Origin of the sequence: Pseudomonas sp. B26(2017) (assembly GCF_002113045.1) — a bacterium.
In the GTDB taxonomy this organism is placed as follows: domain Bacteria; phylum Pseudomonadota; class Gammaproteobacteria; order Pseudomonadales; family Pseudomonadaceae; genus Aquipseudomonas.
Genome location: NZ_NEJJ01000017.1, coordinates 1 through 57,671 on the forward strand (window position 1 = coordinate 1; position 57,671 = coordinate 57,671).

Consider the following 57,671-nt stretch of genomic DNA (forward strand, 5'->3'; position numbering starts at 1 on the left):
GGCCAGATCGCGCATCACCCCCAGATCGTCGTTGACCAGCAGAAACAGCGTGTCGTCCTGATAGGGCCCGCGCACCCGGCCGAGGAATTCGCCGATGTGCGCCTCGCGAAAGCGCCGGGGTTGCTCCCACAGATAAGGTTCACGCTCGTGCTCGGGGGCGTCGCTGACCTGCACGGTGGGCATCCGCGTCGCGTCCGCATCGGCAACCGGCTCGGCCCCCGCCGCCACTTCCGCCAGCCACTGCCGGGTCTGCTCGACGGTGAGCAAATGCTCGCCACCGGTCAGGCAATCCACCGGTGCAAGATCGACCGCCTGCATGAAATGGTTGCGCTCTTCGCGGCTGTCCAGCACCTGATGGCATTTGCCCGCCGTCCACTGCACCTCGGCAAAGGTCACGTACAACGTACTTTGCCGGGGAAAGATCAGCGCCGGACGCTCTTCAATCGCTGCGCGCTGATCCTCGCTGACCTGTTTGCCCTGATGCAGCAGCGCCGTGACGATACCGTCGAGCATTCGGTATTCGTACAACTCGCCGCTGAGGCTGTCGATGATGTACAGCCAGCCATCACGCAGACGACGGATGCCCAGCGGGCGCGCGGTCAAGGTGTACGGCAATTTCAATTCGGTGCCCGGATCGAACGCTCTTTCCACCAGGCCGTAGCTCAGCGGCAGCAGTTGCACATGGGTTTGTTGCAGCGGGCAAGCTGCGGGCGCAACGATGGGGGCTTTCGAGGCGGCGGCAGCGTCGAGGATGGCGGGATGGGTCATGGGCGTTGCCTTTGACTGGCCCAACGCTGCGCCACATCAACGGCCAGCGCGACACGCTCGCCCGGTGATTGCAGCGATGGCGTATGGAGCAAGTGGTGGATTTGCGGGTGTTGGGCGATATCGCGGCTGTCGAGCAATGCCAACAGGTTGGAGAAGTTGAACAGCTCGGATCGGCTGCTTAGGCCAAGCGCGCTGGCCTGGGTTTCCATTTGCTGCAGCGTTGGCCAGCGCTGGGTCAGGGTTTCGCCGACATGAAATCGGGAAAAGTGCTTCAACAGATGCGTATCCAGATCCAGCAACGCTCGGCGCCGATCAACCTGATCCAGCGCCGCGTTCTGTTCAGGGTTCAGGCAATAAGGAACAGGAAGCTCCGGACATTCAGCCTGCCGAGGCCGATGGATGTGCCAGGCATCGTTGACGCAGTCCGCCGTCACCACACAGGTCAAGGGCCCGAACAAACGCTGATCGCCACTGGCATACAGCGCATGCACCACCCCGGCATCGGCCAGCCGCAACAGCGCCGATTGCCCGGCCGGCAATTCGACACTCAGCAGTTTGCGCAAATGCTCGCCAACGCTGTGCATCGGCGCGCAGCTGAACAACAGCACGCCCCACTCTTGCGCCGCGTGTTGCAGGAAGAACCGTGCCAATGGCTCGTCAGCCCGCTCGATGGCCACGAGCAGAGGCGACAGATCGCGCAGTGCCGCGAAGGGTGGCTGGTCATACAGAGCCAATGTGCTGACCGAAGGGCTGATCTGCCTCAGCCGCGTTGGCAGATCACTGATCGTCGCCCCGTCCAGCAGCAAAAAAGCCTGTTGTCGGGTCCATGGCAAATCGTCAGGCAAATCAGTCAAAAGGCTCACGCGCTGGCAGCCTCGCAGATCAGGCAACGCGAGGCGCGCGCAGACACCAGGGCGTGGCGTTGCCGAATCGGATCAAATGCCACTTTCAACAACGGCAACGCCCCAGGCACCAACGGTTCCGCCGCCATTCCCGGCGCAGGTGCGCCGCCCTGCAGAATCGGCACGCTGCTGCAAATGCCTTCGGGCCCCAGCGTCAACCAATGCCCGCCGGCCTTGATCGTCACGTGAGTCCCGCCATCGATGACCACTTGCTGGCCTGCGCCAATATGGATCTGCTGGCCCGCGCTCAGGCGCTGACTGGCGACACGAATGTGGCGGTCGCCTTGCACCCACAGATGATCGTCCTGCTTGATTTCGGTCAGGCGATTGCCATGGGTCAGATGGTGTTCGTCGCTGTGCAGCTCATGACTGGCAATGCCGCCAACGACCACGGTGCGTTGATTGTCGACCTGGACTCGCTGGTCATTGAGCACAAGCTGGACAAAGTCACGTTGCGCGCGGATGGCGATCTCTTCGGCGCCTTTTTTGTCCTCGATGCGCAGCTCGTTGTAACCGCCACCACCGGGGGTGCTCTGGCTGCGCCAGATACTGCGAGTCTGCTCTGCCGGTAGATCCAGCGGCACTGGCGTCACGGCGTTGGGCAGGCAACCCAGGACGAACGGTTTGTCCGGATCGCCCTCGCTGAACCCGACCAGCACTTCCATGCCGACGCGCGGAATCTGCACGCTGCCGTATTGGTCATGAGCCCAGCCTGTGGCTACGCGTAACCAGCAACTGGATTGTTCGTTGAGTTGGCCTTCGCGATCCCACAGCAGTTGGACTTTCACCCGGCCGTAGGCATCGCAGTAAATCTCTTCGCCGGGCGGCCCGGTCACCACGGCATGTTGGTTGCCGTTGATTCGGGGTTTACGGTGTTCGAGGGCGGGGCGAAAAATGACGTCCCAGGGCGTCGCAACGAAGTGGTTGCGATAGCCCTGAGTGAAGTCGTCTGCGGTAGCGAGGTCGGTCGTTGACTCTTCCAGCACTTGCGGTTGCCGGCCAAGATGATCGACGCTGGTCAGCAGCCATAATCCGTTGTAATCGTCGCGTGGGTGTTCCCTCATGTCGACGAAACTGCCACTGCGCAGCAGGCTCTGATCGCTGCGCCCCCGGGCTTGACGGTAATCGGCGCGATGCCGCTCAAGGGCACGCTGACTGAGATGTTTACCCCGGTCACGATGAGTGAACTGACCCGGAAAGCGGTAATCCTCAAGCACTGGAAGCCGTGCCTCTTTGGCTTCGGCGTCCAGTTGCACGGTTGGCTTTTCGAAGTGGTAATCACGGCGGCTGACGTGTGTGGTGCGGGTTTCCAGGCGGACGTTGAAGCGGTCTATGACCGCCGCTTCGGCAACCATGCCGCTGCCTTGTGCATAGGCCGTCGGTGCAGCCGGCATAGGGAAGGCGCTCTGATCATCACCGAATACCAGCAGGTGCCCGTCGCGACTGTGCTGAAAATGAAAGTGCAGCCCCTCCTCCTCACACAAGCGCTGGATGAAGAACAAATCCGTCTCGTCAAATTGCACGCAATACAGGCGAGGCCGGTATTCGGCGCTGAGCTGGAAGCACCAGGCATCCGGCTGCATGCCATGGTCACTCAACACACGAGCGATGATTTGCGGCACGCTCTGATGCTGGAAAATGCGTTGGTTATGACGATGGGCGAGATAGGCCAGATGAGGCACCAGAACAATCTGGTAGCGGGTCAGGCGTGTGCCAGAGTCACCTTGGGCGACCCGATGGATCTGGCCGTGAATGCCAGAGCCGTCCGGGCAGAACGACAAAAAGGCTGGCTGGTGCAGCAGGGATTCGAGATCAAGGTCGCGGCGTTCGCTGACCAGCTCGAGTTCGACCTCGTAGGTCTGGTTGAGCGCTTCCCTGGCCCGGAATTCGAAGACCTGAAGGTCGTGGTGAAAACCCTCTATTTCGAGTGTGAATACAACGGGTGTGCTGGCGCCAAACATCCACATTTCCCTGTACCTTTTTCAGGCTCGGGACTTTGCGTGGGTCTACGGTTCGACGCAGTCAGGACAATCGTTTAATCGTGTAGGACATGTCCGTGATGCCAGAAACAGACCTGTAGTTTCAGCAAATTCCTACAGCAAGATCCAAGTGCCGGTGAAGGCAACTGCCACTGGCTGTGATCGGGCAAAAAAAAGCCGCCCTTGCGGGCGGCTGAAGTGCTTCGCTCCTGAATCAGAACCCAAGGCTGAAGCTGATGGTCATCGCATGGTCGTTGCTCTCGTTCGACAGCTGCCCCGAATAGCCGATGCCAAGTTTGCCGGTCGGGCTGATCTGGAAGTCCACGCCTGCTTCGACCACTGCGCTGTCCTTGGCAATCGGCACGCCCTGGGTGTTGAACGAGGCGCCGCCGTCGATGAAGGTCAGGTCGGCGTCAGGCTTGGTGTCGCCGAAGGCATGCCGCCAGCCGAGCGCCGCACGCGGGGTGAATTGCCCGCCGTTGGCCAGGGTGATGACCTTGCCGGCGCGCACGCCCAGGGTCGAGAAGGTGATGTCCTGATCGGACTCGGCGCGCAGACGCCCTGCTCCGCCCTTCTCTTTGGCCTTGTCGCTGTCGTAGTTGACGTACGCCAGACCGGCGAACGGTTCCAGGGCAATTCCGGCCGCTTCTATGGCATAGCCGACTTCACCGAACACCTGAGCGCTGCGCGCGTCGTAATTGGCCTTCAACCGGTCGTTGTAGGCGCCGACGCTGACATCGCGCTTGGTTTCGATGTCGTGCCAGCTGTACGCCGCGCCAAGACGCACTGCCAAAGCGTCGAATTGCGAGTTGAGGTACGCCGCCAGGTGGTAGCTCTCGACCGTGGCATCCGAGCGACGGTCATGGGCATCCAGATCGCTGCGGGTGTAACCGGCGGCCATGCCGACGCGCCACTGGTCGTCGAGCTGCTTGTCAGTGCCGAGCATGAAGCCGCTCAGGTTGCGATCCAGTTTCGCACTGTTGCTGTCGCCGTCCGACTCGCCCCAGGCGCCGAGGGCACGGGCCCAACCGACCATTTCGCCGTGGCAGCCGTTGCTGCTCAGCTGGTTGTCGCTTGGGGCCAGGGCGCGGCGTGGATCGTCCGGCGCGCTGCACGATGGCTGGCGCATACGGTCGTTGACCGCGTCGCGCACGTAGCGCGAATCCTCGAGCATGGCGCTGGCGGTGCTGGCATGAATTTCCCCCGACAGGCTGTCGAAGGCGTTGCGTGCCCCGGCCACGCTGAGGTTGACGATTTCGCCCTGCAACGCACTGCCCGCCGCGCCGTTGCGCATCAACGCCGAAGCGGTATTGCGCTGGTTGCGGGTGGCGGCGACGTCGACGAACGAGTTGCCGTTGCGGCTGACCACCAGATTCACCGCGTTGGCGTCGTACACCAGCGCAGTATTCAGGAACGCGTATTGCGGCAGATCGGCGGCGCTGAAGGTGCCGGTCACCCCGCCACCGGCAGTGATCAGCGAGTACACGGTATTGCCGGTGAACGGTGCCAGACTGTTGACCTGCAGACCGCCGCCCAGGGTGGCACTACCACCGACCGCCAGCGGTGTGGCGGTCGGCGAGCTGACGGTCAGGGCCAGCACACCGTCGGCGGCGTTGCTCAGGTTGCCGGCGACACTCAAGGTGCCGTCCTCGCCACCGGAAGCCACCACGCCATGGTTGACCACCGAACCGACGCTGCCATTCCCGCTCAGGCCTGCGCCATTGGCCACGGTGACCTGCCCGGCGAGAGAGGCTCGCGCCGCGCGGCTGCCGACTTGCAGCACGCCTTGATCCACCGCCACGGTGCCGCTGAAGGGTTGATTACCGGTCAACAGCAAGCGTGCTGCACCGCGTTTGGCCATGGCTCCGACACCGCTGAGGCGTCCGTTGAACTGACCATTGGCGTTCTGCTGGAACACCAGCGAGGCGTTGTTGAGGATGTTGCCTTGCAGGCTGAGGGTATTACCGATCAGCGTACCGCCGCTGACGGTGGTGCCGCCGCTGTAGGTGTTGGCCCCGCTGAGAACCAGAGTGCCGGAATCGAGCTTCTCGATGCCGCCACTGCCCACCAGCGGTACGGAGATTTCCGTGCTGCCACCGGCATTCACTCGCACCGGCGCGAGGCTGCCGCCCGGACCGTTGACCGGGGTCAGCGTACCGCCAGCACCTGGAACCAGGTTGTAACCGCTGGCGAGGAACTGCAACCCGGTGAAGTTCTGATTGCCTTGCACGGTGACCGTCCCGCTCTGCCCGCCGAACACGGCGAACTGACCGTTCGACGCCAGTGCCTGAGTACCGCTCGGATCGGTCCAGTTGGTGCCCGGGCCCCACACGCCACTTCCGCCCCCGATGCTGCCATCCGGGTTGGTGGTGCCGCCGTTCCAGAACTGCACTTCACCCGGCGTGTTCTGCACCAGCAGGTTGACCTGATTGGCCAGCGCGGTCTGCAGGGTCAGGTTGGCCGCCGACACCGGCAGGCTGCCGTAGACCAGACCGTTGTCGGTCAGGCTGCCGCCGTAGCTGAACAGTTGATAGACCCCGGTGCCGAAACCGCCGGCGTTGCTGATATTCAGCGTGCCGTCGAGGGTCAGGTTGCCGGCGACGTTGACCACCGTGGTGGAACTCGCAGCCGAGCCCAGGGAGAAGTCCAGGTTGGTGCCCGACGACAACGCCAGCGAACCGACCGACAGCGGCGTCGCAGTGCCGCCGCCCGTCAGCGTCGCACCGTTGGCCAGTTGTACGGCGCCTGCGAATACGCCGCTGCCGCCGATTTTCGCCCCGCTGGCGACATTGACGCTGGCACTGTTGAGCACACCGTTGACGTTCAGCGAACCGGCCTGCACCGATGTGTTGCCGGTGAAGGTATTGTTGCCGGTCAGCAGCAAGGCGCCGGTACCGGTTTTATTGAGTGTGCCGGCGCCCGTCAGATTGCCGGTGTAGCTGCCGTCACTGTTCTGCTCGAAGGTCAGCGTCGCGTTGTTGACGATGGCGCCTTGCAGGCTGCTGGTGTCGCCACGGGTGCTGCCGCCGTTCAGCGTCGTACCGCCGCTGTAGGTGTTGGCGCCGCTGAGGACGAGGTCGCCACTGCCGTTTTTCACCAGACTGCCGCTGCCGGTGATCGCGCCGATCAGCGTGGTGTCCTGGTTGCCGGCCAGGGTCAGTTGCGCCCCCAGGTTGATGGCGTTGGCCAGTTGCAGTGCAGAGGTGCTGTCCAGGGTGCCGTTGCCCAGCACGCTGAGGGCGCCGCTGCTGATCGCACTGTTGTTGCCCAGAATCAGCGAGCCGCCGGACAGTTGAGTACCGCCGCTGTAAGTGTTGCTGCCGTTGAGGGTCAGGCTCGATGCGCCGGTCTTGATCAGATTGCCGCTGCCGCTGACCACACCGCCGAGGGTCAATGCGTTGGAGCCGGCGACGGTGAGTCCGCCGTTGAGCACCACGGCGTTGGCCAGGCTGACCGCTGTGTTGCTGTCCAGCGCCGTGCCGTTGGCGGCGGTCAATACGCCGGTGCCAAGGGCCGAGTTATTGCCGACCACGATCTTGCCGCCGTTGAGCGCGGTGCCGCCGGTGTAACCGTTGGCCGCGTTGAGCACCAGGGTGCCGGTGTCGTACTTGCCCAGTGTGCCAGCGCCGTTGAGCGCCACGCCCACGGTGGCGGTGACGTTCGGGTCGACCCGCACGGTCGCGTTACCCAGCGATCCGTTGACCAGATTCAGCGAACCGGCCGTGCCGTTCTGCAGGCTGTAGCCATCGGTGACGAACTGCATGCCGGTGATGGTTTGCGCACCGTTCACCGTGACGGTGCCCGCCGTCCCCTGGAACACCGCGAAGCTGTTGCTCCAGGCCTGGTTGGTGGTGCCGTTGACGTCGGTCCAGTTGGTGGTGCCGGTGCCCCAGGTGCCGCTGCCGCCATCCACCGAACCGTTGGCGACAAGTTGGTTGCCGTCCCAGAACTGCACGGTAACGCCCGGTGCGGTAACCAGCAGGTTGATCTGGTTGGCCAGCGCGGTTTGCAGGGTCAGGTCGCCCGGCGTGACGCTGCCCGGCACGGTGCCGATCAGCATGCCGTTGTCGGTCAGGCCACCGGTGTAGTTGATCAGGCGATATACGCCGCTGCCGAATCCGCCGATATCGCTGACGTTGAGGGTACCGTCGAGGGTCAGGTTGCCGCCGACGTTGACCAGCGCGTTGCCGCCACCGGACACCGGTGTGCCGAGGCCGACATCGAAGTTGGAGTTGGCGTTGAACACCAGCGAATTCACCGACAGCGTGCTGCCGGTAGCGCCGGCCAGATGGCCACCGTCCGCCACGGTCACGGCCCCGCCGAGCGAGCCGCCGCCGGTCAGGGTGCCGCCGCTGTTGACCAGCACATTGGCGCTGTCCAGCGAGCCGCTGACGTTCAAAGTACCGGCGTTGACCGTGGTGTTACCGGTCAGGCTGTTGAGGCCGGTCAGGGTCAGCGTTCCGGTGCCGAGTTTGCTCAGTTCGCCGGTGCCGGTGAGCACGCCGTCGAAAATACTGCTGGCGTTGTTACCGCCGATGCTCAGTGTATTGCCGCCGCCGATCAGTGCGGTGCCGCTGCCGGTCAGGCTGGCGAGGCTGCCGGAGCCGCCGAGGTTGAGGGTCGCCGCAGCGCCGAGATTGACCCCGGCGTTGCTGCCCAGCGCCGAGTTGCCCAAGGTGGTGAGGCTGCCGGCCTGCACGTCGAAGGTACCGCTGAAGGTGTTGTTGCCGGTCAGCGTCAGGTCGGCCAGACCGTTCTTGGTCAGTGTGCCCGCGCCGGCGATCACGCCACCGAGCGTCAGGTTGTTGTTGCCGGCCACGCTCAGGTTGGCATTGACGTTAAGGTTGTTGGCCAGCACCAGCGGCGCCGTGCTGTCGAGAGTCGAGGCGCCCGCCACGGTCACCGCGCCGGAACCCAGGCCCGCCGAGGTGCCGAGGGTCACGGTGCCGGCGTTCAGCGTGGTGCCGCCGCTGTAGGTGTTGATGCCGTTGAGGGTCAGGTTGGAGGCCCCGTTTTTGATCAGTGCCCCGCTGCCGCTGACCACACCGCCGAGGGTCACGTCGCTGCTGCCGGTGTTGGTCAGATTGGCGTTGAGTACCACGTTGTTGCCCAGCGACACCGAGGTGTTGCTGTCCAGCGCCGAGGCACCGGCCACGGTCAGGTTGCCCAGACCGAGGGCGCCGTTGCTGCCGGCGGTCAGGGTGCCGGCATTGAGGGTGATGCCACCGAGGAAGTTGTTGGCACCGCTGAGGATCAGATTGGCTGCGCCGTTCTTGGTCAGGCTGCCGGCGCCATTGATGGCTCCGCTGAGTGTCAGATCGTTGCTGCCGACCACGCCAAGGTTGCCTGCCAGGTTGATCGCATTACCCGCCGTGACGGCGCCGCTGGCATCCAGGGTGGTACCGTTCGCCGCGTTCAGGGTGGCAGAGCCCAGCGCCGCGTTCGACGCCAGGATCAGACCGCCCGCATTCAGTGCCACCGGGCCGAGGAAAGCGTTGTTGCCGCCGAGCGTGAGGCTGGCCGAACCGTTCTTGATCAAGCCACCGGTACCGGAAATGACACCGTTGAGGGTCAGCGCATTGCTGCCCAGCACGGTGAGGTTACCGTTCAGCGTGGTCGCATTAGTCAGGGTCACGGCGGTGTTGCTGTCGAGTTGCGTGCCGGCGTTGGCGATCAGCGCGCCGCTGCCCAGTGCGGTATTGCTGCCGACCACCAGGGTGCCGCCATCGAGTTGCGTGCCGCCGGTGTAGCTGTTGGCGCCGTTGAGTACCAGGGTGCCGCTGTCGAGCTTGTTGAGAATCCCGCTGCCGTCAATGTTCACGCCGACCGTGGCAGTCACACCCGGATCGACCCGCATCGCCGTGGTGCCACCGCTGCCGTTGACGGCGGTCAGCAGTCCCGACATACCGTTGACCACGTTGTAGCCGTCCGTGAGGAACTGCATCCCGGTGAACAGCTGCGTGCCGTTGACCGACACCGTGCCCGCCGTGCCCTGGAACACCGCGAAGTCGCCGGCCCAGGTCTGGTTGAGCGTCCCGTTGACGTTGGTCCAGTTGGTGTTGACGGCATCCCATGCTCCGCTGCCGCCATCGACCGTACCGTTCGGGATCGTCTGGCTGCCATCCCAGAAGCGAATATTGGCGTTCGGCGCGGACACCAACAGGTTGATCTGGTTACCGACCGAGGTCTGCACCACCAGATCGCCCAGGCCAAACCCCACAGGTACACCGGCCACGGTCAGGCCGTTGTCGGTCAGTGCCCCCGTGTAGTTGAACAAGCGATAGACCCCGACGCCGAATCCGCCGGCATCGGTAACGTTGAGATTGCCGTCGAGTGTCAGGTTGCCGCCGATGTTCATCAGCGAGGTGGTCGATGGCGTCGCGAGGTTCGCATCGATATTGCTGTTGGCAGCCAGAACCAGTGACGCGGCAGACAGGGTATTGCCCGAAGACAACGCCAGGTGGCCGCCATTGTTGACGTTGAGGGTTCCGAGGATCGAACCGCTGCCGGTAACGCTCGCGCCGGTATTGACGTTGACCTGGGCGCTGGCCAGCGAACCGCTGAGGTTCAGGGTGCCGCCGTTGACGGCAGTGTTGCCGACGAGGCCATTGATCCCGGTCAGGTTCAGTGTGCCGGTGCCGACTTTGGTCAAACCGCCATTGCCGCTGAGATCGCCGTCGAAGGTGCTGGTGCTGCTGACCCCGCCCACGGTCAAAGTGTTACCGCCACCGATCTGCACGCCGCCGCTGCCGCTCAGGCCATTGAGGCTGGCATTGCTGCCGAGGTTGAGGCTGGAGCCGGCGCTGACGTTGGCGCCGGAGGTATTGCCGAGTGCGCCGCTGGTAAGAGTGCTGACACTGCCGGAGAGGATGTTCAGCGCACCGGTGAAGGTGTTGGTGCCGCTGAGGGCCAGGTCATCCAGGCCGGTTTTGATCAGGTTGCCGGCACCGTCGATCACCCCGCTGAGGTTCAGACCGTTGTTGCCGGCCACGGTCAGGTCGGCATTGAGCGTGATGTTGTTGCCGACGCTGAGCGCACTGCTGTTATCCAGCGTTGCTGCGCCTCCGACGGTCAGGCCGCCACTGCCCAGGGCACCGGCCGAGCCCAGCGTCAGCGTGCCCGCATTGAGCGTAGTGCCGCCGCCGAAGGTGTTGCTGCCATTGAGCGTCAGGTTGGCCGCGCCGTTCTTGATCAACTGGCCGGCGCCGCTGACGACACCGCCGAGGGCCAGGTTCTGGGTACCACCGACACTGAGCGCTGCGTTAAGGACAACCGCGTTGGCCAGGCTGGCCAGCGAGGAACTGCTGTCGAGCGTGGCGGCACCGCCGACGGTCAAGGCCCCCGTGCCCAGTGCCGAGCTGTTGCCGACGGTCACGGTACCGGCGTTCAAGGTAGTGCCGCCGATGTAGGTATTGGTGCCGTTCAGATTCAGGTTGGCCGCACCGTTTTTCACCAGACTGCCGGCCCCGGCAACGGTGCCCGTGAGGGTCAGGTCGGCGCTGCCACCGACATTCAGCGCGCCGGCAAGGTTGACCTGGTTGCCCAGGCTGACGGCGGCGTTGGTATCCAGCGTGGTGCCGGCGGCCGCATTCAGCGCACCACTGCCCAGCGCGGTGTTGCTGCCGACGATCAGTTTGCCGACGTTCAACGCGGTGTTGCCGAAGTAGGTGTTGGCGCCGTTGAGGACCAGATCGGCCGGACCGTTTTTGATCAGGCCGCCGACACCGGCGACGACACCATTGAGCGTCAGGGCATTGCTGCCGCCGAGGGTCACGTTGCCGCCGAGGTTGACGTTGTTCGCCAGGCTGGTCGCGGTGCTGGCGTCCAGCGTGGTGTTGTTGCCGGCGTTGAGGATGCCGGTGCCGAGGGCGGTGTTGGAGCCGACGATCAGTGTCCCGGCGTTCAGCGACGTAGAGCCGGTGTAGGTGTTGTTGCCGGTCAGGGTCAGGGTCGACGCGCCGGTCTTGATCAGGTTGCTTCCGCCACTGATCACGCCGCCGAGGGTCAGCGGGTTGGCGCCGCCGGCGGTGAGGTTTGCATTGAGGGCAATCGCATTGTTCAGCGTGACGTTGGCGCTGCTGTTGAGCGAGCCGCCCGAGCCACCCACGGTGAGCGTACCGGTGCCGAGAGCCGCCGCGTTGCCGACGGTCAGGCTGCCGGCGTTGAGCGCCGTGCCACCGGTGAAGGTGTTGACGCCGTTGAGGGTCAGGTTGGCGGTGCCGTTCTTGATCAATTGACTGGCGCCGCTGATGACACCGCCCAAGGTCAGGCCATTGCTGCCGCCGATGCTCAGATTGCCGTTGAGCGCTACGTCGTTGCTCAGGCTGACGGCGGCGCTGCTGTCCAGGGTCGCGGCGTTGGCGACGGTCAGGCTGCCGCTGCCCAGTGCGCCGGCATTGCCGACAGTCAGAGTACCGGCATTCAACGTGGTGCCGCCGAGGAAGGTGTTGGCGCCGCTGAGAATCAGGTTGGCCGCGCCATTCTTGGTCAGCCCGCCGTTGCCGCTGACCACGCCACCCAGGGTCAGGTTGGCGTTGCCGGCAATGTTCAGATTGCCGCCGAGCGCGACGGCATTGCCCAGCGCCACGGTGGCGCTGGCATCGAGCGTAGTGCCCGCCGCCGTGGTCAGTGCGCCCGTGCCCAGCGCGGTATTGGAACCGACAATCAGCGTCCCGGCATTCAGCGTCGTACCGCCGGAGAACGTGTTATTGCCGCTGAGGGTCAGGTTCGCGGTGCCGTTCTTGATCAGGTTGCCGGCACCGCTGATGACCCCGCTCAGGCCCAGTGCCTGCGTTCCGCCAATGGTCAGGTCCGCCGCCAGCGCCACCGCGTTGGCCAGGGTCACCGCCGTGGTCGCATCCAGCGTGGTACCCGCCGCCGCATTCAGCGCGCCGGTGCCGAGGGCGGTGTTGCTGCCGACCAGCAAGGTGCCGCCGTTGAGCGCGGTGGTGCCGCTGTTGGTGTTGTTGCCGGTCAGGGTCAGGCTGGCCGTGCCACTCTTGGTAATCGCGCCGGTGCCGGAGAGAATGCCGGACAGGGTCAGGGCATTGCTGCCGAGCACGTTCAACGCGCCGGTGATGCCGATGTTGTTGGCCAACGTCACGTTGGCGGTGCTGTCCAGGCTGGTGCCGGTGGCGGTGTTGAGCACCCCGGTGCCCAAGGCATTGTTGTTGCCGACGCGCAAGGTGCCGGCACTCAAGGTCGTGGTGCCGCTGTAACCGGTGTTGGCGCCGCTGAGCGTCAGGCTGCCGCTGCCAGTCTTGGTCAGGCCGCTGGCGCCGCTGATCAGCCCGCCCAGGGTCAGGGCCCCGGTGCCGGTCGCCGTCAGTGTGCTGTTGAGGGTGAGCGCGTTGTTCAACGAAATCGGGCCGGAGGCCGAAATGCTCGACGCGCCGCCAACGGTAATGCCGCCGGCACTGAAGGCCTGATTGTTCCCCACCTGCACCACGCCACCATTGAGCACGGTACTGCCGGTGTAGGTATTGACCCCGTTGAGGTTGAGCTGGCCGCTGCCGATCTTGGTCAGGCCGCCGCTGCCGGACAGCACGCCGCTGAGCGTTGTGGCGTTGGTCCCCTGCACCGTAAGGCCGCCGGCACCCAGCGAGATCAGGTTGCTGATGTTCAGTCCGGCAGAGCTGGCCTGCAGGATGCCGCCATTGGACGTCAATACACCGCTGCCGAACGCGCCATTGTCATTGAACAGCGCGACACCGCCATTGAGGGTCGTCGCCCCGCTGACCAACGGTCCCTGCAGGGTCCAGGTGCCGCTGTTGAGGGTCAGGTTGTTGAAGTTGACATAGGTGGCGCTGGACGCCGTGCCTGAACCGGTGGTGCCGCCGCCGACACCGATGGGGTTTTGCAGAATCAGGGTATTGGTGCCACCCGCACCGCCATCGATCGTGCCGGTCGGGGCGAAGGTCAGGTTGATGCCGATCAGGCCGCCGAGGCCGACGGTGACTTGCACGCCGTCACCGACGTTTACGCTCGAACCGGTGATCGCGTAGAACGTGTTGGTGCTGCCCGCGCCCATCGACACGCTGCCGGTGATGTTACCGGCGTTGGTGAAGGTATTGCCCGCCGCCGATGTCTCGAAGGCCACCCGGCCGTTGATCGTGCCGGTGCTGCTGTTGTTCATGACGACTTGTGAACCGCCATACACACCCACCACCGGCGTATCGGCCAGGGTGATCCCGCCCACCGACAGACCGGTTGAGGTGATCGTCCCGTTGTTGGTGATGGTGGTGGTGCCGGCCGCCGCATTGTTGACCCCTATCCCCAGGCCATCGATGCTGGTCAGGTTGAGGCCGAGCAACATGCCGGTGCCACGAATGAGGCCGCTGGCGTTGTTGAGCACGCTGACCGTGCTGGAGGCGCCCGTTCCGATGAACGCGCCGCCGCTGAGCACGGACACCAGGCCCAGCAATGCAGGGTCGATGGTGCCGGAGTTGTTCAGGCTGATGTTGACGCCCGTCAGGTTGAGCACCTTGCCGCCGAGCGTCGCGTTCATCTGCGCGCCCGAGTTGACGTTGACTGTCAGGCCGTTGCTGGCACTGCTGAAGTCATTGAGAAACAGCGGCAGGCTCGGCACCCCGGTGCAGGTCACCGTGGATCCGGCAGTGGAACAGGTTGCAAGCGCCGGTGCACTGACACCGCCGAACAGAAATCCGGCAACGCTCAGGTGCACAGCAAGGGAAAGCGGGGAAAAACGCGAAACGAGGGCGACACCAAACCTTGCTTCCACGGGATACTCCTTTCGTGGTCAATTTCATCCTTGAAAGCGCGCAACGGCAGGCAAATCGAACACGCGCATCAAGAGCGCGACGGTCTTCCAACCGTCTCATTCCCCAAAGACGCTAGTTGATGCCCTGCAATGGAACATTGGTTAAATGGCATTAATACTTTTGTGATAGAGCCTTCAGGAATAAGGATCCATCAGGTGCGCGCGCAAAACTGGTATGACTTGTGCAAACGTTTGCGAAGCGTCAATCCCGACACTTTGCCTCCACAATCGCACCACCCCGCCGTTACGGGGCCGATCCACAAAAAGGACTTTGAATGCACGTTTCTTCCAGCCGCCGCCGTCGCGGTATGCGTACCTTTGCTGTTTCCCTCCTACTGGCCGGCGTTACCGGAGTTCTCAGCCAGACAGCACTGGCACAACCTGCCTTGCCCGAAGAATCCGCCCAGGGCGAAGCCCTCAGCCCCGAAGTCAGCCCACCGAAAAAAGGCGAATACCTGTCGGACTGGTACAACCAGGACCTGACCCTGATCGGCAGCAAGGACATCAGCTTCGGCCCGCAACCGGCCGACGACATCTACCTGGAATACGAGTATTTCGGGCGCAAGGGCCCGTTCGAGCTGTACGGCTACATCGACATCCCGAAAATCTTCAACATCGGCAACAGCCACGACAAAGGTGTGTGGGACCACGGTTCGCCGGTGTTCATGGAGCACGAACCGCGCATCTCCATCGACTACCTCGCCGGTCGCAGCCTGGCCATCGGCCCGTTCAAGGAATGGTACGTGGCGTTCGACTGGATCTACGATCACGGCAGCCGCAAAGAGAATCGCGCCAACACGCTGTACAGCGGTTTAGGCACCGACATCGACACCCATTCGCGGGTCAATCTGTCGGCCAACCTGTACGGGCGCTACCAGTGGGAAAACTACGGCGCCAGCAATGAATACTCGTGGGACGGCTACCGCGCACAGCTCAAGTACATCGTGCCGATCGACAAATTCAGCAACGGTGCGTCGCTGACCTACATCGGCTTTACCAACTTCGATTTCGGCTCGGACCTGCACAAGGACAACCCGGCGCGCACCGCCAATGCCACGGTGGCGACCAACGTGTTGCTGTACTCGTTCACCCACTTGCGCTTCACCCTGGTCGGCCGTTACTTCCACAACGGCGGCAACTGGGAGGACGGCAGCGAGCTGAACTTCGGCGACGGCAACTTCCGCGCACGTTCCAATGGCTGGGGTTATTACGCCGGCATCGGTTATCAGTTCTGAATCAAGGAGCAAACATGAAAGCAATGACGCGTGTATCACTGGCCGCTGCCGCCCTGCTCTCGTCCCCCGCGTGGGCGACCGAGGCACCGATTCAACCGAAAGTGGTGCTGATCACCATGTTCGCCCCGGAGGCACAGCACTGGATCGATCGCCTCGAACTCAAGCAGGAAATCCGCGTACCGGGCCTGTCGGCCGAGTACCCGACCGTTCGCTGCAACACGCAGCAGGTGTGCCTGATGACGACCGGCATGGGCCAGACCAACGCCGCCGCCTCAACCCTGGCACTGGCGCTGTCGCCGAAATTCGACCTGCGCAAAAGCTACTTCCTGATTGCCGGGATTGCCGGCATCAGCCCGAAACACGGGACCATCGGTACCGCTGCGTGGGCGCATTATCTGGTCGAATTCGGCACCCAGTGGGAACTGGACTCGCGCGATGCACCCTCGAGCTGGCCGACCGGTTACCTCGGCATCAACACCAAAGGCCCGAACGAAAAACCACCGCTGGACTACAAGACCGAAGTCTTCGAACTCAACCCGAAACTGCAAGCCAAGGCCTTCGCCCTGAGCCACAAGGTCAAACTGAGCGAAAGCAAAGAGTCGGCCGAATGGCGCCTGAAATACCCGGCAGCACCGGCCAATCAGCCGCCGGTGGTCACCCGTTGCGACACGCTGGCGGGCAACACCTGGTTCTCCGGCACACGCCTGAGCGAACGCGCCGAGGTCTGGACCAAATTGCTGACCGACAACAAGGGCGAGTACTGCACCACCCAACAGGAAGACAACTCCACCTACGAGGCTTTGTTGCGCGCCAGCCGCGAGGGCCTGGTGGACGTGCAGCGCCTCGCCGTGGTGCGCGCCGGCTCTGACTTCGACCGCCCGGCGCCGGGTGGCAGCGAAGTGGACAACCTGCTCAAGTACGCCGATCAGGGCGGATTTGTGCCGGCCCTGGAAAACCTCTATCGCACGGGGAATCCCCTGGTGCAGGACATCCTGAAAAACTGGTCGGCGTGGGAGAACGGCGTCCCGCAGTCCTGAAACCCACAAAGCCCTGAGGGTGCGAACGCGCTCCCGCAGGGCTGTGTGATGACATGAATAACAGCGACGATCAGGGGATAAGAATCACTTTGTCACCGCTGCCCTGATTCACATCCGCATAGCGCGCCAGCCCTTCGGCCAACGGCGCTTCGACCAGCCCTTGCGGCAGTGGCAGCAGGTCTTCGTCGAAGAACCGGCCGAACTGCTCGAGCATCGCCGCGCAGGCTTCAACGCCGTACAGCAACGAGTTGATACCGACTACCGAACCGCCCTTGCGATACAGCGCCAGTGCCGGCAGTTGCACATGCCCGTCCACCGGCGCAGCGATGATCGCGATCCGCCCGAAGGGCGCCAATGCCGCGACTGAGGCCGGCAGCCAGAAACCGGTGGTGTCGAAGATCACATCGGCGCCACCGCGATACACCGCGTTGACCTGTGCACCCAGATCCTCGGGTTTATCCAGCTGAATCGTCTGATAACCCTGAGCCTGCAAGTCTTTGACCTGCTCCGGACGCCGCGCTGCCGCCAGCAACTGCGCGCCGCGCACCTTGGCCAACGCCAGCGCCGCCGTCGCCACCGCCCCGCCGCCGATCACCAGCAAACGGGTTTCGGCACTGACCAGACTGCGCTCCAGTGCATCCCACGCCGTGGTGTAAGGCACGCCGAGGCTGGCAGCCTGGGTGAAGCTCAAATGCGAAGGCTTGTGCGCCACGCCATTGGCCGGCAGTTTGACGAACTGCGCATGGGAGCCATCGGCAAAAAAGCCCAGCTCACGCCCGGTGCCCCAGACTTCCTGACCGATCAACGCCTGCGGCCCTTCGACCACCACACCGGCAAAGTCCCGACCGGGAATACGTGGCAGCGTGGTGTACGGGAAACGCCCGAGCACGTTCTTCACGTCACTGGGATTGAGGCCCGCCGCCTTGATCTGCACCAGTACCTCGTCGGCCCCCGGCACCGGCGTCGGCACCTCGACGAAGCGCAGGGACGACAGGTCACCGGTTTTATCGAATTGCAGTGCTTTCATGGAAATCTCCACCGAAGGAAAAAGACAGGATTCAGGACAGCCAGCCACTGACCAGTTGCCGGCCCATCGGCCACAACTGCTCGCCCGCCAGCATGCCCAGCAGGCCCACCAGCGCGATGGTCGGCGGCGCCGGAGAACGGACATCCAGCGCGCCATACAGCAGGCCGACACCCAGACCGACGCCCAGTGAAATCAGGTAATTCATGGGATCACTCCGCCACACAAAGGGAATGGGCAAAGTCTAGGGAAAGGCTGCGACCGGCATCGGCCAAGGACTTCTGAATTTCGGCCAAATCAGCCGGCGAGCGGCCCGCCATCGAACTGCGAAGGCGCGACACCCAGCTCCCGGCGGAACATGTCGCTGAAACTGCTCGGCGAATAACCCAGCTCACGGGCGATCGCGCTGACCGGCACGCCCTGGATCAACTCCGCCACCGCCGTCGCCAACTGCACCTGACGCCGCCACTCGGCGAAGCCCATGCCCAGCCCTTCCTTGAACAACCGCGCCAGGGTGCGCACGCTGGCCCCGGCGTTCTCGGCATGTTGCTCAAAAGGAATGTCCAGCGACGGCGCGGCCATCACCGCCTGACACAGACTCATCAACCGCCGGTCTGCATCGTCCGGCAACGGGATCTTCAGCTGTGAACGCCTTGCACGTTTCAGCTCCAGCAGCGCCAGCCCGACCAGCGCCTCGTAATACTCGGCATCTCCGCTGTCACCTTGCGCCACCAGCCCGACGATCAACTCGCGCAGCAAACCGCCGACCTCAATCACCTGCACCGTCTCATCCAGCGTCGCCGCCAGCGCCGGACGCAGATAGATATTGCGCATCTGCAAATCCGACACCACGCGAATCCCGTGCGGCACCCCCGGCGGCAACCACACCGCCCGCTGCGGCGGCACCACCAGCGCCTCGTGCGGCGTCTCGACCCACATCACCCCGCTCATCGCATACAGCAACTGGCCCCAGACATGCTCGTGCGGCTCGATGAACAACCCGCGCGGATAGGTGCGCGCCAGCGGCTGTACGGGCACATCGGTGTCAGTGAGGTCAGGAGGTGCGGCGAGGGCCATGTGGAACATTCATCGGGATTGGCGAAGGCGTCATGGTAACCAGTCAGCCCGGTCCCTCGCCATTGATAGATACCGTCGGACAATCCGAGTGAATTTTCCCGATGCCCAGCGATCCTTCTATTACCACAGGGAGGAAGACCGGCTTTATGAACAACGCAAAACTGTTTGTCATCGAATACACCCTTCACGGCGCGCCCAAGTCGTTCATTATCCGCTCGGACAGAATGGACAACACCGAGGCGTGGCACTGGGCAAGCTGCGACGCAGGGGTCGGCCGCATCCCGCGTTTCGGCCGGGAGAAAGTGCAAAAGACCAGCAAGCCGATGGCAGAAAAATTCGGCGTGGAAAACGTGACGTGGCGTCCGGCAAGCTAAGCTTGCGCGCAGCTGGGGATTATTTCGGGGGAACACACATGACAACCATCAACAGCCCGGCGCACCTGGACTATGGTCTGGACACGCTCTTTGGCCGCATGACCCGAAGCGTCGACTGTCCGGTGGGTCTGGAGCCCGTCGAAAATGATCCCTTCCGCTTCTCCCTGCGCGTGCCGGCGCCCTTGCCGCAAGACCTCGAAAAAGCCAAAACCGTCGTTGTCAGCGTTGAAGGCCGTCGGCTGCAAGGGACTGTCCGCCATGTCGAACGGCTGGACGATGACAGCCTGAAACTGGAAGTGGAGCCTGACTAGGCTCCACGTTTTCATGGCTTGCGTTATTTAGGATGCGCGCAGTGGCATCCCTTGCCGGTACATGCTTCGCCGCCCTTATGGTGATGCGCGCAGGCTTCACAGCAATAGTGTTTACCGTGCGCCACATAAGCGTGGTCGCCTTCCTTGATCTTGCAATTACAGCCCGGGCAATCGCATTTTCTATCTGGCATGGGACAGACTCCTTCGGTGGTGGTTGTCTGAGACCTGAAGAGCAGGTCGTACCACCAGTGTAGAAGCTGTCAGTCCGCCTGCCGCACACTGCTGCGATACATGAACACCAGCGCCAGCCCCAGGCAGACCATCGCCAGAATCCGCGCGCCCGACAGCTCGATGGCGGGGTTGCCCAGCCAACCGAAATTGTCGATCAACATCCCCATTCCCAACTGCCCGACAATCACCGCCACCGTCGCCACCGCAGTACCGATGCGCGGCACCGCACCCACCATGACCATCATGTACACCACGCCGAACAGTGCACCGCTGAGCTGCCATTTCGGTACGTCCAGCAGGCTGATCGCCTGGGCCGGTTCGAAAAACAGGATGAGTAGCCCCGTACTCACGGCGCCGACCGCAAACGTCAACAGGCTACTGCGCAGCACCCCAACGGTCTCCCCCAGCCGCCCGTTGATCGCCGCCTGCACACTCAACACCGCACCGGCCAACACCACCACCGCCAACAAAATAACCAGACTCATCACTCACCCCCGCGCAATCAAAACCAAAGCCGCCACAATCAACCCCAACGCCAGCCACCGTTCACCGTTGACCTTCTTGCGCGTGGCGCCAAACCAGCCGAAATGGTCGATCAGCAGACTCTTGCCGACCTGCCCGGACAGAATCGCGATCATGGTCATGGCGATGCCGATAAGCGGCGTGGCCAGCGTCAACACCACCACGTACATCGGCCCCAGAAATCCGCCGATCAACTGCCAGCGCGGCAAGTCGGTCAGCGCCGGCCCCTTCTGTGGCCCCGCAAACAGCAACAGCAAAAACAGAATCGCCGACCCGATCCCGAAGATGCTCAAGGTCGCCCACAAATGCCCGACCTGCTCACCCAAGGGCCCGAGCAATCCGGCCTCCACCGACAAACCCATGCCGGCCATGATCACCAGCGGCAACAGCAACAAACGCAAACCAGGCCGGGCGACCGGGGCCGGCGCAGCACTCACTTCATCAAACGACTGCATCTGAAAACCTCTGAAGGAAACGATGGCGCGGATTATCGGCTGGCGCAGCTGTGCGATAAATGGGAGCATCCGGACAACACTTTTGCGTAACTCGCACAGCAGGACAGACGATGCACGGGCTCAACGAACTGGGATTCAAGGCGCTAAGGCTGTTTGTGGCGGTGCTCGACCACGGCAGTTTTTCCGAAGTCGCCCGCCGCGAGGGTGTGGCGCCCTCGTCGATTTCCCGGCAGATCCAGTTGATGGAACAGGCGCTGAACCAGCAATTGCTCTACCGTCACACCCGCGCGGTCACGCCGACCGAAGCCGGGCGCATGCTCGGCCATCACGCGCGGCTGGTGCTGGTGCAACTGGAGGAGGCCGAACAGGCGTTGCAGGAACAGCAAAGCGAACCGACCGGCCTGGTACGGATCAACGCCCCGGTGGTGTTCGGCCAGCGTCACCTCACGCCATGGCTCGGGCGATTGTGCGAGCGCTATCCGAAGCTGCAACTGGACATCCAGCAGACCGACCACTACATCGATCCGCTGCAGGAAGGCGCCGACCTGCTGTTCCGCATCGGCCCGCTGCACGACTCGAGCATGCAGGCGCGGATTTTGGCGCCGCACCGTTTTCAGGTCGCGGCCAGCCCGGCGTATCTCAAGCGTTTCGGCGCGCCCCGGCATCCCGACGACCTCGCCCGCCACCAGTGTCTGGCCTACAAGGGCGCGACCGGCCAGCAACGCTGGTTCTTCCGTCAGGATCAGGGCGAGTGGACGCCGTATGCAGTCAAGGGCCCGATCACCGGTAACCACGCGGACACGCTGACCCAGGCCGCTGTGCAAGGACTGGGGCTGGTGATGTTTCCGTCATGGCTGATCGGTGAAGCGGTGCGTGAGGGCACGCTGGTGCCGTTGCTGGGGGAGTATCAGGTGTCGAACAGCGTGGAGCCGCAGCAGATTGCGGTGCTGTGGCCGGGGAGCCGGCGGTTGTCGGTGAAGGTGCGGACGGTGATTGATTTCTTTGTCGAGTGTTTTGGCGAGGTGCCGTATTGGGACAGGCCCTGACGATCTGTCCCGACAACGCCATCAGATACGGAACTGCCCCACCAACTTCCCAAGTCGCTGCCCCAGATCCGCCAGACTGCGCGAAGTCTGCGCCCCCAACTGCGTCTCATCCGCCACGTTATCCACCGCCACCGCAATCTGATGCACGCTGCGGTTGATCTCTTCCGCCACCGCCGTCTGCTCTTCAGCGGCGCTGGCAATCTGAGCATTCATCGAGTTGATCGTCGCAATCAGATCCGCCATCGCATCCAGCGACGCCCCCGCCTGATTGGCCTGGGCCGACGTACCGTCACCCGCCTCGCTGGAACGGCGCATCGCTTCAACCGCCGACTGCGTCCCCGCTTGCAAGCGATCGATCATCCCCTGGATTTCCTGAGTGCTGATCTGTGTGCGCGACGCCAGCGCCCGCACCTCGTCCGCCACCACCGCAAACCCGCGTCCGGCCTCACCGGCCCGGGCCGCTTCGATCGCGGCGTTGAGCGCCAGCAGGTTGGTCTGTTCGGCAATCGAGCGGATCACCCCGAGTACGCCGACAATCGACGACACGTCCTGTTGCAGGCTGTCGAGGGACACACCGCTGCTGCGGATGTCGTCCACCAGCGCATGAATCTGTTTGATGCTGCCGGCCACCACGCGTTTGGCGGTCTGACCTTCTTCGTCGGTCTGCTGCGCGGCGACGGCAGCGTTCTGCGCGCTCTTGGCGACTTCCTGGGCGGCGGCGGACATTTCGTTGATCGCCGTGGCCACCTGATCAGTTTCGTGGCGTTGACGCTCCATGGCCTGATCGGAGCGCTGGGCCTGATCCGAGACTTGCGTCACCAGTCCGGTCAGTTGCGAGGTCATCTCGGTGATCTGCCGCACCAGGCCGTGGATTTTGTCGACAAAGCGGTTGAACGAGCCGGCCAGTTCGCCGAGTTCGTCCTGGCTGGTGATGGTCAGGCGCCGCGTCAGGTCGCCCTCGCCCGCCGCGATGTCATCGAGGTTGGCTTTCATCAGAGTCAGCGGTCGCAGGATGGTATTGGCCAGCAGCATCCCTGCCGCCGCGATCACCAGCAGCACCACCACCGCCACGCCGACGATGCTCAGCACCACGCCCTGCATGCGTTCCTGCACCTTGGCCTCGACCACCGCCACTTGCGCTTCGATGCCATCGAGGTTGACCGACGTACCGACCGCCATGTCCCACTTCGCCAGGTATTCGGTGTAGCCGAGTTTCGGCACCAGTACTTGCGCGTTGCCCGGCAGCGGCGAGCTGTATTGCAGGTAGTGGGTGCCGTCCTTCGCGACTTTCACCAGGTCGCGATTGACGTAGACGCCGTTCGGGTCGCGGTTGTCCTTGAAGCTTTTGCCCACGCCTTCAGGATCGTTGGCCTTGAACAGGCGCACGGTCTCGGAGTCGTAGCCGAAAAAGTAGCCGTCCTTGCCGTACTTGATGCTCGACAACAGTTTGATGACCTGCGCCCGCGCCTCGGCGTCACCGGGAGCGGCAGCGTCGTACAACGGTTTGATGGTGGTCATGGCCACCGCGACATAGCTGGCCAGGGTGGCCTTGGCGTCGCCAAGCAGGCGTTCGCGAGTCTGTTCGACTTCCTTGCGCGCCTGTTCCTGAAGGATGAACAGCGTGGTCAGGCTGATCACCAGCGCAAAGAGCAAGACCGGAAGGACGGCGAGGGACAGGACTTTAGCCTTGAGACTCAGGCGCATAGGGAACTCACTTTTTTGGTTTTGTTGGCGTGGTTACAGGCTATAACGGCACGCGAAACCAAAAGTTGAGCTGCGGCTTGAGATCGTTCCCACGCGGACGGTTCGACGCCTCGACGTGGGAACGATCGACAATCAAGTCAGAGGACCATTGCGGCCACCCAGCCGAACGCCAGCAGCGGCAAATTGTAGTGCAGGAAGGTCGGGACCACGGTGTCCCAGATGTGATGGTGCTGGCCGTCGATGTTCAGACCGGAGGTCGGGCCGAGGGTCGAGTCGGACGCGGGCGAACCGGCATCGCCCAAGGCACCGGCCGTGCCGACGATGCAAACGATGGCGATCGGACTGAAGCCCAGTTGCACGCACAGCGGCACGAAAATCGCCGCCAGGATCGGCACCGTCGAAAACGACGAGCCGATGCCCATGGTCACCAGCAGCCCGACCAGCAGCATCAGCAAGGCACCGATGCCCTTGCTGTGATTGATCCACGACGCCGAAGACTCGACCAGCGTCTGCACCTCGCCAGTGGCCTTCATCACTTCGGCGAATCCGGATGCGGCGATCATGATGAAGCCGATCATCGCCATCATCTTCATGCCTTCGGTGAACAGATCATCCGTCTCGCGCCATTTGACGATACCCGACGCCGAAAAGATCAGGAAACCGGACAGCGCCCCGATAATCATCGAGTCCAGCAGCAGCTGAATAATGAAGGCCGCCGCAATGGCGACACCGGCGATCAACAGGCTTCGCGGGTTGTATTGCACCGCCACCTGCTCGACCTGCTCGATTTTTCCCAGGTCGTAGACGCGCTTCTTGCGATAGCTGATGAACGCCATGCCCAGGCCGGCCAGCATGCCCAGTGCCGGAATGCCCATGGCATGCGTGACGTTGATGCCGCTGATGTCCACGCCGCTGCGGGCAACGTTGGCCAACAGGATCTCGTTGAGAAAAATGTTGCCGAAGCCCACTGGCAAGAACATGTACGGCGTGATCAGGCCGAAAGTCATGACGCAGGCGATCAGCCGGCGATCCAGTTGCAACTTGGTCAGGACATAGAGAAGCGGCGGCACCAGCAGCGGAATGAACGCGATGTGAATCGGCAGGATGTTCTGCGAAGCGATCGCCACCACCCACAGCAGGCCGATCAGCAGCCATTTGACGCTGCCACCACCGCTCGCATGCTGGCGGTCGACCATCGCCAGGGCCTTGTCGGCCAGCGCATGGGCCAGGCCGGACTTGGCAATCGCCACGGCGAAAGCGCCGAGCAACGCGTAGGACAACGCCACCGTCGCCCCGCCACCCAGGCCACTGTTGAACGCCTTGAGCGTGGCGTCGATGCCCAGACCACCGGTCAGGCCACCGACCAGCGCACCGACGATCAACGCGATCACTACATGCACCCGGGACAGGCTGAGGATCAGCATGACGCCGACCGCAGCAATCACTGCATTCATTTCACTACCTCAAAAACACGACGGTGAAACCATCCACCGCCAGACAGGATGAGTCCGGCCGGCAAGCCACGCGGCTCGCCAGCGGATTTGCATAGAGGGTCTTATTAGAAGGGCGCGCACTGTGCCGCAGAGCGGGCGCAGTGTCAAAGCGACGGGTCGCAACACTGTGTAACTTTCCATGATCAATGCGCTGAACAGGGCATATCCGCCACAACATGCGCCAATTCGCCATATTGCGTTTGCGCCATAAAGAAAGCCGAAACGCGGCCGTTACAGTGCAAAGTCTCAGATATTTATCGAATAAGGACGTCTCCATGTCGCTCAGACAACTTTCCATCCAATGGAAAATCACCCTGCTCGCCGGGCTCTGCCTGGCCGGTATCGTGACCCTGTTGGTGGGTCTTTCGCTGTATCGCATGGAGCACAGTTCCGAACTGGTAAAGGCTTCGAGCATGGAAATGCTCACCGAGTCGGCCCAGGCCCGCATCGAATCCCAGGGCGAAGTCCAGGCGGCGGGCATTCGCCAGCAATTCATGGACGCTTATCAATATGGCCACGGCTTTTCGCGTCAGGTGCTGTTCCTGCGCGAACAGGCCGAGAAGCGCTTCCTGGACGCCTTCGACCTGCGCGAGGACATGACCCGTCAGGTGAAATCGGCGTTGCAGGCCAACCCGGATCTGCTCGGCCTGTCGCTGGTGTTCGAAGCCAACGCGCTGGACGGCAAAGACGAGCTATTTGCCGGGCAAGCTGAATTAGGCAGCAACGACAAGGGCCGCTTCGCCCTGTACTGGTCGCAACCGACACCGGGCAAAGTAACCTCCATGGCCCTGCCGGAAAGCGACATGGCCGACACCAGCACCGGCCCCAGCGGCCAGGCGGCCAACGCCTGGTTCACCTGCCCGCGCACCACGCTCAAGCCGTGCGTGATCGAACCCTACTTTTATGTGATCGACGGGCAAAAGGTGCTGATGACCAGCATCGTGTTCCCGCTGATGGTCAACGGCAAAGTCATCGCCTCGCTGTCGGTGGACATCAACCTCAACAGCCTGCAAGCAATCAGCCAGAGCGCCAGCAAAAAGCTCTACGACGGCCAGACTGCCGTGAGCATCATCAGCCCCGCCGGCCTGCTTGCCGGTTACAGCCCGGACGCCAACAAACTCAGCCAGCGTCTCGATGCCGTGGACACCGCCAGCGGCGCCGAACTGCTGCGTCTGCTTGCGTCGAGCCAAAACGTCAGCAGCCTGCACAGCAACGCGCAGTTGAAAGTGCTGTCGCCGTTCCAGCCGATTCCTGGCGGCCCGTCGTGGGGCGTGCTGCTCGATGTGCCGGAAAAAGTCTTGGTAGAACGCGCCGAAGCGCTCAAGCAACAGCTGGATGCCAGCAACACCTCGGGCACCCTGATCGAACTGAGCCTGGGCGTACTCGCCGCGCTGATCGGCCTGTTGCTGGTGTGGCTGATGGCACGCAGCGTGACCAGGCCGATCCTTGGCGTAGCGCACATGCTCGAAGACATCGCCAGCGGTGAAGGCGACCTGACCCGGCGTCTGGCCTACGACAAGAAAGACGAACTCGGCCAGTTGGCCGGTTGGTTCAACCGCTTCCTCGACAAGCTGCAACCGATCATCGCCGAGGTGAAACGCTCGGTGCAGGATGCGCGCAACACCGCCGACCAGTCTTCGGCGATTGCGACCCAGACCAGCGCCGGCATGGAGCAGCAATACCGTCAGGTCGATCAGGTCGCCACCGCGTCCCACGAAATGAGCGCCACCGCCCAGGACGTGGCCCGCAGTGCGGCACAAGCCGCCGAAGCCGCCAAGGATGCCGACCGCGCCACGCGTCAGGGCCTGACCGTGATCGACCGCACCACCGCCAGCATCGACACCCTCGCCGCCGACATGAGCGCCGCCATGGTGCAGGTCGAAGGCCTGGCCGCCAACAGCGAGAAGATCGGCACGGTACTGGAAACCATCCGCGCCATTGCCGAGCAGACCAACCTGCTGGCCCTGAACGCCGCCATCGAAGCCGCCCGCGCCGGTGAAGCCGGCCGCGGTTTTGCGGTGGTCGCCGACGAAGTGCGCAACCTCGCCCGCCGCACCCAGGAATCGGTGGAAGAAACCCGCCAGGTCATCGAGCAATTGCAGAACGGTACCCAGGACGTGGTCGGTTCGATGGGCAACAGCCATCGTCAGGCCCAGGGCAGCGTCGAACAGGTCGGCCAGGCCGTCACCGCACTGCGCCAGATCGGCGATGCGGTGACAGTAATCAGCGACATGAACCTGCAGATCGCCAGCGCCGCCGAAGAGCAGAGCGCGGTGGCCGAAGAGATCAACAACAACGTGGCGACGATTCGTGATGTGACGGAGTCGCTGTCGGGGCAGGCGAATGAATCGGCTCGGGTGAGTCAGTCGCTCAATAGTCTGGCGAATCAGCAGCAGAGTTTGATGGATCAGTTTCGCGTGTGACGCTCAGGCCCGCTCACCACAAACCTTGTGGGGGCGGGCTCACCGCCGAGGCAACTGAATCTGCACCTTCAACCCGCCCCACTCGCTTTCGCCCAGCACCAGCACCCCGCCCCACGTTTCGACAATATCCCGCACAATCCCCAGCCCCAAGCCATGCCCATGGGTCTGCTCATCCAGCCGCGTCCCCCGGCTGAACACCTGGGCCCGCTGCGCCTCGGGAATCCCCGGCCCGTCATCTTCCACGCTCAACACAAAACCTTCAGCCGTCTCGACCACACTCAACCGCACCTCGGCATCCGCCCATTTGCAGGCGTTGTCCAGCAGGTTGCCCAGCAGTTCCAGCAAATCTTCACGATCCCACGGCAATTGCAGGCCCGAAGGAGCCACGTAACTCAGATCCAGATGTTCGCCATGAATCATGTTCAACGTCGACAGCAGCCCCGGCAGCTCGGCGTCGCAATCGAACAACGCCCCCGGCAGCGCATCGCCGGCCAGGCGCGCGCGGTTGAGCTCGCGGTTCAGCCGTTGCTGAACCTGTTCCAGTTGTTCCTTGAGGATCTTGCGCAATTGCGGATGTGCATCGAGCTGTTCACTCGACGCCAGGCTGAGCAGCACCGCCAGCGGAGTTTTCAGCGCATGCCCAAGATTGCCCAAGGCATTGCGCGAACGCTTGAGGCTGTCTTCAGTGTGCGCCAGCAAATGGTTGATCTGCGCCACCAGGGGCTCCAGTTCCGCCGGCACTTGCTCATCGAGTTGTGAACGTTGGCCCTGCTGCAACTGGGCGATCTGTTCACGAGCCTTCTCCAGCGGCCGCAATGCGCGGCGCACGGTCAGGCGTTGCAACAGCAGAATCAGCAACAACCCGGCCAGCCCGAGGCCGAGACCGATCTGCCGCATGCGCTGGAAGCTCTCGCGTACCGGCGTGTAATCCTGGGCCACGCTGATGGAAATCGACTGACCGAGCCGTCGATAGTCCGAACGCAGCACCAATAATTGCTGACCGTCCGGCCCCAATTGCAGGTTGCTGTGCAGACCAGGGTGTTCAAGCATCGGCAGTTCCTGATCCCACAGCGAGCGGGAACGCCAGTGGCTGTCGGCGAAATCGATACGGAAGTAGTGCCCGGAAAACGGCCGCTGATACGCCGGCGACAAGTGCCGCTCATCCAGTTGCAGCCCCTGCGGGCCACGCACCAGCGCCACCAGCAGGTTTTCACTGTCGTTGCGCAGACCCGCTTCGAGGTAACGCTGCAAGCCCACTTCGAACAGCCACAGGCTGGTTTGCACCAGCACCAGGCCGACGATCACCATCACGCTGATCAGCCCCAGGCTCAAACGGCGCTGGATCGATCTCACGAAGCCTGTCCGCCAAACAGATAACCCTGACCACGACGGGTTTCGATCACGCTTTTGCCGAGTTTGCGCCGCAGGTGATTGACGTGGACTTCAAGCACGTTGGAATCGCGCTCGGTCTCACCGTCGTAGAGGTGTTCGGCGAGGTGGCTTTTGGAAAGAATCTGCTCGGGATGCAGCATGAAGTAGCGCAGCAGACGGAATTCGGCAGCGGTCAGCTGAATGTCGGCACCGTCGCGCACGACACACTGGCGGCCCTCGTCCAGGTGCAGACCGGCGGCCTTGAGCGTCGGCTGGTTGGCCTGCCCCTTGGAGCGACGCAGCAGCGACTGGATGCGCAGATACAGTTCTTCCGGGTGGAAGGGTTTGGTCAGGTAATCGTCGGCACCGGCCTTCAGGCCTTCAATACGCTCGGCCCAGGAATCGCGGGCGGTGAGAATAAGCACCGGAATCGTCAGACCGCCGGCGCGCCATTGCGTCAGCACCTCGAGCCCCGGCACGCCGGGCAGACCGAGGTCGAGGACGATCAGGTCGTAGGGCTCGCTGCTGCCCTGATAGACCGCATCGCGCCCGTCCGCCAGCCAGTCCACCGCATAGCCTTGACGTTGCAGGCCGGCGAGCAGTTCGTCAGCCAGCGGTACGTGGTCTTCCACCAGAAGCAAGCGCATCGGTCAATCTTCCTTGTCTTTGATCAGGTTGCCGGTGGCGGCCTCGAAATGCAGCTCGCGAGCCACACCTTCGACGGTCAGCAGCTCGACTTCATAAATGTAGACGTCGTGCTTCTCTTCAAGCTCGGCTTCCAGCAGTTTCGCCTCGGGGTAGCGCTCCATTGCCTTATGCAGCACTTGCTCCAGCGGCAGAATCACGCCCTGCTGACGCAGGCGCAGGGCTTCGTCCTGATTGAGGTCGCGCGCCAGCGTCACCGAGCAGAATGCAACGAGCGCCAGGGCCAGAAGGCCCGTGGCGCGCGTCGATGAATCAGGTAAAAACGATTTCATTAAGTGTCCTGATGGTCCTTGCGCAGCAGCCCGTCGCTTGCGTCCAGTTCCAGCTCCCATTCCACACCTTGCGAGTCTTTCAGCTCGATCTGGTACAGGTAAATGCCATAGCGCTTTTCCAGTTCGATATCGATCAGGGTCGAACCCGGATGGCGCGCCCTGGCCGTGGCCATGACGGTTTCAATCGGCACAATGGTACCAGCGTCGATCAGTTTCCGGGCTTCATCTGCGAGCAGGTCGCGGGTATGAGCACGGTTGGCGGTGAGACCAAACAGCAGGAACGCGATGAACAGGCTCGCGAGAATTTTCATGGGGATCTCCGTCTGTGAGGTGGTGCTTCCTTTGTGGCCACCTTAGCGCCGGGAACTTAACTGAAACTGAATGGCCATCATCGGGCCTGCTCCTGCAGAGCTGGCAACATGTGCTTATAATCTTTCGCTTGCTAACGATCGAGACCGGTATGACCGCCATTCACATCAAGTTCCCGTCCCTCACCCTCAAGGCCGGCTCCCGGGCCATGGCGCGCATTCGTGCCCAAGGCCTGAACGCCGCCGACGTCGGCACCCTGCCCGGCGCTGCCGGCGGGCCCAAGGCGCTGGGAATTCAGGGGCTGGATCTGGCGCTGTTCGGCGAGTGGTTGCCAGCCGCGCCGCGTGAGCGTTCGCTGATCGGTGCATCGGTCGGTTCCTGGCGGTTCGCCAGCGCCTGTCTGCCGGACGCCGCCGAAGGCATCCGTCGCCTCGGTCAGTTGTACACCGAGCAGAACTTCAACAAAGGCGTGACCATCAGCGACGTCAGCCGCAGTTCGCAGCGCATGCTCGATGACCTGCTCGACGGGCGCGACGCCAGCCTTCTGAACAACGCCCATTACCGCTTGAACATCATGGTGGTCAAAAGCCACGGCGGGCTGGCGGACGACCATCGCGGCCGGCTCGGGCTGGCGCTGGGCTCGGTGATCGCCGACAACCTGCGGGGCCGCGCGCGATTGTCGCGGCACTTCGAACGGCTGATCATCCACGACCCGCGCCTGGCGCCGCCGGTGCATGCGCTGAATGACTTCCCGTCGCGATTCGTCGCCCTCGATGCCACAAACCTGCGTCAGGCGCTGCTGGCGTCGGGTTCGATCCCGATGGTCATGGAGGGCGTGCGCGACCTCCCGGGCGCCGGAGCCGGCACCTTCCGCGACGGCGGCTTGCTGGACTATCACCTTGACCTGCCTTACAGCGGCGACGGCATCGTGCTCTATCCGCACTTCACCGACCGGGTGATTCCGGGCTGGTTCGACAAGACCCTGCCGTGGCGCAAAGCCTCGGTGGAACACTTGCAGGACGTGCTGTTGCTCGCGCCCTCCAAGGAATACCTGGCGCGCCTGCCCTACGGCAAACTTCCCGACCGTAACGACTTCAAGCGCTTCATGGGCGACGCGCCGAGCCGGCAGAAATACTGGCGCGCGGCGATGGACGAGAGCCGCCGGCTGGGCGACGAATTCCTTGAACTGACTGCCAATGGTCGCCTCGCCGAGCGCTTGCTGACCCTTTAGTCAGCACAGCCCTGGACAAGCTGGTAAACTCGCCGCCTGCCCGAATTCGCTGCGGCGAACGCCATCTGAACAGAGCTGAAATCACTGTGGAAATTTTCAAAGAGTTCACTTTCGAATCCGCCCACCGCCTGCCCCACGTACCGGACGGCCACAAGTGCGGACGCCTGCATGGTCACTCGTTCAAAGTGGCGATTCACCTGAGCGGCGACATCGACCCGCACACCGGCTGGATCCGTGATTTCTCCGAGATCAAGGCGATTTTCAAGCCGCTGTACGAGCGACTGGATCACAACTACCTGAACGACATTCCGGGTCTCGAAAACCCGACCAGCGAAGTGCTGGCCAAATTCATCTGGAATGAATTGAAGCCCCTGCTGCCGGAACTCAGTGCGATCCGCATCCACGAGACCTGCACCAGCGGTTGCATCTATCGCGGCGAGTAACCGATCCTGAAGTCGCCGAAAAGCCCTGTGGGAGCGAGCTTGCTCGCGATAGCGGTTTGCCAGTGAAGCAAGTGTTGCCTGACACGGCGCCTTCGCGAGCAAGCTCGCTCCCACAGGGATAGAAGGCGCCTCAGTGTTTGAATAACAGCCCCCGAGGCTGTTTTTTACGCCTATGCTTTTTGGCTCGAAACCGCCAAGAGGACAGGCCCATGACGGACTGGCTGCTGGATCAGGTCTTTGACTTCAACGGGCGACAGATTCGCCACGGGGTGCGCGGCGACGGCCCGCCGCTGGTGTTCGTGCACGGCACGCCATTCTCTTCTTACGTCTGGCACCGCATCGCGCCGCACTTTTTCGCCACGCACCGCGTGCACTACTTCGACCTGCTGGGCTACGGGCAATCCGAGCAACCGGACGCCGATGTCTCCCTCGGCGTGCAGAACGAATTGCTCGTGCGGTTACTGGACCACTGGAATCTGCAACGCCCGGACGTGGTCGCCCACGACTTCGGCGGCGCCACCGTGCTGCGTGCGCATCTGCTCAACGGCAAGGATTACCGCAGCCTGACCCTGATCGACCCGGTGGCGCTGACGCCGTGGGGTTCGCCGTTCGTACAGCACGTGCGCCAGCATGAAGCGGCGTTCAGTGGCCTGCCGGATTACATCCAGCGCGCCATTGTCCCGACCTATATTCGCGGGGCGATTCACCGGGACATTCCGGATGATGAACTGGCGCCCTACGTACAGCCGTGGCTGGGCGATCCGGGGCAAGCGGCGTTCTACCGGCAGATCGCGCAGATGGATCAGCGCTACACGCTGGAAGCGCAGCCGCTGTACCCGACGATCCGCTGCCCGGTGCAGATTCTCTGGGGTGAGGAGGATCAGTGGATTCCCATCGAACGCGGGCGCGAGTTGCACAAGCTGATTCCCGGATCGCAGTTTCACCCGATCCCGAATGCCGGGCATCTGGTGCAGGAGGATGCGCCGGAAGCCATTGTTGCCGCCCTGCTGCGGTTCCTCTGACCCCATTGCGCGCGCCTGTGGGAACAGCCCTGCTCCCACATGGTTCGGCAGGACGCCCCATGCACTGCTTTCGCGCCGATCACCCGTGTCTCGTCTATAAATACCCGCAACATCGCGTTTGGCACGACCGCTGCAACCTCTTCGCGTCCTCCCCTTTCCAGCAAGGAACGCCCCATGACGCAAAACGATCCCGGCAACGATTACCCCCTCAGCGAAGTGCCGATGCACGCGCGCAAAGGCCTGGCCTCCACGGCGATGGTGCTGCTCGGCTTCACCTTTTTCACCGCGACCATGTTTGCCGGCGGCAAGCTCGGCGTGGCGTTCAACTTCGGCGAGATGCTCGCCGTCATCGTCATCGGCAACCTGCTGCTTGGCGTGTACGCCGCAGGCCTTGGATACATCGCCTTCAAGAGCGGCCTGAATTCGGTACTGATGGGACGCTTCTGCTTTGGCGAAGTCGGCAGCAAGCTCAGCGACCTGATCCTCGGGTTCACCCAGATCGGCTGGTACGCCTGGGGCACCGCGACAGCCGCCGTGGTGCTCGGCAAATATTTCGATCTGAACGAAGGTACGGTGCTGGGGCTGATGGTGCTGTTCGGTCTGGTGTTCTGCGCCACGGCGTATGTCGGTTATCGCGGGCTGGAGATCCTGTCGTACATCGCGGTGCCGGCGATGATGTTGCTGCTGATGCTGTCGATGTGGGTCGCCACGGTGAAAGTCGGTGGCCTCGACGGATTGCTCAGCGTCGTACCCAGCGGTTCGCTGGACTGGTCGACCGCCATCACGCTGGTGTTCGGCACCTTCGTCAGCGGTGCGACCCAGGCCACCAACTGGACGCGTTTTTCCCGTTCGGCGCGGGTCGCGGTGCTGGCCAGCCTGATCGGTTTTTTCATCGGTAACGGCCTGATGGTGCTGATCGGTGCCTATGGCGCAATCGTCTACCAACAACCCGACGTGGTCGAAGTGCTGCTGTTGCAGGGCTTCGCCATGGCGGCGATGGCAATGCTGTTGCTGAACATCTGGAGCACCCAGGACAACACCATCTACAACTTCGCCGTCGCCGGTTGCAACCTGCTGCGCACCGGTCGCCGCAAGACCGTGACCCTGGCCGGCGCGGTGATTGGCACGGTGCTCGCGCTGCTGGGCATGTACGACATGCTGGTGCCTTATCTGATCCTGCTCGGCACGGTGATCCCGCCGATTGGCGGCGTGATCATGGCCGACTTTTTCTTCCGCTGGCGCGGACGTTATCCGCGTCTGGCCGACGCACGGTTACCGGCGTTCAACTGGCCGGGGCTCGCGGCTTACGCGGCCGGAACCGTCGCGGCGTTCGGCTCGCCGTGGGTCGCGCCGCTGGTCGGGATCGCCGTTGCCGCGTTAACGTATATCGCAGTGACCGGCCTGCTCGGCGCCCGCAACGCGGCCGCCCCTCTACAAGATCTATAAAAGGATTCGCCCGATGCACATCATCAACGCCCGACTGCGCAACCAGGAAGGTCTGCACGAATTGCACCTTGAAGACGGCCTGATCCGCAGCATCGCGCGCCAGACCGAAGCGCCGACCCTGGGCCCCGACGACCTCGACGCCGGCGGCAATCTGGTGGTGCCGCCCTTCGTCGAGCCGCACATCCACCTCGACGCCACCCTGACCGCCGGCGAGCCGCGCTGGAACATGAGCGGCACGCTGTTCGAAGGCATCGAATGCTGGGGCGAACGCAAGGTCACCATCACCCAGGAAGACACCAAAACCCGGGCCAGGAAAACCATTCAGACGTTGGCCGCCCACGGCATCCAGCACGTGCGCACCCACGTCGACGTCACCGACCCGGAACTCACCGCGCTCAAGGCGATGCTCGAAGTGCGCGAGGAAAGCCGTCATCTGATCGACCTGCAAATCGTCGCGTTCCCACAGGAAGGCATCGAGTCGTTCAGCAATGGTCGCGAACTGATGGAAGAAGCGATCCGCATGGGCGCGGACGTGGTCGGCGGAATTCCGCATTTCGAGTACACCCGCGATCAGGGCGTCAGCTCGGTGAAATTCCTGATGGACCTGGCCGAGCGCACCGGCTGTCTGGTGGACGTACACTGCGACGAAACCGACGATCCGCATTCGCGCTTCCTCGAGGTGCTGGCCGAAGAGGCTCGCAGCCGCGACATGGGCGCGCTCGTGACCGCCAGCCACACCACCGCGATGGGCTCCTACGACAATGCCTACTGCGCCAAACTGTTCCGTCTGCTCGGGCATTCCGGGATCAGTTTTGTCTCCTGCCCGACCGAAAGCATTCACCTGCAAGGGCGCTTCGACAACTTCCCGAAACGCCGTGGCGTGACCCGCGTGAACGAATTGCTCGAAGCCGGGATGAATGTCTGCTTCGGTCAGGACTCGATCGTCGATCCGTGGTATCCGCTGGGCAACGGCAACATCCTGCGGGTGCTCGAAGCCGGCCTGCACATCTGCCACATGCTCGGCTACCGCAACCTGCAAAGCGCGCTGGATCTGGTCACCGACAACAGCGCCAAAGCCATGCACCTCGGTGAACGCTACGGTCTGGAACAGGGCCGCCCGGCCAACCTGCTGATCCTCTCGGCGGACAGTGACTACGAAGTGATCCGCAGTCAGGGCCTGCCGCTGTATTCGATCCGCAACGGCAAGGTGCTGATGAAACGGCAGATGCCGGTGGTGGAGTTCATGGAGGGTTGAGCAGCGGTTATGGTTCGCAGCGGTTTTATCGCGAAAGGTTAGCGCCAGCCTGTCAGATCTGACAGGCGACAACTGCTGCGAGCCGGCTCACAGTAAGCCCCAAGGGATCCATCGTTCCCGGGGGGACGACCATGAAAGGGACTTCACCATTTCGCCTGAGCTTCGCTGTCTGCCTGATGATCGCCACAACGGCAGCGGCGATGGCTGGCGTTCGCAACGGCAGCGGTGAAGAAATCCTGTTGCAGGGCTTTCACTGGAACTCAAGCCGCAATCAAACACCTTGGTATTCGGTACTTGCGCAACAGGCGACGACCATTGGCAAAGATGGATTCACCCTTGTCTGGTTCCCGCCACCCTGGATGGATAAATCAAGCTGGTCCAACAGCCAGGCTCAGACTTCCGGTGGTGGCGAAGGCTATTTCTGGAGCAACTTCGACAAGAACAGCGAATATGGCAGCGATCAGCAACTCAAGGCGGCGGCGTCAGCTCTGAAGAATGCCGGAGTAAAAGTCGTCTACGACGTGGTGCCCAATCACATGAGCGACCAAGCGGTCTATTCCATGTTCCCCCGTGGGAGCAATGAGTGGCGGCATGACTGCGCGCAATGTGACGAAGGCGACGCGTTCATGGATGGCGCCGCGGATCTGAACACCGCTCACCCAACAGTCTTCGACGCCTTCAAAAAAGAATTCAGCAACTTGCGCGATAACTATGGTGCTGAAGGCCTGCGCTTTGACTTCGTCCGTGGTTATGCACCGGAAACGGTGGATCGCTGGATGAACGCCTTCGGCAACCAGCAGTTCTGCGTCGGCGAAAACTGGAAAGGCCCCGACGAATACCTGCAGGGCGATTGGCGACGCAGTGCAAGCTGGCAGGATGTGCTCAAGGACTGGTCGGATCGCTCGCATTGCACAGTGTTCGATTTTGCCCTGAAGGAGCGCATGCAGAACGGCTCACTCGCCGATTGGCGCCACGGTTTGAATGGCAATCCGGATCCCGCCTGGCGCGCAATCGCAGTAACCTTCGTCGACAACCACGATACCGGTTACTCACCTGGCGCCTACGGCGGCCAGCATCATTGGGCGTTGCCCGATCCTCAGGTCAATCTTGCTTACGCCTACATCCTCAGCAGTCCCGGCACACCGACCGTGTACTGGCCGCACATGTACGACTGGCAGCGCGATCAACTGATCCGGGAATTGATCAAACTGCGCAAGGCCGCCGGTGTCCGCGCGGATTCGCCGGTTCGCTTCAACACCGCCTATAAGGGGCTGGTCGCCACCACACAGGGCGTGCGCGGCACATTGGTGATCGCCCTGAAATCCGATCTGCAGCAGCTGCCACAGGGCCTGGGCACGCCGACATTGAGCTGGGATAACGGCGATATCCGGATCTGGACCGGCCCTGTCGAACCTGCGACGGTGGCAGTCAACGTGCATTGCGACAACGCCAATCCGCAACCGGGCGAAAGCGTCTATGCAGCGGGTTCATCGCTGGAGTTCGGGGCATGGGACCCGCAGCATGCGCTAGCACTGACATTGGCCAATAACCGCTGGAGCGCCAGGGTTGAGGTGCCGGGTCAGCAAAAACTCGAGTGGAAGTGCATCGTGCGTGGCCAGACTCAGGCGGCGGTGTATTGGCAGGCCGGCGCGAATAACGCATTCACCAGCGGTGCCGTGAACGACACCGTCGGGCGCTTCTGATCTTGAGGTTGCAGCTATTTTTCGTCGCGCACTGCGGTGCCGAACAGACGCACGCCGGTCAGTTCTCCGTCGCGCTCCTCCAGCAGGATTGGCGCCGTACCGCCCGGCATCACCACCTGAACTTCTCCCGCCGACACCCAGCCCACCCGCCACGCCGCGCTCGCCACCGCACTGGCGCTGGTGCCTGAGGAAGCGGTCGGGCCTTCGCCCCGTTCGAACACCCGCGCCACAATGCGTTGATCCCCGGCGCGCATCGCCCATTGCAGGTTGACCCCGGCCGGGCACGGCTGGCCGGCGCCGGTGGGCATGGCGTAGGCGATGGCGGTCAGGCTGTCCGTCAGCGGCGATTCAAGCATCTGTGCGTTGCTCGGCAATGCGGCTTCGTCCTGCACCAGCGTCACGCAATGCGGATTGCCGATGCGTACGAACTGGCTGTGTGCCCAGGCAGGATCGAGTTGCGCCAACGGTCGAACACGGCTGACTTGCGCACCGTTGAACGGAACCGGTTCAACGCCGAGCGCACCAACCGCCGCCGGGCCGAAATCGGGCTGCCCGAGATCAAGCCAGAAGCCATGCACGCCCGCAACTTGCGCCGGTTTCACCGAGGTCGACACGGGCGACTGCGCATCCTGTTTGTCGTGATGCACCCGCATCGTCGCGCCCTCCTGCGGCATCTGCCCCTGCTCAAGCAGTGCCTGAGAAAAAATCGTCAGGCCGTTGCCGCTGCGCTCGGCCAGCGTGCCGTCGGTGTTGACGATCAGCAGGTCGAAGGGTGGCGAAGATTGAAACGGGCCGATCAGCAAGCCATCGCTGCGATGGGACTTGCTGCCGGCAGGTTGCTGACCGTCGGGCCAGTCACAACACAGAGCGATCGCGGCGCGGCTCCACGCCTGTCGAGACAAGGCACATTGCGTGGCACTGGCGGGCAGATCGATTCCCGAGTCTCTCAGCGCCTTCGGTGAAATCACTCCGTAGATATTGCCCCGTGCATCGTAGAACTGCGTCATGAACCGCCCCTCGGTTTCAAGTTGTCAAAGGCGTCACTGTAAAACGCAATTCCCTGTGGGAGCGAGCTTGCTCGCGATGGCGGTGTATCCGTCAATGAGCGTCGACTGACACGACACTATCGCGAGCAAGCTCGCTCCCACAGAAGAGCTGTGCAAGGATGTCCGCTGCTGAAACGTTTTTTGCCAAGGATCGTTATGACCAGCCTCACCCCTCAAGACACGTTCGTTCCCGGACGCCTCGAACAGATCTCCACACGCATCGCCTTTTTCATTGCCGGACTCGGCATCGCCGCGTGGGCGCCGCTGGTGCCGTATGCCAAGGCGCGGGCCGGGCTCGATGAAGGCACGCTGGGGTTGTTGCTGCTGTGCCTGGGCGTCGGTTCGATTCTGGCGATGCCGCTGGCGGGGATTCTGGCCACGCGGTTTGGCTGCAAAAAAGTGGCCACCGGCGGCACGCTGCTGATCTGTGCGGCGTTGCCGTTGCTGGCGACGGTGTCGTCGATTCCTGCGCTGATCGCCACGTTGTTCATGTTCGGTGCCGGGCTCGGCACGGTGGATTCGACGGTAAACCTGCAAGCAGTAATCGTAGAGCGGGCCAGCGGCAAGAACATGATGTCGGGGTTCCACGGCCTGTTCAGCCTCGGCGGGATCGTCGGTGCAGCGGGCGTGAGCGCCCTGCTCGGCCTGGGGCTGTCGCCACTGACGGCGATGCTGGTGGTGGTCCTGGTGCTGATCGCGGCGCTGTTCAAAGCCGTCCCGCACATGTTGCCTTACGGCAGTGAAAGCTCGGGGCCGGCGTTCGCGGTGCCCCACGGAATCGTGCTGTTCATCGGCGGCATGTGTTTCATCGTGTTCCTCACCGAAGGCGCGGCGCTGGACTGGAGCGCAGTGTTTCTGGCCCAGGAACGCGGGATCGATACTGCCTATGCGGGGTTGGGTTATGCAGCGTTCGCGCTGACCATGACGGCCGGCCGTTTGACCGGTGACAGGATCGTCCGGGCATTGGGTGCGACGCGGATCATTCTGTTTGGCGGTCTGCTGGCGGCGGCGGGATTGTTTCTGGCGACGTTCGCCCCGGGCTGGCAAGCCGCACTGCTCGGTTATGCGCTGGTCGGTGCCGGCTGTTCGAACATCGTGCCGGTGCTGTACACGGCGGTGGGCAAACAGACGGTGATGCCGGAAAGCATCGCCGTGCCGGCAATCACCACACTGGGTTATGCAGGGATTCTGGCAGGGCCGGCGGTGATCGGGTTTGTCGCCCACGCCAGCAGCCTGAGTTTTGCCTTCGGGTTGATGGCGACGTTGCTGGTGGCGGTGGCGATTGGCGGGAAAGCGCTGAAGGTCTGAGCCTGATCTGATCTGTTCAGATCGTTCCCACGCAGACGGTTCGACGTGGGAACAATCGATGCAGATCAGAAGCCTACGCTGGCCTGCACGAAGAACGTCCGTGGCGTGCCCACGTAGATCCCCGAGTTGTTGTCACTGGAGCGGGTGAAGTACTGCTTGTCGAAGATGTTCTTCACACCGGCGCCGAGCTTGAGGTTCGACAGCTGCGAACCGAAGTCATACCCGCCACGCACGTTCCAGGTCACGTAACCCGGAATGTCGCCGTACTGCCCGTCCGCCGTGCCTTCGGTGATGTAATTGCCATTGAAGCTGCCATCAGCATTCACGCCGGTGCCGGGCGAACGCTGTTTGGACTGGGCAAAACCGTCGATGTTGTAGGTCCAGCGGTTGATGTCGTAGCGCAGGCCGACGGTGGCCACCTGACGCGAATAGAACGGCAGGTCGCGGCCCTTGAAGCCTGGAATCTCGCCTTCGTACGTGGCGCGGGTGTAGGTGAAGCCGGCGTTGGCGGTCAGGCCGTCGAGGCGCGGATCGAGCGCCGCCATGTCGTAGTGCACCGAAGCTTCGATACCCTGGTGCTTGGTCGCGCCGAGGTTGGTCCAGCCCACGTCGTTGCTGATGTATTGCAGTTCGTCATCGAAGTCGATGTAGAACAGCGTCACTTCCCCGCCCCACACGTCATCGTTGTAACGCGTGCCGATTTCGTAGGTCTTGGCTTTTTCCGGTTCCAGGCCGTTGGCGGTCTGGTCACCCGAGCCGCCCTGGCCGAGCTGGAAATATTGCAGGCTGCCGAACGACGTCTCGTAGTTGGCGAACAGCTTCCACGCATCGGACAGGTGATACATCACGCTCAGCGCCGGCAGCGGCTCGTTGCTCTCGATGCTGCGGTTTTTCTCCGGCACGCGTTTGCCGGCGGTGTCGAGCACGGCGCGATCATGCCAGTCGGTGCTGATGTGTTCGAAGCGAATGCCCGGGGTCACGGTCCAGTTGCCGACGTCGATCTTGTTGTCGATGTAGACCGAGTTGGCCTCGGTGCCGCCGGTGCGGTCCTGGAATACGTGACCATCGGAGGTTTTGGTGACCACCGGCACATTGTTGACCAGCGCCAGACGGCTCGATTGCTCGTGCATCGCCTCTTTCAAATAACGGTAACCGACGCTGACTTCCTGGGTGGTCGGGCCGACATCAAACACACGGGACACACGCGGCTCGATCCCCAGCGTGTAGTAGGAGCGCGGGAACGAGCTGAGGGTTTTCTGATCGCGGGCGGCGATGGTGCTGCCGCGAAAACTGTCGGAATAGTAAGTCAGCACCTCCGCCTGGGTGCGCTCGTCGATCTGCCGGATCCACTTGAACGACACGTCCTTGCGGCGGCCGCTGAAGCCGTCGTAGTCGCGGTCGGACTGGAACGGTTTGTCGTCGTACTGCTTCTGCGTCAGGCCGCCGGGCATGTCGGCGCTGGCGTCGTAGTAGTGGAAGTTGAGGCTGAAATCGTCCTGCTCGGTCGGTGCCCAGTGGGTCTTGAGGATCACGTCGTCGATGTCGTTGCCGTTGTTGCGCTCGCGGTAACCGTTGCCGTTGACGCCCGAGTACAACAGCGCCATGCCGATGCCGTTGTCGGCGGTGCCGCCAAGGAACGCGGTGTCGATGTGTTTCCAGCCACCGTGCTGCGAGGTTTCCAGAGTCGTGCCGATTTCACCGGTGGTTTTTTCCGGGATCGCGCGGGTCACGAAGTTGATCACGCCGCCGACGTTCTGCGGCCCGTAACGCACCGAGCCGGCACCTCGGACCACGTCGATGCTGTCGAGGTTGCCGGAAGAAATCGGCGCCATCGACAGTTGTGGCTGGCCATACGGCGCAAACGCAGCCGGCACGCCGTCGATCAATACGGTGGAGCGTGGCGACAGACGCGACGTCAAACCCCGCACGCCGACGTTCAGCGAAATATCGCTGCCGCCAGTGCCGTTGGCTTCCTGCACCTGCACGCCCGGTACGCGGCGCAGCACGTCGCCGACGTTCATCGCGCCCTGCTCGACCATCGCTTCACGACGGATCACCGTACGCGCGCCGGGGTGGTTCTGCACCACGGCGGCGTCGGCGTCGCCGAGCCAGTCGCCGACCACTTTGATGTCGGTCACGCCCAGCTCCAGCGGGCCGCTGTCGGCGGAAGTCGGGGCTGGCGACAAGGTCACCGAGCCTTCATTGATCTGGTAATCCAGACCGCTGCCTTGCAGCAATTGGCGCAGGGCCTGCTCCGGAGAAAGATTGCCGTCCACCGCCGGCGCCTGTTTGCCGGCGACCAGGTCCGGGCTGAAAAAAACCTGCAACGAAGTTTGCTGACCGAGTTCGCTCAAGGCCTGACCCAGCGGCTGTGCACGGATGTGAATGGCTTCGGCGGCGAAAGCCATCGGCACGGCGGCGTTGACCGCCAGCGCGAGCGCCAGCGGCAACCAGGAGGATTTTTTGTTTTTGGTGGTGGAGTTTTTCACGTCGAACGGAGTCCTGTGGATCGCAAAAGTGTGCGGCTGTTAATGCAAACCAGTTGCAGTTAAACAGGAAGACGACGAACTCGAAAAAAACCTGAATTTTATTTTGAAATTATTTCCTGGCTGCCGTCGGCAAGGGTGCGCACGGCCACCGGAAGGATGCTCGGCAAGGCCTTGAGCAAGGCATCGGTGTTGTCGGATTTGAACACGCTGGTCAGGCGCAGACTGGCCACGGCGGGGTTGGAGACTTTCAGCGGCTTGTCACGATAACGCGACACTTCCTCGGCGACTTCGCTGAGGCTGGCGTTGTTGAACACCAGTTTGCCGCTGCGCCAGGCCGTCAGTTCCGCCGGGTTGACCGCGTAAGCTGGCGCCACTTTGCCCCGGGCATCGATCCGCGTGCCGAGGCCGGCGGTCAGGCTGATGAAATCGGCATCCGCCGCATCACGACCCTGCACCTTGACCGTGCCCTGTTCCACCGCGACTCGGGTCTGGGTCACGTCACGCCGCACGTCGAAGCGGGTGCCGGTGACCGTGACCTTGCCGCTGCCGGCCTCGACCACGAACGGGCGGGAAATGTCGTGCTCGACGCTGAACATCGCTTCGCCTTCGGTCAGCTCGATGAGCCGGCGATTCTTCTCGAAACGCACCTGCAGGCGGCTGCGGCTGTTGAGGTCGATCACTGAACCGTCCGGCAACGCCACATGCTTGCGCTCGCCGAGCCCGGTGGCGAATTCAGCGCTGTAACCCGACGGATGATTCAAACCGCTGAACAGACCGAGCCCGAGCCCCACCGCCACCACGCTGGCCGCCACGGCATAACGCAACAACGGACGGCGTTCGCGCCGCGCTGGCGGGGTTTCGCACAGGGCCTTGAGGCGTGGCGCCGGCAGCAGATCCGCTGCCGTCCACAAGCCTTGCAGCAACTGAAACTCATCACGGTGCTGCGGATGCTGGTTCAGCCACGCGTCGAAGCGCTGCTGTTCATCGACACTGATGGCCGGCTCCTGCAAACGCACAAACCAGCGTGCCGCGTCATCGCGCACCGTTGTTTGCCCGCACGCGCAATCACGAGTATCCGTCATGGAATGTCCTGTTTGGCTGGGGATGAAAAGACGCCACGGCTCATGATTGCGCCCCGTCCAGGCGATCACGCAGATGCCGCAGGGTGCGGATCATATACTTTTCCACCATGTTCCTGGACAGGCCCAGGCGTTCGGCGATTTCCGCCTGGGTCAGGCCCTCGATCTTCTGCCAGACGAAAATCCGTCGGCAGTTGACCGGAAGCTCCGTGAGCGCGCGTTCGATGGAATCGGCCAGCTGGATCGCATGCATGTAATGCTCCGGATCGCCGGTCGGCGACTCACTGAGATCGATCGCCTCCGACTCCATGGCACCCCGCCGGTCCTCCCGCCGATAGCCGTCCACCGCGATGTTGCGCGCGGTCTGATGCAAATATGCCCGGGGTTGCTGCACCGCCGACGAATCGGATTCGAGCACCCGCACAAAGGTGTCGTGCGCCAGATCCTCGGCCTGCGAGCGATTGCGCAGGCGACGGGTCCAGGTGCCGATCAACTCTTCGTAATGCTCGAGAAAGCCGGGTCTGCGGGGCAGCATGGGGATCATTGCGGCGCGCTGAGGAAAGGGGCGTGAATAGTAATGCTTCCTATTAAGCCGAAGCAACGTATTCCTCGGGAATGCCGACGAAGCTGTTTTCCCCACCCCTCCAGCGCTCTAACCCGCGTTAATCTCTGCCTTGCGCGAGCAGAACCACCCGTGCATCAAACCCGCCTGAAAGAACTGGACCGGCGCCTCGAACCCGGCCGACTCGATCAGACCGGCGACTTGCGGCGCCGGCAGAATCGCCACATCCCGGGCATAGGCCAGACGCGCTCGCTCGAGCATTTGCGCCGGCACCTGGGCCGATGCCATCAGCGTCATCCAGTGACGCAGCAATGCTTCATAGGCCGGCGATGCGGTGTCAGAGGCAAGATCAGCATTCGCCAGAACCCCGCCCGGCAGCAGTCGACGGGCAATCTCATGGAAAAAGTCAATACGGGCCTGGGGATCGAGCAAAAACTGCGATACCAGAAAACAGGTCGCACCGTCGTAACCGGATTCATCCGTCAGCGTATCGAGATAGCCCTCATGAAACCGGCAACGAGCGAGAAAACCGCCCTCTTTCGCTCGCTGACGGCATACGTCGAGCATGGCGCCCGAAGGGTCGACTGCGGTGAATTCCCAGCCGGGAAACTGCTGCGCCAGATGCGCCATTTCCACACCGGTGCCCACGCCGACGCAGAGTATCCGGGCATTCGCCGGCAGGCCCGCGAACACGGAATCCAGCAGTAAATACAGGGCATCACGCAAGGGCGCCATGCCGCTCCACTGTTTGTCGTATACAGCTGACTGCTGGTCGAACAAGGCCTTGAGTGCTTGATTGTCCATGGAAACCTTCCTCTGCATCGTGATCAAGTGCACCGCGCAGATCGCGGTGCACATTCCATTATTGCAGGGCTGTCAAGCCACCCTGGCTGAGCAGCCCTGAACGCAGGGTGGCTCAGCCTTTTTCGTCAATACCTGCCTGGAGTGACTGACTGTCCAGATGACCGCCAAGCGTCACCGGGCCGACTTTCAGGTTGCCGTTTTCAAGGGAAACCTTCGGTGCGTTTTCTTCGGTTTTGTGTGGCAGGTCCAGGCCGGCTTTCACACCGTAGTCGAGATTGCTCAGGTCGGTGCTGCTGACCTTCGAACCGCCCAGATCGACCTTGCCTTCGGTGGCAGTAATCCGCGCGCCGGTCAGCTGCGTAGCGCCACCGACAGAGAGGTTCACACCCTGGCTACCGCTAATACCGGAAGCCTGTTTGATGCTGTCCTTGTGCGCGTATTCGCCTTCGACTTTCAGCGTTGGCTTGTAGTCGGTGCCCGCGAGTTTTCCCTTGTCGTCGGCTGGAGTCTTTTTGGCGCTCAGGCCCAGATCCAAATCAACCTTGGCATGATTGCTGGAGTCCTGACGGCTTTCGACCGACAGATCACCGGCCACTTTGCCACTGACGTTGCGCGCATCGATCCGCGCACCGCTCAAGCTTGTGTCGCCCGCGCTGTTCAACACCACCGTGTCAGCCTTGATCTGACTGTTCTGCTGGGTGGTGCCTTGCAGGTAATCCACGCCAACTTTGGCTCCGGCGTTGAAGCCGTGGTCGCTGCTGACTTTTTCATCGGCGGCGGTTGGTGTGCTTTGGCTCAGATTGCCGCCGGCGCTCAACGCCACATTCCAGTTGTTGCGGTGGTCGGTGGACTGCGCGGATTCCTGAACGAAGCCGCCCTTCTGCGCGTCGATGCTGACGTTTGGGGCGCTGACCTGAGTGCCTTGCAGATGCACCGAATCACCGCTCAGCGCGATGCCGTTCTGGCTGTTGAGCTGACCACCATTGAGAGTCTGGGTGTTCTCGTTGACCCGGCCGATGTTGAAGTTGCCGCTGAGGTTGCCGCCCTGATCACGGCTTTTCTCGCTGCTGGTCTTGCTGGCGCCGACCTTCAGGCCGCCGCCAAGGTTGCTGCCGGTAGCGACATGCGAATCGGTGGCTGCTTGCAGGTCGAGCTTGCCGCCGGCCTTCAGGTCGATAGCGCCAGCGCTGTCGATCCTGGTGCCTTGTTGCACCTGATTGCCACCGCTGCTCAGTTGCACCGGGCCGTTGCCGCTGAGGCTGGCGACGTGCGCCTGGCTGTCGGTGGTCTGGTTGCCTTGGTGATCGAGCTGGAACCCGGCGCCAAAATCGACGTTGGTGCCGTCGGTGCCCGGCAAGGTGCCGACGGTCAGCGAGCCATTGCCACGCAGGCTGGCGCTGTCGCTGCTCTGACGGTCGTTGGCCTGATTCAGGGCCAGATCACCGCCGGTCTTGACGCTGACACCACCCTGCCCGCCATCGAAACGACTGCCTTCGAACTGTGCATCGCCGCCGACATTGATGTGCACGCCCTGATTGCCAGCGTAACCGCCGACTACTGCGGTGGTGCTGTTCTTGCTCGACTGGCTGCTGCCACCCGCACCGCTGCCGGCCACGTTCACGTCTTCACCGGTCTTGGTGTAGACGCGCACATCGACCTTGGCATCCACCGCGTTGTCGGTGCTGCTGCGGGTGTTGCTGGCCGCGTCGGCCACCAGTTTGTCGGCGCTGATGTTCACTTTGCCGGCGCTGGCGTTGTACTGCGAGCCCTGGTCGTGCAGCGTGCCGCCGACCTTCACATCCACGGTCTGGCCGTCGAACCGGCTGACCACGGCGTTGCTGCTCTGCTCGGTTTTATCGGCGCTGGCGTGACCGATTGCCAGGTCGATACCGACGTTCGGCTGACCGAGATTGGCCAATGCATCCTTGTCCGGCACCTTGCCGTCGAGCACTTCTTTCACGGCGCCGGCAATCGGCCGGGCGATGTCTTTGTACTCGACGTTGGCGCCGATGTCCGCCGACCAGTTGCTCTCTTTGTGGGTGCTGCTCTCGGTGTTGTGGGCGGCGCGGTTGTCGACTTCGTTGGCGGCGACGTTCAGACCGTTGCCGGCCTTCAGTTGCGCACCTTCGGTGACGAGTTTGTCAGCGATGATGTTCAGGCTGCCGCTGCCCTGCACGCCGGTGGTTTGCGCGGTGGTTTTGCCGGTGGTGTCTTGCGAGGTGCTGTGCGAGAAATCCACACCGCTGCCCGCGCGGTCGAGGCCGCCGGTGTAATAGAAACCGCCACCGGTGCTGCGGGTTTCGGTCGAGGTGCCGTGGCTGTCCTGCTCGGCCAGCAACGAGACGTTCTTGCCGCTCAGGGTGGTGTCGCCGGCGGTGGATTTGACCTCGGCGCCCTTGAGCGTCACGTCACCGCCCGCCTTCACTTGCACGCTGCCGCCGCTGAGGCTGGAACCTTGCTGGGTGACGTCGTTGGTGGTGACGGTTTGCGCTTTATCTTCGTAATGCACGCCGGCGCGATATTGCTCCGCCGTCTGCTCCCTGGCGTAGGCGTCAAAGCCACGGGTTTGCGTGCTGTTGCTGCTGTCACGGGTGTTCTGCGTCGAATGCACATTCACGTCACCGACCGCATCCGCCGTCAGCGAACCGCCAGCCTTGACCGTGGAGCCGGCGACTTCGATGTCCCTGGCGCTTTTCAGCTTGAGATTGCTGTCAGACGCCAGCTCGCTGCGCACCGTGGTGCTGTCCTTGCTGGTCTGACGGGACTCGTTCTTGGTGATGCCGAAGAACTTGCTGTCCTTGTCTTGGTTGTTGCTGTGCGAGGTGTCCTGCACGCCGTCGATGGTCAGCGAACCGTTGTCGCTGATCACGCTGGCGTCCATGGCGCCACGCACCTGGCTGCCGCTGATGCGCACGTCGTCCGCCTTGACCAGCAGTTTGCCGGCAGCGTTGATCTTGCTGCCCTGATGCCGGGTCTGGCCCTTGTCGGCGTCGCCGGTCTTGCCGAAGAAACCGCCGCCGACCAGGTCACCGGAATAGCGATTGTCGCTGCTGCGATGGGTGTGGGTCGCGGTGGTGATTTCCACCTGTTTGCCGGCCAGTTGCAGATCACCGGCGCTGTCGACTTCGGCGCCTTCGGAGCGCAACAGTGCGGCGGTTTGCAGGGCGATGTTGCCGGCCTTCAATTGGCTGGTGACGCTGCGCTGCTCTTCGCTGCTGCTGTCCCAATCGGCTTTCCACAGGTGTTTGCGGTGCTTGCCCTGATCAGTCTGGGTATGGCTTTCAGTGGCGGCGGTCAGGCGCAGGTCACCGCCGCTTTGCACGCTGAGGTTGTTCTTCGCGTCGACCTTGGCGGCTTTCAGTTCGGTGTCTTTGCCGGACGACAATTGCGCGTCGCGGCTGGCGATGATCTGGCTGCCGTGCTGGCGCGAATCGCTGTCGGTTTTGCTGCGCTCGTAGGTTTCCCAGGTGATGCCGATGGTGCTGTTGTTCCAGTTTTCGCGCTGCTCCTTGAGCTTGCGGCTTTCGACAGTGGTCAAGGTCAGGTTGCGTTTGGCCTCGACCTTCACGTCGCGGCCGCTGACATCAGTGGCGGCCAGGCTCAGGTCCTTGCCGCTGTGCAAGCCGACGTCGCCCTGGCCGCTGCGAATGCCGGCGCGGGTCAGGTCGAGGCTGTCCGCGATCGCCTGACTGCTGACGCTCAAGTCGCCCGCCGAACGAATCTGCACACCGTCACGCCCGGCGACTTGCACAGCGCCGACTTTCACGCCCGCGCCTTCGGCGGTGCTGACGATGTTGATGCGCCCGGCCTGCATCGCGCCGAACAGGCTGGCGTCGATGCGTTGATCGGTGGTGTTGCCCGCCGGGTCCACGGCTGTCACCTGGCCGCTGGCGTAGTCGATCTGATTGCGCCCGACGGTGAGGTTCAGTTGATCGCGAGCGCTGATTGCGCCCTGACTGTCAATGCGCGGGGCGATCAGGTTGATCGAGCCTTCGCCGTTGCGCAGGCCGCCACTCTGGATCTGCAGCTGACCGGTGGCGTCTCGGGTGCTCAGCGCTTGCAGTTTGCCGTCGTTCAGCTCGGGACGGCCGACCACCAGATTGGCGTTCGGCGTGTTGATGAAGCTGCCGCCGTTCACCGAAATGCCGTTCGGGTTGGCGAGCACGTAGTCGGCAGCGCGACCGAAGATTTCCTGGGCGCCGTTGATGGCCGACGGGTTGCGGCTGATCACTTCGTTGAGGATCACGCTCGCGGCCTGACCCTGCAATTGCGGGTTGGCCGCCAGTTGCCCGGCGAGCTGCGATTGCCCGGCCTGCAAGGCGTTGTTCAGGACGAGGCCCTGGCGGTCGACGTTGTAGTCGAGGAACTGGTTGTGCGACAGGCCCGATCCGTTCGGTGCGACGATGTTGACGATCGGCACGCCGCCCTGGGTCTGCAATTGCGCGGTGCCGCCGGGGCCGGGTGCGACCACCACACCGCCGGCCATGGCGCCCGGCAGATGAGCGACCAGGAACAGGCTGGCGATGGCCCAGCGCAGTTTGCCCCGTGGGGAAAGATGAAACGCAAAGGTGTTCATTGGCATAAAAAACTCTCCATGTAGTGCGGCATCACGTTGCGCGTTGAGTTACAGGCCACGGCTGTCGCGCTCAGATCCGATGGCTGTTGTTCACTGATGTTCATATCTGCAATCCGACCCGCATCAGCCAGGTTTCAGGCTCGCGGTGCAGTCCGGTCGGGGTTTGGAGGCTGCGTTGGTAATCGACATCCACTTGCAGGTTTTTCCAGCCCAGGTTGAGGCCGACGCTGGCACCGCTCAGGCGTTGGCCCGAAGTGCCGTGATCGGCCTTGATCCAACCGTGGTCGAGGCCGACGCGCGGGGTGAGCTGCACCGGCAAATCGGTGCGTAGCGGCAGCCGCAGAGTGTTGCGCCAGATCGCGCCACTGGCGCCGGACGCGCTGTTGACCCGGTAACCGCGCACGGCGGAATCATCGGTGCCGAGCAGTTGTTCGATCGCCGGCAACGGATCCGGGCTGTACTGCAAATTGAGTTGGCTCTGCCATTGCCAGGCTTGCGCACCGAGCTGGCCGTTGCGCCACTGGCTGAGGCCGGCGCGGTACTTGCGAAACTGTGCCTTGGGCAGGTTTTTGACCTGACGATCGGCATCGTCGTCGGCGCCGAACCAACGCATACCCTGGGCGTAATTGACGTCGAGGTTCCACACCGCGCGGTCGAGCCAGAACAGATTGAGCCCGGCTTCGGCCACGGTCAGGGTCGGGCTCTGAATGCCGAGGCGGACGTTTTCCAGATAACTGTCGACGTCCTTGTGCGCCAGTTGCAGGTTGGCGCTGAGCTGATGGCTCTGGTCGCGCCACAACACGCGGTCGGCGCGCAGGCTGAGCTGATCGGTGATGCCAGTGCTGTGGAAAGTCAGCGTGCTGAGCTTGAACGGCGCGCGATATTCGGCGTGGCTGGCGAAGCTGCTGAACGTCCAGTAGCCGTAGGGGATCGCGTAATAGAGGCTGGCGTTGCGGCTGTAGCGGTCGCCCTGATTGAGGGTGTCGCTGGCACTAAGACTCAACAGGTCGTTGAGTTCGAGCGGACTGTCGAGGGTCAGGCTCAGCGTGTCGCGATCACGGCCGGTGCTGGCGCTGCCGAGGTTGTCGAAACCGGCACCAAGGGCCCAGCGTGACTGCCCGGAAGTACGTGAACGCAGGATGATTTTTGACGCACCGGGCTGGCTGCCGGGGGCGATGTCGGCGGTCAGATCAAGCGAGCGCAGACGGTTCAATTGATCCAGCCCCTGCTCGAGATCCCGCAGGTTCAGCGGCTTGCCGAGCATGCCGGGGAATGCACCGCCGAGGGACACCGGCAGGCTCTGGTCGGCCAGCTCGATGGACTCGATGTAGCCTTCGTCGACCAGAATATCCAGCGACTGCCCCGCCGCCGGCGCGCTGCTCAGGTACGGACGGCTGGCGATATAGCCCTTCTCCACGTACAGCGCGGTGATGGTCGCCAGCAAATGGTTGATCTGGCCGACGCCCATGCACGGCGCCAGCAGCGGTTTGACGCGAGCGTTGAGCTTGTCTTTATCGATCAGCGTGACGCCGCCGATGCGCGTACCGCTCAGGGGCCAGCAGCGTTCGTCGGGGTTGATCGATTCGGGAATGGCCGGGGTGGCAGGCGTAGGACCGAACGCGCCGCGCTCCAGTTGTCGCTTGCGCTGTTCGAGTTGCAGTTGTTGCAAGTCGCGCTGTTGCTGTTGCTGCTGGCGCAGCACCTCCTGGCCGGGGACTGGAGCTTCGGCGGCGAGAACGCTGGGCGCGCACACGCTCAACAACAAGGCCGAAAACAGCGGGCGAGGCATGGAACGACTACGAGAAACAGCGTAAAGCGAATACGGCACTCAACATCCTTGCAATCAACTGGCTTAATGCCACCCCATCAATAGCGGTGATAGTCAGAGCCTTCCTACACAAATGCAAGACGCTTCCTACAGCGCTTACATTTCTTAAACAAATGATCAGCTTTTTTAAACGCCTCCATCTGACGACCGGCGATAAAAATCAATTGCCACAAAATATTACTCGCGTCATATTACGGACGTAATAACCACTCCGCTTTCCCAGGTATTACGCCATGACCAGCATGCCCACCGTAGAACCCGACCTCGCCGTTCCGGTCAGCACTCCCAAACCGCCCCTGCTCAAACGCTTGCTGCTGCCTACTGCCGGCATGGCCGCGCTGGTATTCGCCGGGTTGTACGCCGTGCATTGGTGGGGCGCCGGGCGATTTCTCGAAGAGACCGATGATGCCTACATTGGCGGCGAAGTCACAGTGATCGGGCCGAAAGTCGCCGGTTACATCGAGGAAGTGCTGGTCAGCGACAACCAGAAAGTAAAGGCCGGCGACGTGCTGATTCGCCTCGACGCCCGCGACTACCGCGCCAATCTGGCCAAGGCCGAAGGCGCGGTCGCCGCCGAAGAGGCGCTGCTGGCCAACCTCGACGCCACCGAACAATTGCAACAAGCGGTGATCGGTCAGGCCCGTGCCGGCATTGATGCCGCCAGCGCCGAAACCGCCCGTTCGCGGGATGACAACGCACGCTACAAACGCCTGGTGACCACCAATGCAGTGTCGGTGGAAAGCGCACAACGGGCCGACGCCACCTTCAAGACCGCGCAAGCCTTGAGCGCCAAAGCCCAGGCCGAACTGCTGGCCGCGCAACGCCAGCTCACCGTGATCGAAACCCGGAAACAACAGGCCCGCGCCGCCCTCCAGCAAGCCCGGGCCGAGCGTGATCTGGCGCAACTCAACCTCGGCTACACCGAACTGCGCGCCCCGGTCGACGGCGTGATCGGCAACCGTCGCGCACGGGTCGGCGCTTATGCCCAGGCCGGTTCGCAACAGTTGTCGGTGGTGCCGGCCAGCGGTCTTTGGGTCGATGCCAATTTCAAGGAAGACCAATTGGCGCGGATGAAGCCCGGCCAGCGCGTGAGCATCCGCGCCGACGTGTTGTCCGGCCAGCAATTCCACGGCCGCCTCGACAGTCTCGCCCCGGCCACCGGTTCGCAGTTCAGCGTGCTGCCGCCGGAAAACGCCACCGGCAACTTCACCAAAATCGTCCAGCGAGTACCGGTGCGGATCCTGCTCGACCCGGCGGACGGCGTGCTCGGCCATCTGCGTCCGGGTCTGTCGGTGACGGCTGAAGTCGACACCCGCCCCCAACCTGAAACCACCGCCGTGGCCAGCGCGCCATGAGCACCGCCCTCACCGCCTCCGCGCAGCCATTCAATGCCGCCGAGATGGCGACGGCGACCAAGGTGTTCGCCTTCGCCACGATGTGCATCGGCATGTTCATCGCGCTGCTGGACATCCAGATCGTCTCGGCCTCGCTGCGTGATATCGGCGGCGGGTTGTCTGCCGGCACCGATGAAACGGCGTGGGTGCAGACCAGTTACCTGATCGCCGAAATCATCGTGATTCCGCTGTCGGGCTGGCTGTCGCGCGTGTTCTCCACACGTTGGCTGTTCTGCGCATCAGCGGTCGGTTTCACCCTGGCCAGCCTGCTCTGCGGCATCGCCTGGAACATCCAGAGCATGATCGCCTTCCGCGCGTTACAAGGGTTTCTCGGCGGATCGATGATTCCGCTGGTGTTCACCACAGCGTTCTTTTTCTTTACCGGCAAACAGCGAGTGATTGCCGCCGCAACCATCGGCGCCGTGGCTTCGCTGGCACCGACGCTGGGCCCGGTGATCGGTGGCTGGATCACCGACGTTTCGTCCTGGCACTGGCTGTTCTACATCAATCTGGTGCCGGGGATTTTCGTCGCCGTGGCCGTGCCGATGCTGGTGAAGATCGACCGGCCGGAACTCTCGTTGCTCAAGGGCGCGGACTATTTGAGCATGGCGTTTCTGGCGCTGTTTCTCGGCTGCCTGGAATACACCCTCGAAGAAGGCCCGCGCTGGAACTGGTTCAGTGACCAGACGATTCTGACCACCGCGTGGATCAGTGGCCTGGCCGGGCTGGCCTTCATCGGCCGCACGTTGCATGTGGCCAATCCGATCGTCGATCTGCGCGCGCTCAAGGATCGCAATTTCGCCCTCGGCTGCTTCTTTTCCTTCGTCACCGGGATTGGCCTGTTCGCGACGATTTACCTGACGCCGCTGTTTCTCGGCCGGGTGCGCGGCTACGGCGCGCTGGACATTGGTCTGGCGGTTTTCTCCACCGGGGTGTTCCAGATCATGGCGATTCCGCTGTACGCCTTTCTGGCCAATCGCGTCGATCTGCGCTGGATCATGATGGCGGGCCTGGCGTTGTTCGCGTTGTCGATGTGGGAATTCAGTCCGATCACCCACGACTGGGGCGCCGCAGAATTGATGCTGCCGCAAGCCCTGCGCGGGATTGCCCAGCAACTGGCGGTGCCGCCAGCGGTGACGTTGACGTTGGGTGGTCTGGCACCGGCGCGGCTGAAGCATGCGTCGGGCCTGTTCAACCTGATGCGCAACCTGGGCGGTGCAATCGGGATTGCCGCGTGCGCGACCATTCTCAACGACCGCACCAACCTGCACTTCACGCGGTTGGCGGAGCATCTGAACAGCAGCAACGAAGCGGTGAATCAGTGGCTGGCCCAGGTCGGCGGCAACTTTGCCGCGCTGGGTCAGAGCGGCGACGTCGGCCTCACCGCCAGCCTGCGTCAGTTATGGCTGCTGACTTACCGTGAAGCGCAGACGCAAACCTACGGCGACACGTTCCTGATGATCATGGTGTGCTTCGGCATCGCCACGGCGATGGTGCCCTTGATGCGCAAGGTGCAACCACCGGCCGCGCCGAGTGCCGATGCACATTGATCGATCAGGCTTGCGGGGTTTTACGGAAGCCCACGGCCAGACGGTTCCAGCTGTTGATGGTGCTGATCGCGACGCTCAGATCGACCATTTCTTTGGGCGAGAACTGGGCGGCGACCACTTCGTAGTCTTCGTCCGGGGCGTGGGTCAGGCTCAACTGGGTCAGGGTTTCGGTCCACAGCAGCGCGGCGCGTTCACGTTCGGTGAAGAACGGCGCTTCACGCCATGCGGTCACGGCAAACAACCGGCGCGGGGTTTCGCCACCCTTGATCGCGTCGGCGGTGTGCATGTCGATGCAGAACGCGCAGCCGTTGATCTGCGAAGCGCGCAGCTTGACCAGTTCGATCAGGGTCTTTTCCAACGGTAGTTTGGAGACAGCGGTTTCCAGGGCGATCATCGCTTTCAGGGCATCTGGGGACGCGGTGTAGAAATCGATACGAGGTTTCATGGCGACTCTCCGGGGCAAATGAATGTGTGGCTACGGTAGTCCCGGGGTTGGGCCAGGCAAATAGCCAATCTCCCGGAAGTCGGGTAGGCCACTCGTTTGGCGTCGGAAAAGAAAGTGTGAAAGGGCAATTGCCAGCACTCGTTCTGCGCCACTAGAATGCGATCAATTCTTAATTGCACCCTAATCGCACTCTCGATTGCATCTCTGGCAACGGACGCCCGAAACGAGTATCTGCCCTTCATGTCGTCACTCGATCAGCCGTTGAATCAGCAAGTCCAGACGCTCTACAGCGAACACCACGGGTGGCTGCAGGGCTGGCTGCAGCGCAAGTTGGGCAGTCGCTGCGATGCGGCCGACCTGGCGCACGACACGTTTTTGCGCCTGCTCACTCGCCAGGTGATCAAGCCGCTGGGCGGCGAGCCACGGGCGCTGCTGACGCACATCGCCAAAGGGCTGGTGATCGATCGCTGGCGGCGTCAGGACCTGGAGCGCGCGTACCTGGAAACCATTGCGCACCTGCCCGCCGCCGAAGTGCCGTCACCGGAAACCCGCTACCTGATTCTCGAAACCCTGTGGCGCATCGAAGCGCTGCTGCGCGAACTGCCCGAGCAGACCCGCGAGACCTTCCTGCTGTCGCAGATCGAAGGCCTGACCTACGCGCAGATCGCCACGCGCCTGAGTGTTTCGCTGATCACCGTCAAACGCCACATGCGTGCCGCGTTCATTGCCTGCCTGAGTGTCGCCTGATGAATTCGTCGATGATCAATCCGCAGATTCTCGGCGAAGCCGCCGACTGGCTGGTGCAACTGCATTCCGGCACCGCGACCCCGTCCGACCATCAGGCCATCGCCCAATGGCGCACCCGCAGCGCCGAGCACGCCATTGCCTGGCAGCGGGCCGAAGCGTTGTTGGGGGATTTGCGCAGCGTGCCGGCCAACGTCGCGATCCAGACCTTGAAACGCGCGTCCCGCAAGGAGGGTCTGAGCCGTCGCCAGACCCTCACCCGCCTCGGCTTGCTGTTGATGGCCGGGCCGCTGGGCATTGCCTCGCAGCATGTGCCGTGGGAGCAATGGACCGCCGACCAGCGCACCGCCGTCGGCGAGCAGAAGAACCTGCAATTGCCGGACGGCACGCAATTGCTGCTCAACACCGACAGCGCCGTGAACATCGCTTACAGCCCGGCCGAGCGCCGGGTGCTGCTGCTCAATGGCGAAGTGCTGATCAACACCGCCAGCGATGCTGCCGCCCGCCCGTTCATCGTCGAAACCCCACAAGGCCTCGCCCGTGCGCTCGGCACGCGGTTCTGCGTGCGTACCGAAGGTTCGCGCAGCCAGGTGTCGGTGCTCGAAGGCCAGGTTCAGATCACCCCGCAATTGCTCAAGCAGAATGCGATTCTCAAGGCCGGCGAGCGCCAGCGCTTCAAGCTCAACAGCTTCGACAGCGCCGAAACCTTCGACACCGCCAGCCTGGCCTGGGACAAGGGCATGCTGCTGGCCAGCAACATGCGGCTGGACGAATTGCTCGGCGAACTGAGCCGCTATCGCCGAGGCGTGCTGCGCTGTCATCCGGACGTCGCGGCGCTGCGCGTGTCCGGGGCGTTTTCCCTGCGCGACACCGACGCCAGCCTGCGCCTGCTCAGCGACACGTTGCCGCTGAACATCAACAGCCTGACCCGCTATTGGCTGTCGGTGGAACCCCGTGTCTGAGCCCTCGGAAAATATTTTCAATATTCGCTGATACCTTTTCGCGTCTCGTCCGGTGAGTGGATAGACCTTTCAATTCCACGCCCCCGACAGGAACACCGAATGACCGCAATGCCATTGCCCCGCCCCGCCACGTTTGCGCTCAAAGCCCTGCACCTGAGCCTGGCTCTGGCCTTCAGCGCACTGTTGCCGACTGCCGCCAACGCCGCCGACAGCGTCAGCGAAAGCGCCAGCCGTACCGTCAACATCGGCCCCGGCCCGCTCAGCCATGTGCTGGCGCAGTTTGCGGTCAGCGTCGGCGTGCCGCTGTCGTTCGATCCGGCGCAACTGGGCAATCGCCAGAGCCCCGGCCTGCAAGGCAGCTACACCGCGCAGAGCGGTTTTGCCCGGTTGCTGGAAGGCAGCGGTTTCGAGCTGATCAGCACCGGCCACAACGGCTACACCGTGGCCCCGAAAGTCGCGGCGGACGGCGCGCTGGAACTGGGCGCCACCAATGTCAGCGCCCTGCGCGACGACAGCGGCGCCACCTACGGCGGCGAACAGGTCGCCCGCCGCGCGCAGATCGGCATGCTCGGCAACCAGGAGGTCAACGACCTGCCCTTCAGCGTCACCAGTTACACCGCCAAGACCATGGCCGATCAGCAGGCGCAAACCGTCGGCGATGTGTTGCTCAACGACGCCTCGGTGCGCCAGTCCAACGGCTTCGGCAACTTCTCGCAGATGTTCATGATCCGCGGCCTGCCGCTGGCCTCCGATGACATTTCCTATAACGGTCTCTATGGCGTGCTGCCCCGGCAGATCATCGCCGTCGAAGCGCTGGATCGAGTGGAGCTTTTCAAGGGCCCGAACGCCTTCGTCAACGGCGTGACCCCGAGCGGCAGCGGCATCGGTGGCGGGATCAACCTGCAACCTAAACGCGCGATGGACACGCCAACGCGCAGCGTCACCCTCGACTACAGCGCCGACGGCCGGGTCGGCGGGCATCTGGATCTGGGCCAGCGCTTCGGCGAAGACAACCGCTTTGGCGCGCGGGTCAACCTGATGCAGCGCGAAGGCGACACCGCCGTCGATGAAGAAGACCAGCGCTCGTCGCTGTTCAGCGTCGGCCTGGACTATCGCGGCGATCGCCTGCGGGTCTCGACCGATTTCGGTTATCAGAAGCAGGTGATCAATCAGGGGCGCTCGGTGATCTATGTCGATTCGAGCCTGGCAAAAGCCCCCAAGGTGCCGCACGCCAACGCCAGCTACGCCCAGAGTTGGAGCTACTCGCAACTCGAAGACACCTTCGGCATGGCCCGCGCCGAATACGACCTCAACGACAACTGGACCGCCTACGTGTCCGGCGGCGCCAAGCACACCCGCGAAAACGGCGTGTACTCGTCGCTGACCGTCACCGACCTCAACGGCAACGCCCGTGGCGGCATGCTCTATTCGCCACACGATGAAGACAATAAAAGCGCAATGGCCGGGCTCAACGGCCGCTTCGACACCGGCCCCGTCACGCACCAGTTGAACCTCGGCTGGGCGGGCATCTGGGGCGAGCAACGCTCGGCGTTCGAAACCATCGGCGCGGCCGGGCGCTACAGCACCAACCTGTACAACGTCACCGACAAACCGCGCCCGACGCCGACCTCGTTTGCCAGCGACATCAACGACCCGCGCATCACCGGCAAGAACATCCTGCGCAGCGAGGCGATTTCCGACACCCTCGGTTTCGTCGATAACCGTATCCTGCTGACCCTCGGCGTGCGCCGCCAGGCACTGAAAGT

At 63.0% G+C, this 57,671-nt stretch carries 42 protein-coding genes and 2 pseudogenes (1 of these 44 running past the window's edge); 19 read left to right on the forward strand and 25 right to left on the reverse strand.

What is annotated here, in order from left to right:
* The 4 genes from CAF79_RS22765 to CAF79_RS22780 form a co-directional block, all read right to left on the reverse strand.
* Nucleotides 1-768: toxin VasX (locus CAF79_RS22765; protein WP_371917937.1), on the reverse strand; the 768-nt coding region annotated here is incomplete at its 3' end.
* Entirely contained in the window at nucleotides 765-1,631 is an 867-nt protein-coding gene (locus CAF79_RS22770; protein ID WP_085700419.1) for a DUF4123 domain-containing protein, read from the reverse strand. The genes CAF79_RS22770 and CAF79_RS22765, both read right to left, overlap by 4 nt.
* Complete coding sequence (locus tag CAF79_RS22775; RefSeq protein WP_085700420.1) at nucleotides 1,628-3,631, reverse strand: type VI secretion system tip protein VgrG; 2,004 nt, start codon at nucleotides 3,629-3,631, stop codon at nucleotides 1,628-1,630. Before CAF79_RS22775 ends, CAF79_RS22770 begins: the two co-directional genes overlap by 4 nt.
* Before the next feature lie 232 nt (nucleotides 3,632-3,863).
* Nucleotides 3,864-14,390, reverse strand: a complete 10,527-nt coding sequence (locus CAF79_RS22780) for an autotransporter-associated beta strand repeat-containing protein (protein ID WP_085700421.1) — start codon at nucleotides 14,388-14,390, stop codon at nucleotides 3,864-3,866.
* A gap of 314 nt (nucleotides 14,391-14,704) precedes the next feature.
* On the opposite strand from CAF79_RS22780, the gene CAF79_RS22785 reads away from it, so the two are divergent.
* Together CAF79_RS22785 and CAF79_RS22790 are read left to right on the forward strand one after the other, a co-directional pair.
* Nucleotides 14,705-15,664, forward strand: a complete 960-nt coding sequence (locus CAF79_RS22785) for a nucleoside-specific channel-forming protein Tsx (RefSeq protein ID WP_085700422.1) — start codon at nucleotides 14,705-14,707, stop codon at nucleotides 15,662-15,664.
* Nucleotides 15,665-15,678: 14 nt separating this feature from the next.
* Entirely contained in the window at nucleotides 15,679-16,701 is a 1,023-nt protein-coding gene (locus CAF79_RS22790) for a purine nucleoside permease (RefSeq protein ID WP_085700423.1), read from the forward strand.
* A gap of 70 nt (nucleotides 16,702-16,771) precedes the next feature.
* Here the strand turns inward: CAF79_RS22790 and CAF79_RS22795 are convergent, their stop codons facing one another.
* From CAF79_RS22795 to CAF79_RS22805, 3 genes are all read right to left on the reverse strand, one after another.
* The gene (locus tag CAF79_RS22795; RefSeq protein WP_085700424.1) at nucleotides 16,772-17,728 is read right to left on the reverse strand and encodes a zinc-binding alcohol dehydrogenase family protein; all 957 of its coding nucleotides are present in this window, start codon (nucleotides 17,726-17,728) and stop codon (nucleotides 16,772-16,774) included.
* Between the two features lie 31 nt (nucleotides 17,729-17,759).
* Nucleotides 17,760-17,933, reverse strand: a complete 174-nt coding sequence (locus tag CAF79_RS22800) for a DUF1427 family protein (RefSeq protein ID WP_007958996.1) — start codon at nucleotides 17,931-17,933, stop codon at nucleotides 17,760-17,762.
* Between the two features lie 89 nt (nucleotides 17,934-18,022).
* The gene (locus tag CAF79_RS22805) at nucleotides 18,023-18,802 is read right to left on the reverse strand and encodes a helix-turn-helix domain-containing protein (protein ID WP_170929772.1); all 780 of its coding nucleotides are present in this window, start codon (nucleotides 18,800-18,802) and stop codon (nucleotides 18,023-18,025) included.
* 146 nt (nucleotides 18,803-18,948) lie between these two features.
* Here CAF79_RS22805 and CAF79_RS22810 point away from each other — a divergent pair, with 146 nt between their 5' ends.
* Together CAF79_RS22810 and CAF79_RS22815 are read left to right on the forward strand one after the other, a co-directional pair.
* Nucleotides 18,949-19,176, forward strand: a complete 228-nt coding sequence (locus CAF79_RS22810; protein WP_065259393.1) for a DUF6555 family protein — start codon at nucleotides 18,949-18,951, stop codon at nucleotides 19,174-19,176.
* 38 nt (nucleotides 19,177-19,214) lie between these two features.
* Nucleotides 19,215-19,487: a hypothetical protein gene (locus tag CAF79_RS22815; RefSeq protein ID WP_085700426.1), complete on the forward strand. Its 273-nt coding sequence runs from the start codon at nucleotides 19,215-19,217 to the stop codon at nucleotides 19,485-19,487.
* Between the two features lie 23 nt (nucleotides 19,488-19,510).
* Here CAF79_RS22815 and CAF79_RS22820 read toward each other — a convergent pair whose 3' ends face one another.
* From CAF79_RS22820 to CAF79_RS22830, 3 genes are all read right to left on the reverse strand, one after another.
* Complete coding sequence (locus CAF79_RS22820; RefSeq protein ID WP_085700427.1) at nucleotides 19,511-19,678, reverse strand: metallothionein; 168 nt, start codon at nucleotides 19,676-19,678, stop codon at nucleotides 19,511-19,513.
* A 69-nt stretch (nucleotides 19,679-19,747) separates the two neighbouring features.
* Complete coding sequence (locus CAF79_RS22825) at nucleotides 19,748-20,203, reverse strand: DMT family transporter (RefSeq protein ID WP_085700428.1); 456 nt, start codon at nucleotides 20,201-20,203, stop codon at nucleotides 19,748-19,750.
* A gap of 3 nt (nucleotides 20,204-20,206) precedes the next feature.
* Nucleotides 20,207-20,695, reverse strand: coding sequence for a DMT family transporter (locus CAF79_RS22830; RefSeq protein ID WP_085700542.1), 489 nt, complete (start codon nucleotides 20,693-20,695; stop codon nucleotides 20,207-20,209).
* A 110-nt stretch (nucleotides 20,696-20,805) separates the two neighbouring features.
* Here CAF79_RS22830 and CAF79_RS22835 point away from each other — a divergent pair, with 110 nt between their 5' ends.
* A complete protein-coding gene (locus CAF79_RS22835; protein ID WP_085700429.1) occupies nucleotides 20,806-21,741 on the forward strand; it encodes a LysR family transcriptional regulator in 936 nt (311 codons plus the stop codon).
* A gap of 21 nt (nucleotides 21,742-21,762) precedes the next feature.
* Here the strand turns inward: CAF79_RS22835 and CAF79_RS29760 are convergent, their stop codons facing one another.
* From CAF79_RS29760 to CAF79_RS22845, 3 genes and pseudogenes are all read right to left on the reverse strand, one after another.
* On the reverse strand, nucleotides 21,763-22,584 hold the full coding sequence (locus CAF79_RS29760) for a methyl-accepting chemotaxis protein (RefSeq protein ID WP_371855536.1): 822 nt from the start codon (nucleotides 22,582-22,584) through the stop codon (nucleotides 21,763-21,765).
* An 84-nt stretch (nucleotides 22,585-22,668) separates the two neighbouring features.
* A pseudogene (locus CAF79_RS29765) lies at nucleotides 22,669-23,445 on the reverse strand (cache domain-containing protein); the annotation flags it as partial.
* Nucleotides 23,446-23,582: 137 nt separating this feature from the next.
* Nucleotides 23,583-24,899, reverse strand: a complete 1,317-nt coding sequence (locus tag CAF79_RS22845; protein WP_085700431.1) for a Na+/H+ antiporter family protein — start codon at nucleotides 24,897-24,899, stop codon at nucleotides 23,583-23,585.
* A 1,457-nt stretch (nucleotides 24,900-26,356) separates the two neighbouring features.
* On the opposite strand from CAF79_RS22845, the pseudogene CAF79_RS29770 reads away from it, so the two are divergent.
* Both CAF79_RS29770 and CAF79_RS29775 read left to right on the forward strand, forming a co-directional pair.
* Nucleotides 26,357-26,503: pseudogene (locus CAF79_RS29770) on the forward strand (HAMP domain-containing protein); the annotation flags it as partial.
* 102 nt (nucleotides 26,504-26,605) lie between these two features.
* A complete protein-coding gene (locus tag CAF79_RS29775; protein ID WP_371807414.1) occupies nucleotides 26,606-27,361 on the forward strand; it encodes a methyl-accepting chemotaxis protein in 756 nt (251 codons plus the stop codon).
* Between the two features lie 39 nt (nucleotides 27,362-27,400).
* On the opposite strand, the gene CAF79_RS22855 is transcribed toward CAF79_RS29775, so the two are convergent.
* The 4 genes from CAF79_RS22855 to CAF79_RS22870 are packed head-to-tail and all read right to left on the reverse strand — an operon-like array spanning nucleotide 27,401 to nucleotide 30,020.
* The gene (locus tag CAF79_RS22855) at nucleotides 27,401-28,714 is read right to left on the reverse strand and encodes an ATP-binding protein (RefSeq protein WP_085700433.1); all 1,314 of its coding nucleotides are present in this window, start codon (nucleotides 28,712-28,714) and stop codon (nucleotides 27,401-27,403) included.
* Entirely contained in the window at nucleotides 28,711-29,379 is a 669-nt protein-coding gene (locus CAF79_RS22860; RefSeq protein ID WP_085700434.1) for a response regulator transcription factor, read from the reverse strand. Before CAF79_RS22860 ends, CAF79_RS22855 begins: the two co-directional genes overlap by 4 nt.
* Nucleotides 29,380-29,382: 3 nt before the next feature.
* A complete protein-coding gene (locus CAF79_RS22865) occupies nucleotides 29,383-29,709 on the reverse strand; it encodes a PepSY domain-containing protein (RefSeq protein WP_085700435.1) in 327 nt (108 codons plus the stop codon).
* Nucleotides 29,709-30,020, reverse strand: coding sequence for a PepSY domain-containing protein (locus CAF79_RS22870; protein WP_085700436.1), 312 nt, complete (start codon nucleotides 30,018-30,020; stop codon nucleotides 29,709-29,711). Before CAF79_RS22870 ends, CAF79_RS22865 begins: the two co-directional genes overlap by 1 nt.
* A 149-nt stretch (nucleotides 30,021-30,169) precedes the next feature.
* On the opposite strand from CAF79_RS22870, the gene CAF79_RS22875 reads away from it, so the two are divergent.
* The 6 genes from CAF79_RS22875 (at nucleotide 30,170) to CAF79_RS22900 (ending at nucleotide 37,118) form a co-directional block, all read left to right on the forward strand.
* Nucleotides 30,170-31,249: a patatin-like phospholipase family protein gene (locus tag CAF79_RS22875; RefSeq protein WP_085700437.1), complete on the forward strand. Its 1,080-nt coding sequence runs from the start codon at nucleotides 30,170-30,172 to the stop codon at nucleotides 31,247-31,249.
* Between the two features lie 86 nt (nucleotides 31,250-31,335).
* Nucleotides 31,336-31,692 (forward strand): 6-carboxytetrahydropterin synthase QueD, encoded by a 357-nt coding sequence (queD, locus tag CAF79_RS22880; RefSeq protein WP_085577504.1) that lies wholly within the window; start codon nucleotides 31,336-31,338, stop codon nucleotides 31,690-31,692.
* A gap of 209 nt (nucleotides 31,693-31,901) precedes the next feature.
* Nucleotides 31,902-32,714 carry an alpha/beta fold hydrolase gene (locus tag CAF79_RS22885; protein WP_085700438.1) on the forward strand — a complete coding sequence of 271 codons (813 nt, stop codon included), beginning with the start codon at nucleotides 31,902-31,904 and terminating at the stop codon, nucleotides 32,712-32,714.
* Between the two features lie 174 nt (nucleotides 32,715-32,888).
* Nucleotides 32,889-34,160 carry a cytosine permease gene (codB, locus tag CAF79_RS22890; RefSeq protein ID WP_085700439.1) on the forward strand — a complete coding sequence of 424 codons (1,272 nt, stop codon included), beginning with the start codon at nucleotides 32,889-32,891 and terminating at the stop codon, nucleotides 34,158-34,160.
* A gap of 13 nt (nucleotides 34,161-34,173) precedes the next feature.
* Nucleotides 34,174-35,415 (forward strand): cytosine deaminase, encoded by a 1,242-nt coding sequence (codA, locus tag CAF79_RS22895; protein ID WP_085700440.1) that lies wholly within the window; start codon nucleotides 34,174-34,176, stop codon nucleotides 35,413-35,415.
* 131 nt (nucleotides 35,416-35,546) lie between these two features.
* A complete protein-coding gene (locus CAF79_RS22900) occupies nucleotides 35,547-37,118 on the forward strand; it encodes a glucan 1,4-alpha-maltotetraohydrolase domain-containing protein (RefSeq protein WP_085700441.1) in 1,572 nt (523 codons plus the stop codon).
* Between the two features lie 14 nt (nucleotides 37,119-37,132).
* Here CAF79_RS22900 and CAF79_RS22905 read toward each other — a convergent pair whose 3' ends face one another.
* Complete coding sequence (locus CAF79_RS22905) at nucleotides 37,133-38,125, reverse strand: diaminopimelate epimerase (protein WP_085700442.1); 993 nt, start codon at nucleotides 38,123-38,125, stop codon at nucleotides 37,133-37,135.
* 195 nt (nucleotides 38,126-38,320) lie between these two features.
* Between CAF79_RS22905 and CAF79_RS22910 the strand changes: the two genes are divergently transcribed.
* Entirely contained in the window at nucleotides 38,321-39,472 is a 1,152-nt protein-coding gene (locus CAF79_RS22910) for an MFS transporter (RefSeq protein ID WP_085700443.1), read from the forward strand.
* 65 nt (nucleotides 39,473-39,537) lie between these two features.
* Here the strand turns inward: CAF79_RS22910 and CAF79_RS22915 are convergent, their stop codons facing one another.
* From CAF79_RS22915 to CAF79_RS22940, 6 genes are all read right to left on the reverse strand, one after another.
* Nucleotides 39,538-41,961 carry a TonB-dependent receptor gene (locus CAF79_RS22915; RefSeq protein ID WP_085700444.1) on the reverse strand — a complete coding sequence of 808 codons (2,424 nt, stop codon included), beginning with the start codon at nucleotides 41,959-41,961 and terminating at the stop codon, nucleotides 39,538-39,540.
* 98 nt (nucleotides 41,962-42,059) lie between these two features.
* On the reverse strand, nucleotides 42,060-43,043 hold the full coding sequence (locus CAF79_RS22920) for a FecR family protein (protein ID WP_085700445.1): 984 nt from the start codon (nucleotides 43,041-43,043) through the stop codon (nucleotides 42,060-42,062).
* A 40-nt stretch (nucleotides 43,044-43,083) separates the two neighbouring features.
* The gene (locus CAF79_RS22925) at nucleotides 43,084-43,584 is read right to left on the reverse strand and encodes a sigma-70 family RNA polymerase sigma factor (protein ID WP_011335117.1); all 501 of its coding nucleotides are present in this window, start codon (nucleotides 43,582-43,584) and stop codon (nucleotides 43,084-43,086) included.
* Nucleotides 43,585-43,692: 108 nt separating this feature from the next.
* Complete coding sequence (locus CAF79_RS22930; protein ID WP_085686694.1) at nucleotides 43,693-44,406, reverse strand: class I SAM-dependent methyltransferase; 714 nt, start codon at nucleotides 44,404-44,406, stop codon at nucleotides 43,693-43,695.
* Between the two features lie 112 nt (nucleotides 44,407-44,518).
* Nucleotides 44,519-48,988: a hemagglutinin repeat-containing protein gene (locus CAF79_RS22935; RefSeq protein ID WP_085700446.1), complete on the reverse strand. Its 4,470-nt coding sequence runs from the start codon at nucleotides 48,986-48,988 to the stop codon at nucleotides 44,519-44,521.
* A gap of 94 nt (nucleotides 48,989-49,082) precedes the next feature.
* The gene (locus CAF79_RS22940; protein WP_085700447.1) at nucleotides 49,083-50,810 is read right to left on the reverse strand and encodes a ShlB/FhaC/HecB family hemolysin secretion/activation protein; all 1,728 of its coding nucleotides are present in this window, start codon (nucleotides 50,808-50,810) and stop codon (nucleotides 49,083-49,085) included.
* 233 nt (nucleotides 50,811-51,043) lie between these two features.
* Here CAF79_RS22940 and CAF79_RS22945 point away from each other — a divergent pair, with 233 nt between their 5' ends.
* Both CAF79_RS22945 and CAF79_RS22950 read left to right on the forward strand, forming a co-directional pair.
* On the forward strand, nucleotides 51,044-52,165 hold the full coding sequence (locus CAF79_RS22945; protein ID WP_085700448.1) for an HlyD family secretion protein: 1,122 nt from the start codon (nucleotides 51,044-51,046) through the stop codon (nucleotides 52,163-52,165).
* Entirely contained in the window at nucleotides 52,162-53,754 is a 1,593-nt protein-coding gene (locus tag CAF79_RS22950) for a DHA2 family efflux MFS transporter permease subunit (protein WP_085700449.1), read from the forward strand. Before CAF79_RS22945 ends, CAF79_RS22950 begins: the two co-directional genes overlap by 4 nt.
* A 4-nt stretch (nucleotides 53,755-53,758) precedes the next feature.
* On the opposite strand, the gene CAF79_RS22955 is transcribed toward CAF79_RS22950, so the two are convergent.
* Nucleotides 53,759-54,199 carry a carboxymuconolactone decarboxylase family protein gene (locus tag CAF79_RS22955; RefSeq protein ID WP_007955895.1) on the reverse strand — a complete coding sequence of 147 codons (441 nt, stop codon included), beginning with the start codon at nucleotides 54,197-54,199 and terminating at the stop codon, nucleotides 53,759-53,761.
* A 240-nt stretch (nucleotides 54,200-54,439) separates the two neighbouring features.
* Here CAF79_RS22955 and CAF79_RS22965 point away from each other — a divergent pair, with 240 nt between their 5' ends.
* The 3 genes from CAF79_RS22965 to CAF79_RS22975 all read left to right on the forward strand — a co-directional run.
* Complete coding sequence (locus tag CAF79_RS22965) at nucleotides 54,440-54,946, forward strand: sigma-70 family RNA polymerase sigma factor (RefSeq protein ID WP_085700451.1); 507 nt, start codon at nucleotides 54,440-54,442, stop codon at nucleotides 54,944-54,946.
* Entirely contained in the window at nucleotides 54,946-55,905 is a 960-nt protein-coding gene (locus CAF79_RS22970; RefSeq protein WP_085700452.1) for a FecR domain-containing protein, read from the forward strand. Before CAF79_RS22965 ends, CAF79_RS22970 begins: the two co-directional genes overlap by 1 nt.
* Before the next feature lie 99 nt (nucleotides 55,906-56,004).
* Nucleotides 56,005-57,671, forward strand: partial view of a TonB-dependent receptor gene (locus tag CAF79_RS22975; RefSeq protein WP_085700453.1) — the 5' portion only. 763 nt of this gene lie beyond the right edge of the window; 1,667 of the gene's 2,430 nt are visible here — the first part of the coding sequence; the start codon lies at nucleotides 56,005-56,007; the stop codon falls past the right edge of the window.

Excerpts from the sequence above, each read along its gene's own strand:
- CAF79_RS22775 (WP_085700420.1), bottom strand. The coding sequence starts at position 3,631 with ATGTTTGGCGCCAGCACACCCGTTGTATTCACACTCGAAATAGAGGGT.
- CAF79_RS22785 (WP_085700422.1), top strand. The coding sequence starts at position 14,705 with ATGCACGTTTCTTCCAGCCGCCGCCGTCGCGGTATGCGTACCTTTGCT.
- CAF79_RS22790 (WP_085700423.1), top strand. The coding sequence starts at position 15,679 with ATGAAAGCAATGACGCGTGTATCACTGGCCGCTGCCGCCCTGCTCTCG.
- CAF79_RS22795 (WP_085700424.1), bottom strand. The coding sequence starts at position 17,728 with ATGAAAGCACTGCAATTCGATAAAACCGGTGACCTGTCGTCCCTGCGC.
- CAF79_RS22800 (WP_007958996.1), bottom strand. The coding sequence starts at position 17,933 with ATGAATTACCTGATTTCACTGGGCGTCGGTCTGGGTGTCGGCCTGCTG.
- CAF79_RS22805 (WP_170929772.1), bottom strand. The coding sequence starts at position 18,802 with ATGGCCCTCGCCGCACCTCCTGACCTCACTGACACCGATGTGCCCGTA.
- CAF79_RS22810 (WP_065259393.1), top strand. The coding sequence starts at position 18,949 with ATGAACAACGCAAAACTGTTTGTCATCGAATACACCCTTCACGGCGCG.
- CAF79_RS22815 (WP_085700426.1), top strand. The coding sequence starts at position 19,215 with ATGACAACCATCAACAGCCCGGCGCACCTGGACTATGGTCTGGACACG.
- CAF79_RS22820 (WP_085700427.1), bottom strand. The coding sequence starts at position 19,678 with ATGCCAGATAGAAAATGCGATTGCCCGGGCTGTAATTGCAAGATCAAG.
- CAF79_RS22825 (WP_085700428.1), bottom strand. The coding sequence starts at position 20,203 with ATGAGTCTGGTTATTTTGTTGGCGGTGGTGGTGTTGGCCGGTGCGGTG.
- CAF79_RS22830 (WP_085700542.1), bottom strand. The coding sequence starts at position 20,695 with ATGCAGTCGTTTGATGAAGTGAGTGCTGCGCCGGCCCCGGTCGCCCGG.
- CAF79_RS22835 (WP_085700429.1), top strand. The coding sequence starts at position 20,806 with ATGCACGGGCTCAACGAACTGGGATTCAAGGCGCTAAGGCTGTTTGTG.
- CAF79_RS29760 (WP_371855536.1), bottom strand. The coding sequence starts at position 22,584 with ATGACCTCGCAACTGACCGGACTGGTGACGCAAGTCTCGGATCAGGCC.
- CAF79_RS22845 (WP_085700431.1), bottom strand. The coding sequence starts at position 24,899 with ATGAATGCAGTGATTGCTGCGGTCGGCGTCATGCTGATCCTCAGCCTG.
- CAF79_RS29775 (WP_371807414.1), top strand. The coding sequence starts at position 26,606 with ATGGAGCAGCAATACCGTCAGGTCGATCAGGTCGCCACCGCGTCCCAC.
- CAF79_RS22860 (WP_085700434.1), bottom strand. The coding sequence starts at position 29,379 with ATGCGCTTGCTTCTGGTGGAAGACCACGTACCGCTGGCTGACGAACTG.
- CAF79_RS22865 (WP_085700435.1), bottom strand. The coding sequence starts at position 29,709 with ATGAAATCGTTTTTACCTGATTCATCGACGCGCGCCACGGGCCTTCTG.
- CAF79_RS22870 (WP_085700436.1), bottom strand. The coding sequence starts at position 30,020 with ATGAAAATTCTCGCGAGCCTGTTCATCGCGTTCCTGCTGTTTGGTCTC.
- CAF79_RS22875 (WP_085700437.1), top strand. The coding sequence starts at position 30,170 with ATGACCGCCATTCACATCAAGTTCCCGTCCCTCACCCTCAAGGCCGGC.
- CAF79_RS22885 (WP_085700438.1), top strand. The coding sequence starts at position 31,902 with ATGACGGACTGGCTGCTGGATCAGGTCTTTGACTTCAACGGGCGACAG.
- codB (WP_085700439.1), top strand. The coding sequence starts at position 32,889 with ATGACGCAAAACGATCCCGGCAACGATTACCCCCTCAGCGAAGTGCCG.
- codA (WP_085700440.1), top strand. The coding sequence starts at position 34,174 with ATGCACATCATCAACGCCCGACTGCGCAACCAGGAAGGTCTGCACGAA.
- CAF79_RS22900 (WP_085700441.1), top strand. The coding sequence starts at position 35,547 with ATGAAAGGGACTTCACCATTTCGCCTGAGCTTCGCTGTCTGCCTGATG.
- CAF79_RS22905 (WP_085700442.1), bottom strand. The coding sequence starts at position 38,125 with ATGACGCAGTTCTACGATGCACGGGGCAATATCTACGGAGTGATTTCA.
- CAF79_RS22910 (WP_085700443.1), top strand. The coding sequence starts at position 38,321 with ATGACCAGCCTCACCCCTCAAGACACGTTCGTTCCCGGACGCCTCGAA.
- CAF79_RS22920 (WP_085700445.1), bottom strand. The coding sequence starts at position 43,043 with ATGACGGATACTCGTGATTGCGCGTGCGGGCAAACAACGGTGCGCGAT.
- CAF79_RS22925 (WP_011335117.1), bottom strand. The coding sequence starts at position 43,584 with ATGATCCCCATGCTGCCCCGCAGACCCGGCTTTCTCGAGCATTACGAA.
- CAF79_RS22930 (WP_085686694.1), bottom strand. The coding sequence starts at position 44,406 with ATGGACAATCAAGCACTCAAGGCCTTGTTCGACCAGCAGTCAGCTGTA.
- CAF79_RS22935 (WP_085700446.1), bottom strand. The coding sequence starts at position 48,988 with ATGCCAATGAACACCTTTGCGTTTCATCTTTCCCCACGGGGCAAACTG.
- CAF79_RS22945 (WP_085700448.1), top strand. The coding sequence starts at position 51,044 with ATGACCAGCATGCCCACCGTAGAACCCGACCTCGCCGTTCCGGTCAGC.
- CAF79_RS22950 (WP_085700449.1), top strand. The coding sequence starts at position 52,162 with ATGAGCACCGCCCTCACCGCCTCCGCGCAGCCATTCAATGCCGCCGAG.
- CAF79_RS22955 (WP_007955895.1), bottom strand. The coding sequence starts at position 54,199 with ATGAAACCTCGTATCGATTTCTACACCGCGTCCCCAGATGCCCTGAAA.
- CAF79_RS22965 (WP_085700451.1), top strand. The coding sequence starts at position 54,440 with ATGTCGTCACTCGATCAGCCGTTGAATCAGCAAGTCCAGACGCTCTAC.
- CAF79_RS22970 (WP_085700452.1), top strand. The coding sequence starts at position 54,946 with ATGAATTCGTCGATGATCAATCCGCAGATTCTCGGCGAAGCCGCCGAC.